The 57671-nt window shown below is 60.5% G+C and carries 47 protein-coding genes and 1 pseudogene (1 of these 48 running past the window's edge); 19 read left to right on the top strand and 29 right to left on the bottom strand.

From position 1 onward, the window contains the following. Positions 1–562: the 3' portion of a DUF899 domain-containing protein gene (locus tag RHSP_RS01150; protein ID WP_004107656.1), read on the top strand. 233 nt of this gene lie to the left of the window's left edge; the window shows 562 of its 795 coding nt (coding positions 234–795); its start codon lies off the left edge, out of view; its stop codon occupies positions 560–562. A 3-nt stretch (positions 563–565) separates the two neighbouring features. Continuing rightward, entirely contained in the window at positions 566–841 is a 276-nt protein-coding gene (locus tag RHSP_RS01145) for a hypothetical protein (protein WP_004107655.1), read from the top strand. A gap of 52 nt (positions 842–893) precedes the next feature. Here RHSP_RS01145 and RHSP_RS01140 read toward each other — a convergent pair whose 3' ends face one another. Continuing rightward, entirely contained in the window at positions 894–1646 is a 753-nt protein-coding gene (locus tag RHSP_RS01140) for an ArsR/SmtB family transcription factor (RefSeq protein WP_240535338.1), read from the bottom strand. Positions 1647–1685: 39 nt separating this feature from the next. Here RHSP_RS01140 and RHSP_RS01135 point away from each other — a divergent pair, with 39 nt between their 5' ends. From RHSP_RS01135 to RHSP_RS01125, 4 genes and pseudogenes are all read left to right on the top strand, one after another. Beyond that, positions 1686–1937, top strand: a complete 252-nt coding sequence (locus RHSP_RS01135; protein ID WP_004107653.1) for an AbrB/MazE/SpoVT family DNA-binding domain-containing protein — start codon at positions 1686–1688, stop codon at positions 1935–1937. After that, positions 1934–2332: a type II toxin-antitoxin system VapC family toxin gene (locus RHSP_RS01130; RefSeq protein WP_004107652.1), complete on the top strand. Its 399-nt coding sequence runs from the start codon at positions 1934–1936 to the stop codon at positions 2330–2332. Before RHSP_RS01135 ends, RHSP_RS01130 begins: the two co-directional genes overlap by 4 nt. Positions 2333–2609: 277 nt before the next feature. Continuing rightward, a pseudogene (locus RHSP_RS33300) lies at positions 2610–2906 on the top strand (hypothetical protein); the annotation flags it as partial. A 142-nt stretch (positions 2907–3048) separates the two neighbouring features. Next, positions 3049–4773 carry a peptidoglycan D,D-transpeptidase FtsI family protein gene (locus tag RHSP_RS01125; protein ID WP_004107648.1) on the top strand — a complete coding sequence of 575 codons (1725 nt, stop codon included), beginning with the start codon at positions 3049–3051 and terminating at the stop codon, positions 4771–4773. A gap of 100 nt (positions 4774–4873) precedes the next feature. Here RHSP_RS01125 and RHSP_RS01120 read toward each other — a convergent pair whose 3' ends face one another. Together RHSP_RS01120 and RHSP_RS01115 are read right to left on the bottom strand one after the other, a co-directional pair. Continuing rightward, positions 4874–5932, bottom strand: a complete 1059-nt coding sequence (locus RHSP_RS01120) for a sensor histidine kinase (RefSeq protein WP_004107646.1) — start codon at positions 5930–5932, stop codon at positions 4874–4876. Next, entirely contained in the window at positions 5913–6611 is a 699-nt protein-coding gene (locus RHSP_RS01115) for a response regulator (RefSeq protein ID WP_004107645.1), read from the bottom strand. Before RHSP_RS01115 ends, RHSP_RS01120 begins: the two co-directional genes overlap by 20 nt. A 231-nt stretch (positions 6612–6842) precedes the next feature. On the opposite strand from RHSP_RS01115, the gene RHSP_RS01110 reads away from it, so the two are divergent. The 3 genes from RHSP_RS01110 to RHSP_RS01100 are packed head-to-tail and all read left to right on the top strand — an operon-like array spanning position 6843 to position 12712. Next, positions 6843–8027: an efflux RND transporter periplasmic adaptor subunit gene (locus RHSP_RS01110; RefSeq protein WP_004107644.1), complete on the top strand. Its 1185-nt coding sequence runs from the start codon at positions 6843–6845 to the stop codon at positions 8025–8027. A gap of 7 nt (positions 8028–8034) precedes the next feature. Further along, the gene (locus RHSP_RS01105; protein WP_004107643.1) at positions 8035–11181 is read left to right on the top strand and encodes an efflux RND transporter permease subunit; all 3147 of its coding nucleotides are present in this window, start codon (positions 8035–8037) and stop codon (positions 11179–11181) included. A gap of 43 nt (positions 11182–11224) precedes the next feature. Beyond that, a complete protein-coding gene (locus RHSP_RS01100) occupies positions 11225–12712 on the top strand; it encodes an MFS transporter (RefSeq protein WP_004107642.1) in 1488 nt (495 codons plus the stop codon). Positions 12713–12853: 141 nt separating this feature from the next. On the opposite strand, the gene RHSP_RS01095 is transcribed toward RHSP_RS01100, so the two are convergent. Next, positions 12854–13333, bottom strand: coding sequence for an MEKHLA domain-containing protein (locus RHSP_RS01095; RefSeq protein ID WP_004107641.1), 480 nt, complete (start codon positions 13331–13333; stop codon positions 12854–12856). Between the two features lie 164 nt (positions 13334–13497). Beyond that, the gene (locus tag RHSP_RS01090; protein ID WP_004107640.1) at positions 13498–14400 is read right to left on the bottom strand and encodes a LysR family transcriptional regulator; all 903 of its coding nucleotides are present in this window, start codon (positions 14398–14400) and stop codon (positions 13498–13500) included. Between the two features lie 137 nt (positions 14401–14537). Between RHSP_RS01090 and RHSP_RS01085 the strand changes: the two genes are divergently transcribed. The 3 genes from RHSP_RS01085 to RHSP_RS01075 all read left to right on the top strand — a co-directional run bounded on the left by RHSP_RS01085 (position 14538) and on the right by RHSP_RS01075 (position 18705). Then, complete coding sequence (locus RHSP_RS01085; protein WP_004107639.1) at positions 14538–15770, top strand: HlyD family secretion protein; 1233 nt, start codon at positions 14538–14540, stop codon at positions 15768–15770. Between the two features lie 77 nt (positions 15771–15847). Further along, complete coding sequence (locus RHSP_RS01080) at positions 15848–17470, top strand: MDR family MFS transporter (RefSeq protein ID WP_037148810.1); 1623 nt, start codon at positions 15848–15850, stop codon at positions 17468–17470. Between the two features lie 62 nt (positions 17471–17532). After that, positions 17533–18705 carry an adenylate/guanylate cyclase domain-containing protein gene (locus RHSP_RS01075; protein WP_037148844.1) on the top strand — a complete coding sequence of 391 codons (1173 nt, stop codon included), beginning with the start codon at positions 17533–17535 and terminating at the stop codon, positions 18703–18705. A 458-nt stretch (positions 18706–19163) separates the two neighbouring features. On the opposite strand, the gene RHSP_RS33295 is transcribed toward RHSP_RS01075, so the two are convergent. The 4 genes from RHSP_RS33295 to RHSP_RS01060 form a co-directional block, all read right to left on the bottom strand. Beyond that, positions 19164–19310, bottom strand: a complete 147-nt coding sequence (locus RHSP_RS33295; protein ID WP_081615274.1) for a DUF1127 domain-containing protein — start codon at positions 19308–19310, stop codon at positions 19164–19166. Positions 19311–19720: 410 nt separating this feature from the next. Continuing rightward, positions 19721–21859 (bottom strand): methylmalonyl-CoA mutase, encoded by a 2139-nt coding sequence (gene scpA / locus RHSP_RS01070; RefSeq protein ID WP_004107634.1) that lies wholly within the window; start codon positions 21857–21859, stop codon positions 19721–19723. Further along, complete coding sequence (locus tag RHSP_RS01065; RefSeq protein WP_004107626.1) at positions 21859–23865, bottom strand: acetyl-CoA carboxylase biotin carboxylase subunit; 2007 nt, start codon at positions 23863–23865, stop codon at positions 21859–21861. Before RHSP_RS01065 ends, scpA begins: the two co-directional genes overlap by 1 nt. A 12-nt stretch (positions 23866–23877) precedes the next feature. Beyond that, positions 23878–25410 carry an acyl-CoA carboxylase subunit beta gene (locus RHSP_RS01060; protein WP_037148806.1) on the bottom strand — a complete coding sequence of 511 codons (1533 nt, stop codon included), beginning with the start codon at positions 25408–25410 and terminating at the stop codon, positions 23878–23880. Positions 25411–25525: 115 nt separating this feature from the next. Here RHSP_RS01060 and RHSP_RS01055 point away from each other — a divergent pair, with 115 nt between their 5' ends. Then, positions 25526–26935, top strand: a complete 1410-nt coding sequence (locus RHSP_RS01055; protein WP_037148804.1) for a helix-turn-helix domain-containing protein — start codon at positions 25526–25528, stop codon at positions 26933–26935. Between the two features lie 167 nt (positions 26936–27102). Here RHSP_RS01055 and RHSP_RS01050 read toward each other — a convergent pair whose 3' ends face one another. The 6 genes from RHSP_RS01050 to RHSP_RS01025 all read right to left on the bottom strand — a co-directional run bounded on the left by RHSP_RS01050 (position 27103) and on the right by RHSP_RS01025 (position 34700). After that, positions 27103–28236, bottom strand: coding sequence for a gluconeogenesis factor YvcK family protein (locus tag RHSP_RS01050; RefSeq protein ID WP_004107614.1), 1134 nt, complete (start codon positions 28234–28236; stop codon positions 27103–27105). A gap of 122 nt (positions 28237–28358) precedes the next feature. Beyond that, positions 28359–29126: an amino acid ABC transporter ATP-binding protein gene (locus RHSP_RS01045; RefSeq protein WP_004107612.1), complete on the bottom strand. Its 768-nt coding sequence runs from the start codon at positions 29124–29126 to the stop codon at positions 28359–28361. Further along, entirely contained in the window at positions 29123–29782 is a 660-nt protein-coding gene (locus RHSP_RS01040) for an amino acid ABC transporter permease (RefSeq protein WP_004107611.1), read from the bottom strand. The genes RHSP_RS01045 and RHSP_RS01040 overlap by 4 nt, the downstream gene beginning before the upstream one ends. 10 nt (positions 29783–29792) lie before the next feature. Next, complete coding sequence (locus RHSP_RS01035; RefSeq protein ID WP_004107610.1) at positions 29793–30440, bottom strand: amino acid ABC transporter permease; 648 nt, start codon at positions 30438–30440, stop codon at positions 29793–29795. A gap of 63 nt (positions 30441–30503) precedes the next feature. Further along, entirely contained in the window at positions 30504–31292 is a 789-nt protein-coding gene (locus tag RHSP_RS01030) for an ABC transporter substrate-binding protein (protein ID WP_004107608.1), read from the bottom strand. Positions 31293–31652: 360 nt separating this feature from the next. Next, positions 31653–34700 carry an aminotransferase class III-fold pyridoxal phosphate-dependent enzyme gene (locus tag RHSP_RS01025; RefSeq protein ID WP_037148800.1) on the bottom strand — a complete coding sequence of 1016 codons (3048 nt, stop codon included), beginning with the start codon at positions 34698–34700 and terminating at the stop codon, positions 31653–31655. Positions 34701–34860: 160 nt separating this feature from the next. Between RHSP_RS01025 and RHSP_RS01020 the strand changes: the two genes are divergently transcribed. Further along, positions 34861–35301: an Lrp/AsnC family transcriptional regulator gene (locus RHSP_RS01020; protein WP_004107603.1), complete on the top strand. Its 441-nt coding sequence runs from the start codon at positions 34861–34863 to the stop codon at positions 35299–35301. 113 nt (positions 35302–35414) lie between these two features. Here RHSP_RS01020 and RHSP_RS01015 read toward each other — a convergent pair whose 3' ends face one another. Then, entirely contained in the window at positions 35415–35909 is a 495-nt protein-coding gene (locus tag RHSP_RS01015) for an Lrp/AsnC family transcriptional regulator (RefSeq protein WP_037148797.1), read from the bottom strand. A gap of 132 nt (positions 35910–36041) precedes the next feature. On the opposite strand from RHSP_RS01015, the gene RHSP_RS01010 reads away from it, so the two are divergent. After that, entirely contained in the window at positions 36042–38447 is a 2406-nt protein-coding gene (locus tag RHSP_RS01010; RefSeq protein WP_051074028.1) for a transketolase-like TK C-terminal-containing protein, read from the top strand. A 178-nt stretch (positions 38448–38625) separates the two neighbouring features. On the opposite strand, the gene RHSP_RS01005 is transcribed toward RHSP_RS01010, so the two are convergent. Continuing rightward, positions 38626–38928: a hypothetical protein gene (locus tag RHSP_RS01005; protein ID WP_004107594.1), complete on the bottom strand. Its 303-nt coding sequence runs from the start codon at positions 38926–38928 to the stop codon at positions 38626–38628. A gap of 259 nt (positions 38929–39187) precedes the next feature. Continuing rightward, positions 39188–39940 carry a GGDEF domain-containing protein gene (locus RHSP_RS01000; RefSeq protein WP_004107592.1) on the bottom strand — a complete coding sequence of 251 codons (753 nt, stop codon included), beginning with the start codon at positions 39938–39940 and terminating at the stop codon, positions 39188–39190. Between the two features lie 417 nt (positions 39941–40357). Between RHSP_RS01000 and RHSP_RS00995 the strand changes: the two genes are divergently transcribed. The 3 genes from RHSP_RS00995 (at position 40358) to RHSP_RS00985 (ending at position 43702) form a co-directional block, all read left to right on the top strand. Then, complete coding sequence (locus RHSP_RS00995; protein WP_004107590.1) at positions 40358–41386, top strand: amino acid ABC transporter substrate-binding protein; 1029 nt, start codon at positions 40358–40360, stop codon at positions 41384–41386. A gap of 70 nt (positions 41387–41456) precedes the next feature. Next, positions 41457–42605, top strand: coding sequence for an amino acid ABC transporter permease (locus tag RHSP_RS00990; protein WP_004107588.1), 1149 nt, complete (start codon positions 41457–41459; stop codon positions 42603–42605). 2 nt (positions 42606–42607) lie between these two features. Further along, positions 42608–43702, top strand: a complete 1095-nt coding sequence (locus RHSP_RS00985; RefSeq protein ID WP_004107586.1) for an amino acid ABC transporter permease — start codon at positions 42608–42610, stop codon at positions 43700–43702. Between the two features lie 90 nt (positions 43703–43792). Here the strand turns inward: RHSP_RS00985 and RHSP_RS00980 are convergent, their stop codons facing one another. From RHSP_RS00980 to RHSP_RS00970, 3 genes are all read right to left on the bottom strand, one after another. After that, positions 43793–44287, bottom strand: coding sequence for an invasion associated locus B family protein (locus RHSP_RS00980; RefSeq protein WP_157385280.1), 495 nt, complete (start codon positions 44285–44287; stop codon positions 43793–43795). 119 nt (positions 44288–44406) lie between these two features. Further along, positions 44407–44946 (bottom strand): invasion associated locus B family protein, encoded by a 540-nt coding sequence (locus tag RHSP_RS00975; RefSeq protein WP_004107581.1) that lies wholly within the window; start codon positions 44944–44946, stop codon positions 44407–44409. A gap of 192 nt (positions 44947–45138) precedes the next feature. Further along, positions 45139–46962, bottom strand: a complete 1824-nt coding sequence (locus RHSP_RS00970) for a ShlB/FhaC/HecB family hemolysin secretion/activation protein (protein WP_240535337.1) — start codon at positions 46960–46962, stop codon at positions 45139–45141. 425 nt (positions 46963–47387) lie between these two features. Here RHSP_RS00970 and RHSP_RS00965 point away from each other — a divergent pair, with 425 nt between their 5' ends. Then, positions 47388–48731, top strand: a complete 1344-nt coding sequence (locus RHSP_RS00965; RefSeq protein WP_004107577.1) for an amidase family protein — start codon at positions 47388–47390, stop codon at positions 48729–48731. A 54-nt stretch (positions 48732–48785) separates the two neighbouring features. Here the strand turns inward: RHSP_RS00965 and RHSP_RS00960 are convergent, their stop codons facing one another. The 8 genes from RHSP_RS00960 to RHSP_RS00925 all read right to left on the bottom strand — a co-directional run bounded on the left by RHSP_RS00960 (position 48786) and on the right by RHSP_RS00925 (position 57376). Beyond that, complete coding sequence (locus RHSP_RS00960; protein ID WP_004107576.1) at positions 48786–49388, bottom strand: alkylhydroperoxidase domain protein; 603 nt, start codon at positions 49386–49388, stop codon at positions 48786–48788. Between the two features lie 19 nt (positions 49389–49407). Continuing rightward, a complete protein-coding gene (locus RHSP_RS00955) occupies positions 49408–50031 on the bottom strand; it encodes a CMD domain protein (protein ID WP_004107575.1) in 624 nt (207 codons plus the stop codon). 30 nt (positions 50032–50061) lie between these two features. Continuing rightward, positions 50062–51111 carry a putative FMN-dependent luciferase-like monooxygenase gene (locus RHSP_RS00950; protein ID WP_037148791.1) on the bottom strand — a complete coding sequence of 350 codons (1050 nt, stop codon included), beginning with the start codon at positions 51109–51111 and terminating at the stop codon, positions 50062–50064. A 4-nt stretch (positions 51112–51115) separates the two neighbouring features. Next, positions 51116–52801, bottom strand: a complete 1686-nt coding sequence (locus tag RHSP_RS00945; RefSeq protein WP_004107573.1) for a dipeptide ABC transporter ATP-binding protein — start codon at positions 52799–52801, stop codon at positions 51116–51118. After that, entirely contained in the window at positions 52798–53709 is a 912-nt protein-coding gene (locus RHSP_RS00940; protein ID WP_004107572.1) for an ABC transporter permease, read from the bottom strand. Before RHSP_RS00940 ends, RHSP_RS00945 begins: the two co-directional genes overlap by 4 nt. Continuing rightward, positions 53709–54650 carry an ABC transporter permease gene (locus tag RHSP_RS00935; protein WP_004107570.1) on the bottom strand — a complete coding sequence of 314 codons (942 nt, stop codon included), beginning with the start codon at positions 54648–54650 and terminating at the stop codon, positions 53709–53711. The genes RHSP_RS00940 and RHSP_RS00935 overlap by 1 nt, the downstream gene beginning before the upstream one ends. A gap of 60 nt (positions 54651–54710) precedes the next feature. Continuing rightward, positions 54711–56345: a TIGR04028 family ABC transporter substrate-binding protein gene (locus RHSP_RS00930; protein WP_004107568.1), complete on the bottom strand. Its 1635-nt coding sequence runs from the start codon at positions 56343–56345 to the stop codon at positions 54711–54713. 263 nt (positions 56346–56608) lie between these two features. Beyond that, a complete protein-coding gene (locus RHSP_RS00925) occupies positions 56609–57376 on the bottom strand; it encodes a helix-turn-helix domain-containing protein (protein WP_004107565.1) in 768 nt (255 codons plus the stop codon). Positions 57377–57671 lie beyond the last annotated feature (295 nt).

Genomic DNA, 57671 nt, shown 5'->3' with positions numbered 1-57671 from the left:
GCCGGATTATACTGCGGGATGTCCGTCCTGCTCGTCGATCGCGGATGGTTTCAACGGGGTTGCCGTACACCTCGAAAACCATGATGTCGCCTTTTCCGCCGTATCGCGGGCACCACTTGCGAAGCTGCAGGAATTCAAGCAACGCATGGGCTGGACCTTCGACTGGGCCTCATCGGCAAACAGCGACTTCAACCACGATTTCAATGTCTGGTTCACCCCGGACGAGCAGCGCGACGGCGGCATCGAATATAATTACCGTCGCGAGCCGCCAATGCCCGACGCTCAGGCGGGCAAGACGGTGCAGCAATGGGAGCTGCGCGGCAGCGAAGGCCCGGTCGAACTGATGGCGTCAATGACGGGGACGGATGTCGCGACCTACACGCGCGATCGGCCGGGCGTCAGCGCCTTCGCAATGCAGGACGGCGCGATTTATCACACCTATTCGTCCTACGCCCGCGGACTGGACGGCCTTTGGGGCATGTACCAGTGGCTGGACCGGGCGCCGCTCGGCCGCAACGAGACCGGCGTCTGGTGGCGCCATCATGACCGCTACGGAGCGTAGCTCATGTTCAGATTGCTCGAACTTCACGAAAGGGCCGGCGCATACGCCGCCGGCCTGCTTCGACCTAGGAGTTTCAGCCGCTGGCTTCAACTGGCCGCGGCGCCGACCTTCGCCGTGATGGCGTTGCTAGCGTCCGACGATATGGCAGCGGACATGATCTGCTCCACTCAAGGCGGGTCGATGCTGGGCGGTATGGTGCCGATGTATCTGCTGATGGCGCTGTTTCACCTGGGGCCGTGGCTGGCGCTTTTTGCAAGAGAAGGGAAGATATCCGGGTGATGAGCCAATGTTCATTGCCCAAAACGTTCGATCGCGCACTCCTCGTTCGCTCTCACGTTTCTTTTTGATCCAGTGCCATCAAATCCCGTTCCTGAAGTTCGAAATGCGCGTTGAACATCCGCCATCCCTTCTGCGTCACTTCGACTGCGCGCGAGGAATCTTCCCGCCGTATCCAACCTTCTGCACAGAGCAGATTGGTCAAAAGAACACCGAGCGGGCCGGCAAGATGATGCTGCCGTTCCGTCCAATCCAGACATTGCCGGGCAAGCCCCGTGCGGCCAGGTTTGATTTTCGCCGGATCCAGGCCCAGGCCTGCAAACCATTCGGCGCCCACATGCGTCACCTCGAACCTCTTGCCATCGGCTGCTGCAAGAAACCCCTTTTCAACCATCCTTTCGGTGAGGGCCACGCCGAGGCGACCCGCCAAATGATCGTAGCAGCAACGAGCGAACTGCAGTTTTCGGCCCTCGCGCGTCAATGCCCTTGGCTTGATCTCCGTCGGACCGATCGCGGCCAGGTTTTCGAGCGCTAACGCGACATGAGGGCCGGACAGGCGATAGTAGCGATGTCGCCCCTCTGTCTCGACCGACACCAGGCCGCCCGCCAGCAGCTTTCCCAAATGTGAGCTGGCTGTCTGTGCCGTCACACCGGCACAACGAGCCAGCTCGCCGGCAGGCCGTGCCCGACCGTCGCCTAAAACAAGCAGAGCTCGACCTCGCAGCGTGCCCCCCCCCCGCTTTTTCCCGCTCCCTACGGCTAACCTGTCTAAATTTGGGGATCCTCTTGTTGGTAATGTAAATTTCAATTACTATATATGAATAGGTTCTACGAAAGGGAATTTCCTATGACTTCATTGGCGGTAACGATGAAAGGGCAAGTCACGCTGAAGCGCGATTTATTGCAACACCTCGGTATCAAGCCGGGCGAACGGATTGACTTCGACAAGCTGCCGGGCGGGGAGCTTCGGGTGAAGGCGGCGCGGCCGGCCGGCACCATTGACAGTTTCATCGGTCGGCATGCAGGCAAGGTCAAAAAGCCGATGACGATTGAGGAAATGAATGAGATCGCCGCCACTGGTTGGGCGGGCGAAGAATGAAAATTTCCGTCGATACAAATGTGCTGGTTCGTGCCGTTTTGCAGGACGATGCAAAGCAAGGTCGCGCTGCCGGCAAGCTTCTGAAAGAGGCTTCACTAATCGCGATTTCTTTGCCTTGCTTGTGTGAATTGGTTTGGATACTGCGCCGGGGCGCGAAGCTGTCGAAAGAAGATGTAGCCGCGACCATCCGCGATTTGCTAAATGCCGGAAATGTTGTGATGAACCGTCCTGCTGTCGAGGCCGGGCTTGCAGTCCTCGAAGCCGGCGGTGATTTTGCGGATGGCATCATGGCCTATGAGGGCAATTGGTTGGGTGGCGAAACGTTCATCTCGTTCGATAAACAAGCGGTCGAACTGCTTGCGGAGCAAGGACAGACGGCGCGCCTGCTGTCCTGACCGATTACTTCAGCCCAACTTCTATGGCCGCTCAGCCCCTGAACATCTGTGGACACCCCGTATATGCAAGAGGATTTTTCAGGCAGACAAGCCCTCTGCGGGTAATCGAGCGCTGACATCTGTCTGGCCTCTGATGCGATCTTCAGGATGCTGCAGGCCTGTATGGGAGTTGCGGATCGGTGCGAATCAATAAAGCGCACTGCGTTTAGAACCGATTTTCCGATCGCGTGTCTCATCGCCGCGCGCCATACCGTCCTTTAGACCCTCCTAAACCTTCGATGCCCCCGGGTTGTGCGCCACCAACAGCAAGCCCAGGCGTCTATATAAACTGATCAGCAATCTTCGCAGCTATCTGGTCCCGAACAAGCCTTCGATTGCCAATTATTGCCAGCAATATTGGTCAGGTCAGGCAATATCCAGCTCACCGGCTGAAAGTGCTGCCAACAGACTCGTTAATGCCCGCATGAACAAGAAACGTCAGATGCGCTGCTCTCCACTTGGCGCTCATCGGATCCTTCAGATTCGTACCGCTGTTACCGGCCGCCTAGAACAAGCAAAACTCGACCTCGCAGCGTGCTCCCCAGTTTTTCCCGCTCCCTTTCTCACACAGGCTGCCAAGGCCTCCTTAGTATTAGGGTATTGTTAACCATCTTTGCCTTATCAATCTTTGATCGAAAGGCGCGTCCGCTTTTCCAGCTCTTGCGAATAAGTCGATAATGTCGATCCTTCATGCTCTAAGCGCAAATAGCGGTCGCCTTGTCAGGCTCACCTTCGGTCCGGGATCGCGCAGACGTCCTGCCGTGCAAGCCACAGGGCACAGCAAGCTCGCGAAAGCCCGCATCGTGATGCTCAGCGGCGGACTGATCATGGTCTACGCCGTGATCTTCGCCAAGCTTACCTTATTCGGTATGGCGCCGAGGGACGACGCTTCATCGATCCCGCCCGAGCGTGTGATTGCCGCCCGCCCCGATATCGTCGACAGAAACGGCGAGCTGCTCGCGACCGACATCCGCACCGTCTCGATGTTCGCCGAGCCGAACCGCGTCGTCGATGCCGACGAAGCGGTCGAAAAGATAGCCACGGTCTTTCCCGATATCGACCGTAAGTCGCTCTATAAGAAGCTTGCCGACCACCGCTCGCACTTCGCCTGGCTGCGCCGGCAGCTGACGCCGAAGCAGCAGAGCGAAATTCTGGCCCTCGGCATTCCGGCGATCGGTTTCCGGCCGGAGGTCAAGCGCTTCTATCCCGGCGGGCGCACCGCCGCCCACATTCTCGGCTATGTCGATATCGACAATCATGGCGTGGCCGGAATGGAGAAATATCTCGACATGCAGGGCCTGTCGGATCTCGATTCCACAGGCCTGACGAGCCAGGATACGCTGCAGCCGGTCAAACTTTCGGTCGATCTGCGCGTTCAGAACGTCGTGCACGACGTCGTCAGCAGTGCGCTCGATCTCTACAAGGGCAAGGCGGCGGGTGCCGTGGTGCTGGATATCCACACCGGCGAGGTGCTGGCCATGGCCTCCGCTCCCGATTTCGACCCGAACGACCCGCAGGCGACCGGCAGCGACGGCTGGCTCAACCGCATGTCGAACGGTACGTTCGAAATGGGCTCGACATTCAAGACCTTCTCGATGGCGATGGCCTTCGACGTCGGCGCGGTCAAGACAAGCGATACCTTCGATGCTTCCGCGCCGTTGCACTATGGCGGTTTTATCATCCATGACGACCGTGACGTGCCGCGCAGGTGGCTGACCGTGCCGGAAATCTTCCGCTATTCATCGAACATCGGCACCGCCAAGCTGATGGATCGTGTCGGCATGGAGAACCAGAAGGCCTATCTCACCCGCTTTGGTCTTTTGACCAAACTGAAGACCGAATTGCCCGAAGTGAAAATGCCGACCCAGCCTCACGTCTGGAAGAAGATCAACTCGATCACGATCTCCTTCGGCCACGGCGTCGCCACGACGCCGCTGCAGACGGCCGTAGCCGGCGCAGCGCTGATGGACGGCGGCGAGCTGATCGAGCCGACCTTCCTGCCGCGCACGCGCGAAGAAGCCGAAAAGGTCGAAACCCCGATCGTCAAACCGGCGACCAGCGACATCATCCGCTCCTTGTTCAAGCTGAACGGCCAGGAAGGTTCCGGCAAGCCAGCCAACGTTCCCGGCTATCATGTCGGCGGCAAGACAGGCACCGCGAACAAGGTGATCCACGGCGTCTATTCCCACAAGCTGAGCTTCAACTCCTTCCTCGGTGCCTTCCCGATCGATCACCCGAAATACGTGGTGCTCGCCTTCGTGGACCAGCCGCTGACCGGCGAGCATAACCTCACCTTCGCCACCAACACCGCAGCGCCGATGGTGCGCGACATCATCAAGCAGGCAGCGCCCATGCTCGGCGTGCAGCCGGATTTCGGGACGAACCTGATTGCGTCTTATTGAGAGCGCCGGATCGCCTCGAAGCGGCCGGAATCTTCCTGGGTGCCCTTGCAGGGGCTTATCGAACAACGGCGCTCGCCATCGCGTATAGGGCGTTGGAGGTTCAATAACGCGGGATGGTCACACGCACGGTCGTGCCGCCGCCCTTGCGGCTCTCGATCGTGGCTTTGCCGCCATGCGCCTCCGCAATCGCCTTGACCACGGACAGACCGAGCCCGGACCCTCCAGCCCTCCGGCTTCGGGCTTCATCGGCTCTCCAGAAGCGCTCGAAGGCGTATTCCTGCTCCAAAGGAGACATTCCCGGTCCGCTGTCGGAAACCTGCAGAATGGCAAACTCGCCCTTCGTGAAGGTTCTGACCTCCAGGCGCGAGCCAGGCGCATAGCGCGCAGCATTGTCTATCAAGGCAAGAACAATCTGCCGAACCCGCGCGCGATCCGCGTTGAGCGGTGCGCTGCGCATGTTGACGACGACCTCTAGCCTTTGCGCGGACAGCGCCGGTCTCATGGTGTCAAGGGTATCGCCGACTTCGGCCGCCAGATCGAAGCTTGAAATCTGGAGTTCCATCCGGCCGGCATTCATCAGCGAGAGGGTCTTGAGATCCTCGACAATGCGGGTCAGGGAATCGATATGCTTGACCAAGCCGAGAAAGGCATCCTGGTTCGGCTCATACACGCCGTCGGCCAAACCCTGCATGCGCCCGCGAAGAATCGTCAGCGGCGTGCGAAGCTCGTGGGCGATGGCGGAATTCGAATATTGGAGTTCCTTCTCCGCCCTCTGCAGCTTCTCCGCCATCTGGTTGAAATCCTCGATCAGGCGATCGGCTTCGCCGAACGTCCCCTGCCCCGTCGCGCGGCCGGTGAAATCGCCCTCGGCGATGGTGCGGGCGGCGTGTGCCACGGCGATGAGCGGCTTGACCAGCCTTCGGGCAAGCCGCCAGCCGACATAGGCTCCGACGGCCTGGCCGATCGCGACATTGATGGCGAGAACCACGAAATCGGTCGGAGCCCATTCCTCGCTGCTGATGGCTCCGGGAAACAACCAATCCCAGACCCAGCCGTAGATCAGGAACCCGAAGAACATGACCGACAGGGAAACGAACGCGACGATCGTGGTCGACCAGATGATCTGTCGGTTGAGGCTATTATTGACCGAGGTCGCCAAGGCGGTAGCCCACTCCTCTGACGCCGTTGAGAAGATTGCCGACGCCGGCCGCTTCCAGCTTCCTGCGGAGTTTACTCATGTGGCTGTCGACCGTCCTGTCCAGGGCTTCGCCTTCGGGAAGGCAGGCGTCGATGATCTCGCCTCTCTCGAAGGCCCTGTTCTGATAGCCGGCCATGAATTCAAGGATCCGGAACTCCGTGCGGGTCAGCGGCAGGAGGACGCGCTGATCGCCATTATCGACCGAGGCCACATGCGCAACCGGATCGACCGAGAGCTTTCCGATCCGCAAAACCTTGTTGCCCATGCCGCCGGCAACTGAACGTCTGAGGATCGCTCTGGCGCGAGCAACGACTTCGGCCGGGTTGAAAGGCTTGACCACATAATCGTCGGCTCCCGCCCGCAGGCCCTGCAGCCTGTCCACGTCGTCCGCCAGCGCGGTCACCATGATAACAGGCGTGTCGCCGCGTTTATGGATCGCTGCGAGGACGGCGTAACCGTCGAGCTTGGGCAGCTTGACGTCGAGAACGACCAGATCGGGCCGGAGGCGCTGATGATGGGAAAGCCCAATCTCTCCATCCGACGCCGTCAAGACGCGGAATCCCTCGCGCTCGAAATAGCGCTCGAGGATATCGGAAATTTCCGGCTCGTCCTCGATGATCAGTACAAGAGCGTTTTCCATACGCACCTCCTGTCCCGACAAAAGGCTTCACGAAGGCGCGCGTCAACACTCATTTCGCATCTCCACGAAACCTCCACATACGCTCCATTGAAACGCAACAGTTGTGCTGTCTAGCGTAAATTAGCGGAAACCGCGGAATAAAAACACGAATGTTCGAAGGAACCGAGGCCGCAAGCTTGCGAGACAATTTGTCCGAAAAGCCATCCACTTCGGTCCAGACAGGAAGCATCAATGCTGATGAACAAGGGACTGCACGGGCGAAAGGCGCTGCTGACGATGACGGCGATGCTCGCACTGGTGGCAGGTCATGTCTCCTCCCCGGAAGCAAGCCAGATGCCGCCGCCGGCGGTCGGGGTCGTTGAATTGAAGGCGCACGCCGTTCCTGTCATGAGCGAGCTTCCCGGCCGCATTGCCGCAACCAGGGTTTCCGAAGTGCGCGCGAGAGTCTCGGGCATCCTGCAGGAGCGGGTCTTCCAGCAGGGCAGCCTGGTGCATAAGGACGACGTCCTTTATCGGATCGATCCGCGCCTGTTCGAAGTCCGCGTTGCCAGCGCCGAAGCGGCGCTGAAGAAAGCCAGGGCGATCCAGGCCAATGCCAAGCAGCAGCTTGAACGCCAGCGCCTGCTCCGTGAGCGCAATGTCGTGAGCGCGGTGGATTACGATACCGCCGCCGTCGCCCTCGATCAGGCTGAAGCGGACGTCGCGGCCCAGCAGGCTGCCCTTGACGAAACCAAGATAAACCTCGGCTACACCGAGGTACGCGCGCCGATCACCGGCGTCATCGGCGGCGCGCTCGCCACCGAAGGAACGCTGGTCACGGCGGACAGCACCTCCAACCTTGCACTGATCCAGCAAGTCGATCCGGTCTACGCCGATTTCACCCAATCGGCGCAGCAGCTCCTTGCGCTCAAGCAAGCGGTCAGCGACGGCAAGCTCGAAAGCCCGGCGCCCGGCCAGGCACGCGTCGAACTCGTCTTCGACGGCGGCAAGGTCTATGCCGAACCCGGCAAACTCCTGTTCTCGAACGCAAATGTCGATCCCAATACCGGACAGGTGACGCTGAGAGCGGAATTCCCTAATCCGAAAGGTGATCTCCTGCCGGGAATGTATGTCCGCGTGCGCATCGAGCAGGCAGTCCAGCAAGCCGGCATCACGATTCCGCAAAGGGCGGTGACGAGAGATACCGGTGGTAATCCGCAGATCTTCGTGCTCGCCTCCGACCAGACGGCACAGGTGCGCAATATCATTCTCGGCGCTTCCCTCGGCTCCGAATGGATCGTCCTCTCGGGACTGAAGAATGGTGAAACCATCATCGCCGACGGGGTCCAGAAGGTGACGCCGGGAGGCAAGGTCGTCGCCGAACCCTGGTCGCCGCACAATGCCGACCAGAACTCCTCAGACCAGGCCGCGAAGTAATTCAGACATGGCACAGCTCTTTATCAAGCGACCCGTTCTCGCATGGGTTTTCGCGCTCTTCATCATGATCGCCGGGATCATTACGATTCCCTCGCTGCCGGTCGCGCAATATCCCGCAGTCGCGCCTCCGCAGCTATCGATCTCCGCCTCCTATCCCGGCGCGTCTCCGCAGGAAATCTATCAGGGGGTTACCCGTCTCATCGAAGAGGAGCTCAACGGCGTCCATGGCATCGTCGACTTCGAATCGACCTCGGACAACTCCGGTTCGGTAAGCATCAACGCGACCTTTGCCTCGGGAACGGACATCGGCAAGGCGACGGTTGACGTTCAGAACGCCGTCCGCCGTGTCGAGGCACGGTTGCCGCAGACGGTCCGGACACGAGGCATTCAGGTCGAGGAGGCCAGCGCCGGCTTCCTGCTGATCGCAGCCCTGACCTCCGCCGACGGCAAGATGGACGAGATCGCACTCGGCGACTACATCAACCGCAATGTCCTCGGCGAACTCCGCCGCCTCCCGGGCGTCGGACGCGCGCAGGTCTTCGCTTCGCAAAGGGCGCTTCGCGTCTGGATCGACCCGGACAAGATGGTCGGCCTCCATCTGACGGCCGCCGACATCAGTGCGGCGATTGCTGCCCAGAATGCGCAAGTCGCCGCCGGCCAGATCGGGGCCACTCCGAACCCGGTCAGCCAGGATCTCACCGCGACCGTCATCGTCGAAGGGCAGCTCAACAGCGCGAAGCAGTTCGGCGACGTAATCCTTCGCGCCAATCCCGATGGCTCGACCGTGCGCCTGCGCGACATCGCGCGCATTGAGAACGGCGCGGAAAACTACTCCACAACGAGCCGGCTCAACGGCAATCCGAGCGCCGGCCTCGCAATCCAGCTTTCCTCGACCGGCAACGCCGTTGCGGTTTCGAAAGCCGTCAAGGCGAAGATGGACGAACTGTCGAAGTTCTTCCCGAAGGGCGTCGAATATTCGATACCCTACGACACCAGCCCCTTTGTCAATGCCTCGATCGAGAAGGTCGTGCACACGCTGGTCGAGGCGATCGCGCTCGTCTTCATCGTGATGTTCGTCTTCCTGCAGAACTTTCGCTACACGATCATCCCGACGCTTGTCGTCCCGGTCGCGCTGCTGGGGACTTGCGCCGTCATGTACGCGACGGGATTCTCCATCAACGTGCTGACCATGTTTGCCATGGTTCTGGCGATCGGCATCCTCGTCGACGACGCGATCGTCGTGGTCGAAAACGTCGAGCGCATCATGGCCGAGGAAGGCTTGCCGCCGAAGGCCGCGACGCAGAAGGCGATGAAGCAGATCACCGGCGCCATCCTCGGCATTACGCTGGTGCTCTCCTGCGTCTTCATTCCGATGGCATTCTTTCCGGGCGCTTCCGGGATCATCTACCGGCAGTTCTCGCTGACCATGGTCGTCTCGATCATGTTCTCGGCCTTCCTGGCGCTTTCACTGACACCGGCGCTCTGCGCCACGTTCCTGAAACCGATCAAGGCTGATCACCACGCGAAGAAGGGGCTCGGCGGCTGGTTCAATCGCAAGTTCGACGGGATGACTGCCGGCTACACGAAGACCGCCGCCGGCCTTGCACGCCGGTCGGGACGGATGATGGTCGTCTACCTCGCGCTTGTCGTCGGCCTTGGCTACATTTTCGTCAACTTGCCGGGCTCCTTCGTGCCGGAAGAGGATCAGGGCATCCTGATCGTCGACATTCAGGGACCACCGGAGGCAAGCGCCAATCGCACGATCGCGTCGCTGCAACAGATCGAGGCCATCTTCAGGGCCGAACCCGCGGTCGAGAACATCTTCGCCGTCCAGGGCTTCAGCTTCTCCGGAAACGGCCCGAATTCTGCCATCGCCTTCGTTACGCTCAAGGACTGGAGCGTGCGGCCGGCTGGCAGCTCGGTCCCTGAGATCGCCGAGCGCGTCAATGCCCAGCTCGCCGGATTGAAGGACGCCACCTCGTACGCGCTCTCGCCGCCGCCGATCGATGGCTTTGGCACGACGAGCGGCTTCTCCTTCAGGCTTCAGGACCGCGCCGGGCGCGGGCAGAAGGCTCTCAAGCAAGCCGCGGAGGAGTTGATGGCAAAGGCTGCCAAGAGCAGCGTGGTGACGAATGTCCGCGTCGAAGGCATGCAGGAGGCGGCGCAGATCACGCTTGCGATCGACCGCGAGAAGGCAAACACCTTCGGCGTCAGCTTCTCCGACATCAACGATGCGATCACCGCGAATCTCGGCTCCTCCTACATCAACGACTACCCGAATGCAGGCCGCATGCAGCAGGTCATCGTGCAGGCGGACGGCCGCAGCCGCATGCAGGTCGAAGATATGATGAAGCTGAACGTTCGCAACGCCAGCGGCGGGATGGTGCCGCTGGCATCGTTTACGACCGCCGACTGGCGCAAGGGCGATCCGCAGATCGTCGGCTACAACGGCTATCCGACCGTCCGCATCACCGGGCAGGCGGCCGAAGGCAAGTCTTCAGGCGCGGCGATCACCGAGATGGAACGCCTGGCATCCGAACTTCCCGATGGCTTCGGCTATGAGTGGTCCGGCCAGTCGCGTGAGGAAATTTCCTCCGGTAATCAGGCACCGATCCTCTTCGGCTTCAGCATTCTCTTCGTCTTCCTGCTATTGGCAGGTCTCTACGAAAGCTGGTCGATCCCTTTGTCGGTCATGCTTGTCGTGCCGCTCGGCATCATCGGATGCGTGCTGGCGGCGGTGCTGCGCGAGATGCCGAACGATCTTTATTTCAAGGTAGGCCTCATCGCGATCATCGGCCTGTCGGCGAAGAACGCCATCCTGATCGTCGAATTCGCCAAGGATTATTACGCCCAAGGCAAGCCCATGCTTGAATCGGCGGTGGAGGCGGCGCGTGTCCGCTTCCGCCCGATCGTGATGACGTCGCTTGCCTTTACGCTCGGCGTCGTGCCGCTGGCGATCGCCACCGGCCCAAGTGCGGCCAGCCAGAACGCGATCGGCACCGGCGTCCTCGGTGGCATGATCTCGGCCACGGTTCTCGCCGTCTTCTTCGTCCCGGTCTTCTTCGTCTTCGTACTGTCCCTATTGCGGACCAAGAGACCGGTTGATGACGATGCGCGCGCTGACGTCCCGCCCGCACCGGCCGCCCATCCCTGACCGGATGGGCGGCATGATCTTCATGCTGCGTAGGAGCTGACAAATGCACTCAGGTCGATGGCTCATCCTTGCCGCCGTAATGATGGCATTCACTCCCGTCGTCGTCGACACGACGATCCTTCACATCGCGATCCCTTCCCTTGCCGTTGCTTTGGGCGCCTCGGGAAATGAAGTGCTATGGATCATCGACGTCTATCCTCTGGTCATGGCAGGCCTGCTCGTCCCGATGGGGACGCTGGCCGACAGGATCGGCTACCGTCAGATGCTCCTGATCGGGCTCGGCATCTTTGGTGCTACCTCCGTCGCCGCCGCATTCTCGACCTCCGCCCTGATGCTGATTATGACACGTGCGATACTCGGGATCGGTTCGGCCATGATCATGCCCTGCGTCCTCGCCTTGATCCGGCAGGCGTTCGAGGATGACACCGAACGGGCAACGGCGCTCGGCATCTGGAGCGTGGTCGGCATGGCTGGCGCTGCCATTGGCCCCCTCATCGGCGGCGTACTGCTGGAGCATTTCTGGTGGGGTTCGGTCTTCCTCGTCAACGTGCCTGTCATGATGCTGGTTATCCCGGCCGTCTGGAAGCTCGTCCCCTCCCAGCCAGGCAACTCCGAAGCGACGTGGAAGCCTGGACAGGCCTTGCTCCTGGTCGCCGGCTTGATCCTTGCCGTCTACGGCATCAAGTCCGGCTTCGAGGCAGGGCTGGACCTTCAAAGTGTCGTCATTCTCATGATCGGCGTGGCATTGCTGATCTGGTTCTCCCGCATACAGATCTCGTCGGAAAACCCGATGCTTGAACTGTCCCTGCTGGCGAAGCCAGCGATCGGCACCGGCCTGATCATGGCCTTCGTTGCCAGCGGATCGCTTGCCGGGTTCGAGCTCGTGCTGGCACAGGAGCTCCAGTACGTCCTCGACAAGACACCGCTTGAAGCCGGCGTGTTCATGCTGCCCATCGTTGTCGCCGCGGCAATCGGTGGACCCGCGGGCGGCTGGCTCGCCAATCGATACGGTCTTCGCGCCGTCGCCTCGTTGTCGATGGCGATAGCGGCGCTTGCCCTGTTTGCGATCTCGCTGTCGGATCTGGCGAAGAATGCATATGCCATCGCCGTCCTCCTTGCGATCCTCGGCTTTGCGCTCGGCGTCGGGCTTCTCGCATCGTCCATCGCGATCATGGGAAGCGCTCCCGCGGAAAAAGCCGGGGCCGCAGGCGCGCTCGAAAGCTCCGGGTATGAGCTCGGCGGAGGCCTGGGCATCACGATCTTCGGCGTGCTGGTGAATTCGATCTACCGCTCGTCCTTCTCCAATCCCGCCGATGTCGATGGCGTGTCGAATTCCATCAGCGAGGCGATGACCGCGGCTCACGACGTCGGCGGCAGCGCGGGATTGGAAATTGCAGTCGCCGCCAAAGCAGCCTTCGGCGCTGCACACAGCTCGGTCTTGATGCTGGTGGCTGCGATGATCGCCGTGCTTTCCATTTTGATCTTCTGCGCGCTTCGAAACGCACCGATATCAAATACCGGCGCTCATTGATTTCTCTGGTGTGGAGATCTTGCTCGATATGAATAGCCATTGACTCTGGCAGCCAGAATGCTGCCGGGATTTTCGTCTCCGTTCAAATGCTCTTCGCGCTCTGACGGTAGATCCGAGATAAGCGGGGACGAATCCGGCAGTTCAGGCGTCCTTCCAGCGGGAAAACGTCGCCGCCTGCCCACGGTGGTTTCCATCGCGGTCGATGAGCTGCCAGACAATGCCGTCCTCGATCCAGAAACGCCGCCCGGATTTTGCGATCCTGAGCCCGCGATAATCGGAAATGAAGCCGTTGCTGGTCACGGCATCCAGCAATCGCTGACGCTCGGCGCGGTTGGGCAGCTCCGCCGAAAGTCGCGAGGGCAAGGTGACAAACTCGTCCCATGGATATTCGAAGCAATTCTGGCCGGCCTTGTTGGCATAGACGAAGCGCGGATCGGCGTCCGTGTTATGCGCCACGACCACGAAGGAAGCCTTGTGATAGAGCCAATCCGGCCCCTGCCCTTCGCTAACGAGCTGCGTTCCGACGATCCGGCGGAAACTGCCGGTTAGCAGCTCGAAGAACGTGGGATCGATCGACAGATCTGCGGCTTTGATTTCGGGGATTTCGGGTGCGCTGGTCATTCATTCCCTTCCCGGTGGGGACCGATAGATACGTTGTCTACTAACTGCGATCGAGATCGATGGCAGGTGAAATAGCATCGCAGATCCGAATGGCGAGCCTGCAACGAACGCCTTCCCCCGCTTGATATACGAAAAAGATTGCTGCGAGCGGCGGGGCGGAACGCTCATGTCATCCATTTGCGGTGTTCGGCAAAGCGCTCCACCAAGAGGTCGATGAACAGCCGCACCTTGGTCGGCAGATGGCTGCGGTTCGGATAGATCGCGCTGATCGTAAACTCCACCGCGCGATAATCGGGCATCATGCGCACAAACCGGCCGGCGGCAACATCTTCGAAGACGATGAAGCTCGGGGCGAGGAATATGCCCTGCCCGCTCGCCAAGAGAAACCGCAGGGTCTCGGCGCTGTTGGTAACGACATTGCCCGAAATCTTGACGCCCTGCTGATTGCCGGCGGCATCCTCGAAACGCCATTCGTCGCCATAGGGATAATAGGTATATTGCAGGCAATTGTGCTCCACGAGATCCGCCGGCACCTTCGGCATGGGATGCGTATCGCGATATTCGGGTGAGCAAACCAGCATGTGGCGCCAAGGGGTGAGCTTGCGTGCGACAAGTGTCGATTCCTGCGTGGGCAGAGTGCGGATCATCAGATCATAGCCCTCTTCGATCATGTCGATCGAACGCTCGCCGACGTTGAAATCCAGAGAGATCGCCGGGTACTGCGTCATGAATTCGTTGATGACGGGGAGCAGGAAGCGAACGATGGCACCGCTGGTGTAAATTTTCAGCGTGCCGCGCGGCATGGTGTTAAGCGCGCCTGCCGCCCGATCGATTTCCTCCAGATCCGCCAAAATCTGTGAGGAACGCTCGTAGTAATACTTCCCGGTTTCCGTCAGGCTGACCTTGCGCGTGGTGCGGTTCAAAAGCCGCACGCCGAGGCGATCTTCCAGCGATTGCACATGGTTGCCCACCATGGTGACGGACATGTTGAGCCGGCGGGCAGCGGCGGAGAAGCCGCCGCATTCCACCACCCGGCCAAAGACTGTGAGGCTGGTCAGTCGATCCATTTAATCCTCGGATTATCCACTCTGAATTGATGATCCTTCCAGATTCGAAGAGATTATCAGAAAGACCATTCGGACGCATCTTCGCACCATCAAAAGAGGCCCCTGCAAGCGGGCTGCGATATTGAAGGAGAAGGACAATGGTCGAACTACCCCGCAACGAGGTGTTCAAGAACGCAAGCCAGGCCGAGGTCGCGCCGGCGGGCGAGGTGACAAAGTCTCCCGGCGCCGAAGCTCCGCAGGCACCGGTTGCCGCGGCCCCCGCTTCCACCGTTGCAAAGGCTCCCGGGACAAGCCGCAAGCTCATCAAGCGTGGGGTGCTCGTCGCCGCCTTGCTGGCCGGGGCTGCCTTCGCCGCCGACTTCGGTTATCACTACTGGATGGTCGGCCGCTTCATCGAATCCACCGACGATGCATACGTCAAAGCCGATTACACCGCGATCGCCCCCAAGGTCGCCGGCTACATCAAGGAAGTGCTTGTCAACGACAATGACAGCGTCAAGGCCGGCCAGGTGCTGGCCCGCATCGACGACCGCGACTTCCAGGCTGCCCTTTCTCAGGCAAAGGCGGACCTGAAAGCTGCCGAGGCCGCGATTGCCAATATCGATGCGCAGATCGTGCTGCAGCAATCGCTGATCGGACAGGCCAAGGCCACCGAAGCCGCGTCGCAGGCCTCGCTCGATTTTGCGCAGTCCGATGCCGCCCGTTCGGCACGGCTGATCAGCAACGGCGCCGGCACGCAATCGCGCGCCGAACAGACGCAATCGGCTCGCGAACAGGCCGCCGCCGCCGTCGAGCGTGACCATGCTGCCCTGGTTGCCGCCCAGAACAAGGTGCCCGTGCTGCAGACGCAGCGCGATCAGGCCGCTGCCCAGCGCGATCGCGCTGAAGCAACCGTCCGGCAGGCGCAGCTCAATCTCTCCTATACCGATATCGTCGCCGCAGTCGACGGTACGGTCGGCGCTCGCTCGATCCGCGTCGGCCAGTACGTCACGTCGGGCACGCAGCTGATGGCGGTCGTGCCGCTGCATTCGGTCTATGTCGTCGCCAATTTCAAGGAGACACAGTTGACCTATGTACGCCCGGGCCAATCGGTCGACATCAAGGTCGACAGCTTTCCCGACGTTGCCATCAAGGGTCATGTCGACAGCCTCTCGCCGGCAAGCGGTCTGGAATTCTCGCTGTTGCCGCCGGACAATGCCACCGGCAACTTCACCAAGATCGTCCAGCGTATCCCGGTCAAGATCGTGATCGATGACGAGCGTCTGGCCGGGCTGTTGCGTTCCGGCATGTCGGTCGAGCCTGAAATCGACACCAAGGCTGCGCAGACCTCGACTGCCAAGGCCGAAGGATTATCCAGCCACGCTGGATGATCCTTCCCATTCTTCGTCGATTATCGCCCCAACACTGTCATGAGATTATTTCGGCATCAGCCGGAAGGAGCCGTATCATGGCCACTCTTCAGATCGCCGCCAACAACAATTCCGCCGGGCCTGCCTCTACCGCACCAGCCGCGGCCGCCAAGCCCGCCATGAGCCCGCTGCGCATGTGGATCGCCGTCATCGGCTCCACGCTCGGCGCCTTCATGGCCGTCCTGAACATCCAGATCGTCAATGCCTCGCTTGCCGACATCCAGGGCGCGATCGGCGCCGGAACGGATGACGGCGGCTGGATTTCGACCTCGTACCTGATCGCCGAGATCGTCGTCATCCCGCTCAGCGCCTGGCTTGCCCGTGTCTTTTCGGTCCGCATCTATCTGCTGACCAATGCCGTCCTCTTCCTGCTGTTTTCGGTCGGCTGCGCCTTTGCCGCAAACCTGCAGCAGATGATTGTGCTGCGCGCCATCCAAGGCTTTTCCGGCGGCGTGCTGATCCCGATGGCCTTCACCATCATCATCACGCTGCTGCCGAAGCCCAAGCAGCCGATGGGCCTTGCGCTCTTCGCCCTCTCTGCGACATTTGCGCCGGCCATCGGCCCGACCATTGGCGGCTACCTCACCGAAAGCTGGGGTTGGCAATATATTTTCTACGTCAATCTCGTACCCGGTATTCTGATGGTCGCCATGCTGTGGATGTCGCTCGACCGTGCGCCGATGAACCTTTCGCTGCTCGCAAAGGGCGATTGGCCTGGCATCATCACCATGGCAATCGGTCTCGCAGCGCTGCAGACTGTGCTTGAAGAAGGCAACAAGGACGACTGGTTCAGCTCTCCATTCATCGTCCGTCTGTCGATCATAGCAGCGGTTTCGCTGACGCTCTTCCTGATCATCGAACTCCGCGCCGCCCATCCGCTGCTCAATCTGCGCCTGCTGGTGCGCCGTAATTTCGGCTTCGGCATGCTCGCTAATTTCCTGCTCGGCATTGCGCTCTATGGTTCGGTCTTCATCCTGCCAATCTATCTCACGCGCATTCAGGGCTATAATTCCGAGCAGATCGGCCTGGTGCTCGCCTGGACCGGCATTCCGCAGCTGATCCTGATCCCGCTGGTGCCGCGGCTGATGAAGCGCTTCGATGCCCGGCTGCTGATCCTCGTCGGATTCGCCCTCTTTGCCGCCTCGAACTTCATGAATGTCTACATGACCGGCAACTATGCCAGCGATCAGCTCTTCTGGCCGAACATCGTGCGCGCCGTTGGCCAGGCATTGGCCTTCACCCCGCTCACCGCGATCGCCACCGCCGGCATCGAACAGGAAAACGCCGGCTCCGCCTCCGCGCTCTTCAACATGATGCGCAATCTCGGCGGTGCGGTCGGCATCGCGGCGCTGCAGACTTTTCTTACGAAGCGCGAGCAGTTCCATTCGAATATCCTGACGAATTCGGTCTCGATGTTCGAGGACGCAACCCGCGATCGTGTCGCGAGACTGACAAACTACTTCCTAAACCATGGGGTCAGCGACCAGGCGCTTGCCACGCACAAGGCAATCGTCGCCATCGCCGGCGGCCTGCGCAAGCAAGCCAACATCATGGCCTTCAGCGACACCTTCTACCTGCTCGGTGTTGCGCTCGTCGTCGCCCTGCTCGCCAGTCTGTTTCTCAAGAAAGCCGGTCATCTCTCCAGTGCCGGCGCGCACTAGGCGCCGCACCGCAACAGGAGGAAACAATCATGACCATGCTGCTGGACATATCTCAAACTGCGATGCCAAGCTCCAAGATCGCAGAGGCCGGCATCAGCACCGCGGCGACACTGAGCCTCATCGAATGGCTGACCGGAGACGAATGCCATGCTCTCGACGAGGCCGGCCTTATCTCCGGGCTGGGCCGCCGTTTACGCGCACTCGGCCTCCCCATTGACCGGCTGACGCTGCACCTGATGACGCTGCACCCGGAATTCATTGGCCGCACGTTCGCCTGGGCCCCAGGCGAACCGATCGAAATCCATGACCGTGAGCACGGCATGCGCCAGACGATTGCAAACACGCCTCTGCACAAGGCCTTGGAGACCCGCGAAACGCTGATTGTCGGTCCAGGCGGGAGCCCGCACGGCCGCTGGCAGCATATCGACATCTTTGCCGGTCGCGGGCTTGTGCAGCTGGTGATAGCGCCGCTCTGCAATGCCGACGGGCCGATTAGTTCCGCGGCCTTCGGTACGAAACGGCCGAGCGGCTTTACGCCAGCCGAACAGCAAGTGATCGCGCGCATCCTGCCGGCCATACGCAATGCCACCGAGCTGCGCGTGCTCAGGCAATGCGAGCTCACTCTGCTCGACACCTATATCGGCCCCATGACCGCAAGCCGGATCCTTGCCGGGCACATCCGCCGCGGCGAGATCGAATCCATGGAGACGGCGCTGCTGCTCTGCGACCTGCGCGGCTTCACCGAACTGTCCAACAGGTTGCCCGGCAACACCGTGCTCGGCCTCCTGAACGCCTATTTCGACAAAGTGGTGCCCGCGATTACACGGGAAGGTGGCGAGGTGCTGAAGTTCATGGGCGATGCCGTTCTCGCCTTCTTCCCCGGCATCGATCCGTCCGGCGCCTGTAACGCTGCGCTGACGGCCGCAACAGCGATCCTCGCCGACATGGATTGCTTCCAATATGACGGCATCAACGTCAAAGTCGGCATTGCGCTGCATTATGGCGAGGTCAGCTACGGCAATGTCGGCTCCGGTAGCCGGCTCGATTTCACGCTGATCGGCCCAGACGTCAATGTCGTCAGCCGCATACAGAGCATCTGCAGCGAAAGAGGCAAGGCGCTGTTGTTGTCCGAAACCTTCCGCGAAAAAGCCCTCATCACCGATGCGATCTCTATCGGGCCACATCGGTTAAAAGGCTTTGCCGATGCGATGGAGCTGTTTACGCTCGCTGATTGAGGGAGATGCCCGGCCGCGTGTCTACACGCCCGTTCCCGCGGGTTGCCGACAACGCGAGATGATGGCCGCCGTCATTGAGGAATGGTCTTTCACGAGGGAGCAGACCCGAAAACGAAAAAGCCTGCCGCGGGAGGAGGTGCGGCAGGCTTTTCGAAAACCGAACAGCGACTGGGAGGAGGAGTGTCGCTATTCCTACAGACGTCCCTGGGAGGAGGAGTGGGCCGTCTGAAATCCGAAGCGCTGCGGGAGGAGGTGCATTGCTTCGATGGTTTGGATCATACTTGAACTTCCGAGGATTCATAGAGTTTATGCTGCACTGCAGCTATGCACAAAATGCAAACCAGAAAGGCATCAAGTCAGCGCGAAAGACAAGCCGGCCTTCAGCATGGCAGGCTGGCGCAAAAACGCCCGCATTTTCAGCGGGCGTCCAGAGGCCTCTAAGGCCGAATCTCATTCGATTAGCGCGCGATTGCTGCGCGGGCAACGCTGCGGATATCAGCGCGATCGATACCGAGGTCCTGCAGTTCGCGGCTGGACATGCGGCCGAGTTCATTTACGGTCTGACGGAATTTGCGCCAGTTATTGAAAGAGCGTGCGACGTTCATGATAATCCCCTTTCCTAGGGCTTCCTGACGTCGGCAACCTCGCTTGGTTCCGGCGTCGTTTCGATGATTGGAATGTAGGATCTTCAATCGATTTAAACCAGCGACGATCCCACACTGCACCCATGCACGAAACGCATTTCTTAGGCATGACTTTTAAAGGATGAGCAATTTTTAGGCTGAAAAGAAGGTGTCGGGGATCGTTGAAGGATACCAACCCTGAAGCACCGATGTTTCCCGACGGGATAGCTTAACGCTCGCCTGCCGCGCCTGCTGGCATCGACGGGCTAGTGCTGCAGCGCATAACCGTTTGCGGTCACTTCTTTTATCCGCTCCGGCGATGATCTCCAGTCAGGAGGACGGCCGGCACCGAGATGGGCAAGGACGAGACTAGATCAAGCTAGCCCACCACATCAGGCGTTCCTGCGCTTGCCCTCCAGCAGATCAAGGATGGAGTTGGCGGCAGAGAGGACATTGGTTCCCGGGCCGAACACTGCGCTGACACCGTGTTCGAGCAGATAGTCGTAGTCCTGGCGCGGAATGACGCCGCCAACCACCACGATCACCTGATCCGCACCCTTCTCCTTCAACGCTTCGACGAGCTGAGGCGCCAGCGTCATGTGACCGGCGGCAAGCGAGGACATGCCGATCACCTGAACCTTTTCCTTGACGGCGAGATCCGCAGCCTCATCAGGCGTTTGGAAAAGCGGGCCGGCGACCACGTCGAAGCCGACATCTCCGAAGGCCGAGGCGATGACCTTGGCGCCGCGGTCATGACCATCCTGACCAAGCTTGGCGACCATAATCTTCGGCTTGCGCCCGAGTGATGCGGCAACATCGGAGAGACGGTTGCTGAGCGACACCAGCTCAGGATCGCCGGCATAGGCGTCACCATAGATATCGCTGACGACCTGGGGAGTGGCCGAGTGATCTCCGAAGACGGTGCGCATGGCGTCGGAAATCTCGCCGACTGTCGCGCGGGCGCGAGCCGCATCGACGGCGGCTTCAAGAAGATTGCCCTCGCCCGTCGCTGCGACTGTCTTCAGGCGTTCGAGAGCCTGCCCGACCTTCACGCCATCGCGGCGCCGGCGCGTCTCCTCGATGCGCTTGATCTGGGCGCTGCGGACGGCGGCATTGTCGATCGCCAGGATCTCGATCTCCTCCTCCGTCTCCAGCCGATACTTGTTGACGCCGACAATGACCTCATCGCCCCGGTCGACAGCCGCCTGGCGGCGCGTCGCTGCCTCCTCGATCAGTCGCTTCGGCAGACCCTCGTTGACGGCCTTGGTCATACCGCCCAGGGCTTCCACTTCTTCGATCAGCGCCCAGGCCTTGTCGGCAAGTTCCTTGGTGAGGCTTTCGACATAGTAGGAGCCGGCAAGCGGATCCACGACATTCGTCACGCCGGTCTCGTGCTGCAGGATCAGCTGCGTGTTGCGGGCGATGCGCGCCGAAAATTCCGTCGGCAGGGCGATCGCCTCGTCGAAGGAGTTGGTGTGAAGGGATTGCGTGCCTCCAAGCACCGCGGACATGGCTTCGAAGGCGGTACGGATGATGTTGTTGTATGGGTCCTGTTCCTGCAACGAGACGCCTGATGTCTGGCAGTGAGTGCGCAGCATTAGCGACGATGGCTTGGCCGGCTTGAATTCCTCCATGATGCGTGTCCAAAGCAGACGCGCAGCCCGCAGCTTCGCCGCCTCCATGAAGAAATTCATGCCGATGGCGAAGAAGAAGGAAAGGCGGCCGGCGAAATCGTCGACATTCAGCCCCTTGGCCAGCGCCGCCCGCACATATTCTCGCCCGTCGGCGAGCGTGAAGGCGAGCTCCTGCACCAGCGTCGCACCGGCCTCCTGCATATGATAGCCGGAGATGGAGATGGAGTTGAACTTCGGCATCTCCTTGGCCGTATATTCGATAATGTCGGCAACGATCCGCATCGAGGGCTCGGGCGGATAGATGTAGGTATTGCGGACCATGAACTCCTTCAGAATATCGTTCTGAATCGTGCCCGAAAGTGCGGCACGCGGCACGCCCTGCTCCTCGCCGGCAACAATGAAATTTGCCAGGATCGGGATGACAGCTCCGTTCATGGTCATCGAGACGGAGACTTTTTCCAGCGGAATGCCGTCGAAGAGGATCTTCATGTCTTCGACGGAATCGATCGCGACGCCCGCTTTGCCGACGTCCCCGACCACCCGCGGATGATCGCTGTCATAGCCGCGATGGGTGGCGAGATCGAAGGCGACGGAGACGCCCTGCTGACCGGCGGCGAGCGCCTTGCGATAGAAGGCGTTGGAGGCCTCGGCGGTGGAAAAGCCCGCATATTGGCGGATCGTCCAGGGACGGCCGGCATACATGGTGGCGCGCGGACCGCGGGTGAAGGGTGCGAAGCCTGGCAGCGAGGAAAGATGCGGCAGGCCTGCCGTATCCGCCTCGGTGTAGAGCGGCTTGACCGCTATTCCCTCAGGCGTTTCCCAGGTGAGCGTCTCAGGCGATGCCTTGAGCTCTTTTTCGGCCAGATCAGCCCATTCCTCTAGGGATCGTTCAACCATCATTCGAACTCCAGAATTAGCTCGTCGACCGCAAGGCTATGCCCTATTTTCGCTTCGATACGTTTAACGACACCCTTACGCTCGGCCTTCAAGGCATTTTCCATCTTCATGGCCTCGACCACGGCCAAGGTTTGGCCCGCTTCGACGACACTGCCTATCTCGACAGTGAGAGACGTCAGCACTCCTGGCATTGGGCATAGCAGAAGCTTGGACGTGTCCGCCGCAACCTTCACAGGCATCAGACAGGCAAGCTCCGCAATCCGTGGCGAACGGACCCGAGCAACGATCTCCGTTCCCCGCCAGCGCAGGCGGATCGCCGACCCCACCAGATCGACTTTGACACCCAGTATATCGGAGCCGACCGAAAAAGCGCAGTGCGTTTTGCCGGGCAGCCAGTCGCTCTTCACACGCAGCATGTCACCGTCGGCAAACGATACGTTAAGATCACCGTCCATCGATTCCACGGAAGTCTCGAAGTGCCATTGGCCGAAGGCAACGACCCAATCCCGGCCGATCCTGCGGCGGTGATTGCCGATCGTGCCGGAAATATCCGCAGCGCGCTTTTGAACGACCTGATTGATCGCGACTGCGATCGCTGCGAGCTTTCGGGCCGACGCCTGGTCCGGTTCAACGCCATGGAAGCCATCGGGAAATTCCTCGGCGATATAACCGGTCGTCAGCTGACCGGAACGGAAGCGCTCCTGGTTCATGACGGCGGACAGGAAGGGCAGGTTGTGTCCGATCCCTTCGACCTCGAAGTCGTCGAGCGCATCGCTCATCGCGGCGATCGCAGCGTCGCGGCTCGGCGCCCAGGCGCAGAGCTTGGCGACCATCGGATCATAGTACATCGAGATTTCGCCGCCTTCATAGACGCCGGTGTCGTTACGCAGAATGGCACCACTGCCCGTTGGCCCTTCGGCCGGCGGACGATATCGCGTCAACCGGCCGATCGACGGCAGGAAGTTGCGGTAGGGATCTTCGGCATAGAGGCGGCTTTCGATCGCCCAGCCATTGAGTTTTACGTCGTTTTGCCCGAAGGACAGAGGTTCGCCGGCCGCGACCTTGATCATTTCCTCCACCAGATCGAGCCCGGTCACGAGTTCGGTCACCGGGTGCTCCACCTGCAGACGGGTGTTCATCTCAAGGAAATAGAACTTGTTCTGCTTGCCGTCGACGATGAACTCCACCGTTCCCGCGGAATTGTAGCCGACGGCCTTGGCGAGCGCGACAGCCTGCTCGCCCATGGCTTTGCGGGTCGCTTCATCAAGGAAGGGTGACGGAGCCTCCTCGATGACCTTTTGATTGCGCCGCTGGATGGAGCATTCCCTCTCGCCGAGATAGAGGACGGCGCCATGCTTGTCGCCGAGCACTTGGATCTCGATATGGCGCGGCTCGGTGATGAACTTCTCGATGAAGATGCGGTCGTCACCGAAGGAGTTTTTTGCCTCGTTGCGCGATGCCTGAAAGCCTTCGCGCGCCTCTTCGGCATTGCGCGCGATGCGCATGCCTTTGCCGCCGCCGCCCGCCGATGCCTTGATCATCACCGGATAGCCGATCTCATTCGCGATCAGCACTGCTTCGTCGGCATTTTCGATCAGCCCCATATGTCCAGGCACCGTCGAGACGCCGGCGCGAGCCGCCAGCTGCTTGGAGGTGATCTTATCCCCCATGGCCTCGATCGCGCCGACGGGAGGGCCGATGAACGTCACGCCTTCACGCTCAAGCGCGGCCGCAAAATGCGCGTTCTCCGAGAGGAAGCCATAGCCCGGATGCACGGCGTCGGCACCGGTCTTGCGCACGGCATCGATGATCCGGTCGATGACGATATAGGACTGGCTCGATGGCGACGGGCCGATATGCACCGCCTCGTCTGCCATCGACACATGCAGAGCGTTGCGGTCGGCATCGGAATAGACGGCGACTGTCGAGATGCCGAGACGCTTGGCGGTTTTGATGACGCGGCAGGCGATTTCGCCGCGATTGGCGATCAGGATTTTCTTGATCATGGGAATGGCCTGTCAGAGAGGTATCGTGTCGTGCTTCTTCCAGCGCGCGTCCACCTGCTTGTTGCGAAGCGAGGCGAAGGCGCGGGCGATGCGGCGACGGGATGAATGCGGCATGATCACTTCGTCGATGAAGCCGCGTTCGGCTGCGACGAATGGATTGGCGAACCGCTCCTCATATTCGCGCGTGCGGGCGGCGATCTTCTCCGGATCTGCGAGATCGGCGCGGTGGAGAATTTCCGTCGCGCCCTTGGCGCCCATGACGGCGATTTCGGCACTCGGCCATGCATAGTTCACATCCGCGCCGATATGCTTCGACGCCATCACGTCATAGGCGCCACCATAGGCCTTGCGCGTGATCAGCGTCACCATCGGCACCGTGGCTTGGGAATAGGCAAACAGCAGCTTGGCGCCATGCTTGATCACGCCGCCATATTCCTGCGCCGTGCCGGGCAGGAAACCGGGCACGTCGACCAAGGTCAGGATCGGAATGTTGAAGGCGTCGCAGAAACGAACGAACCGTGCGGCTTTGCGCGAGGAGTCGATGTCGAGACAGCCGGCCAGCACCATCGGCTGATTGGCGACGACGCCAACCGTCTGCCCCTCCATGCGCATGAAGCCGGTGATGATGTTGCGCGCGAAGGCTGCCTGCAGCTCGAAGAATTCGCCCTCATCGGCAAGGGCGTGGATCAGCTCCTTCATGTCATAAGGCTTGTTGGAGCTGTCGGGAATGAGCGTGTCGAGCCGATTTTCCAGCCGCGCCGGGTCGTCGTGGAATCGCCTGACCGGCGGCTTCTCGCGATTGTTCAACGGCAGGAAGTCGAAGAGCAGCCGGATATGCTCCAGCGCCTCGATATCATCCTCGAAGGCGCCGTCGGCAACCGAGGATTTCGAGGTGTGGGTGCGTGCGCCGCCGAGCTCTTCGGCCGTGACGATCTCGTTCGTTACCGTCTTCACTACGTCCGGGCCGGTGACGAACATGTAGGAGGAATCGCGCACCATGAAGATGAAATCCGTCATGGCCGGCGAATAGACGGCACCACCCGCGCAAGGCCCCATGATGACGGAAATCTGCGGTACGACGCCGGAGGCCTCGACATTGCGCTTGAACACCTCAGCATAGCCGGCAAGCGAATCCACGCCTTCCTGAATGCGCGCGCCGCCGGAATCATTGAGGCCGATGACCGGCGCGCCGTTCCGCATGGCCATGTCCATGATCTTGCATATCTTTTGCGCATGCGTCTCCGACAGGGAGCCACCGAGAACGGTAAAATCCTGAGAGAAGACATAGGCTTGGCGGCCGTTGATCGTTCCCCAACCGGTCACAACACCGTCACCCGCGACCTTCTGTTCCGCCATGCCGAAATCGGTCGCCCGGTGGGTCACGTACATGTCGTATTCTTCGAAGGAGTCTTCATCGAGAAGCACTTCGATGCGCTCGCGCGCGGTCAGCTTGCCCTTTCCGTGCTGGGCCGCGATTCTCCGCTCGCCACCACCCAAGCGCGCCTCGGCACGGCGCGTTTCGAGCTGATCCAATATCGTCCGCATGATGCCTCCCTCGATATGTCGAAGTCATAGCGAGGGGCGGCTTGCGAGAAAATGATTGAACGCGCAGATATGCGGACTTATAAAAATTCAAATTGACAATTGCGAAGTTGCGAAGATGGCGATCGGGAAGCTCTTTATCGGCCGCAAGGTGCGTGAACTGCGTCTGGAACACGATGCGACACAAAGCCAGTTTGCCGAACGTCTCGGCATCTCGCTGAGCTATCTCAACCAGATCGAGAACAACCAGCGCCCGGTATCGGCCGCCGTCCTGCTTGCCCTGGCCGACAAATATGGGCTCGACATTGCTGAGCTCTCCACCGGCGAGACGGATCGACTGATGTCGGCACTCACCGAGGCGCTCGGCGATCCCTTGTTCGAATCCTACTCGCCGACTTTGCAGGAGCTGAAACTGATCGCGCAGAATGCGCCGGGTTTTGCCCGCGCGCTGGTCAGCTGTCACCAGGCCTATCGGCGCAACAGCGAGCAGCTTGCCAGCCTCGACGACAGGCTCGGCCGTGCTGCAGCCCTCGAAGCGACGCCCTATGACGAAGTTCGCGACTTCTTCCACTATGTCGACAACTATGTGCAAGAGCTCGACACCATGGCCGAGGCGCTCGCCGCCAAGCTCGGGCTGCAAGGCGGAGATGGCCAGCCGATCCTGACGGACTATCTGGACAGCCGGTTCGGCGTTCGCGTCGTGCACGGACCATCCGCCATGAATGCCGTTCGCCTCTACGATCCGGCGGGACGAGTGCTGACCCTCAATCCCTATGCCCCGGCCGAAACCCGCACGTTCCAGATGGCCGTGCAGGTTGCGCAGCTCTACGCCAGTGAGGCGGTGGAAAATATCGTCCGCCAGGCAGGGTTTCGCAGCGAAGAGGCCGGCGAGGTCTGCCGCATCGGCCTGCACAATTATTTCGCCGGCGCGCTCCTCATGCCCTATCAGAGCTTCCTGAAAACCGCCCGGGACCTGCGGCACGATATCGAGCTGCTTGCTGCCCGGTTCGGGACGTCGTTGGAGCAGGTCTGCCATCGGCTTTCGACGCTGCAGCGCCCCGGCATGAAGGGCATTCCGATCTTCTTTGCCCGTATCGATCGCGCCGGCAACATTACCAAGCGTCATAGCGCAACGAAGCTGCAATTCGCGCGCTTTGGAGCAGCCTGTCCACTCTGGAATGCGCACCAGGCTTTCGAGACACCGGGCCGCTTCATTCGCCAGCTCGCCGAAACGCCGGATGGTGCCCGCTATCTCTGTCTTGCCACTCATGTGAGCAAGGGTGTTGGCGGGTTTCGCACGCAGCGCTCCAGCCACGCGCTGGCGCTGGGCTGCGAGATTTCCTACGCCAGCGCCTTCGTCTATGCCGACGATCTCAACGTCACCGACAAATCTGCCTTCGAACCGATCGGCATATCCTGTCGCATATGCGAGCGCAGCAATTGCGCCAGCCGCGCCGTTCCGCCTTTGCGCCGCAGCATCTCCGTCGATCACAATGTCAGGGAGGCGACGCCCTACCAGCTGTCATAGGACCGCATTTCGCGCGGCATCCAAACGCCATCAGCCTCGCAAAGTCCCGATGTGTCTCAGCAGGGCGGCGTCAAATTCTCCATCGAGCAGCTCGGCTGGGAGAACATGCGGACACACCTGTTGCCGGAAGCCGGAGCAAGCCCATGGAATGAGCCTCACCTTTCGGTTCAGGCGCGACCAGGCCCATTCTCGGCCGATACAATTTTCAACAGGCTGGCGGTGATCGCTTCGCCGTCATGCTGACCACGGCTCCAGGCATCCTCGAACTCATCCCGGATGAGCGTATATGGGGCGGCGTCCGACAACCCGTCCGTCAAATAAGGGAATCTGCCGACCGTCTTTTCAAAGGGAAAAAGCACCCGGTTCGCCAGAATGTGAGAAAACAGGTTCGAAGATCCACCATGTTCGCGCCACTGCAGATCAAAAGCCGATAGCACATCGGCCAATGTCAACCCGATCGTCTCGCGGCATTGCAGAATATTGCCGATAAGCACCTTGGGACAATTGGTCTGCTCGACAGCCGCAACGACACCGTCCACCAGAAGATGCGGAATAACGCTGGTGTAAACGCTGCCCGGCCCGAAGGCGATGAGATCGGCCTGGGCTATCGCGTCGAGAACGGCGGAGTTGGCAGTCGGCCGCTCACCGCCCGCACGACCGAGGTCGAGTTTGGCGATCCCTATCCGGGCATCCGGCTCGGACATGGTCGTGATCGCATCCTGGGGGACTACTGTCCTGCCGTCTTTCAACGTTGCCGACAGCACAAGATCGCGATCGATCGAGGAGGGCCAAACATTGCCATTGATGCCGCACAGCTTTCTAAACACGAAGATCGCGGTGTTGACATCGCCGTTGTGGGCAAGGCACGCGCCGGTCAAAATGAAGTTCCCGATGCTTCCATGCCTGAAATCGAAATCGTCACCCACCGCCGAAGCGAAGGTATTGAGATAGTTCAGGATCGCGCTGCGCAGGCCCGGCTCCATCCTCTCAAGCAGCGGATGGCTGCGCTTGGCATAGAACAGGAATTCGTTTCGGGCATCTTCGAGCCCGAGGTTGGTCGAAATCCGCGCATTGCAGATTTTCACCACATCGCCGGCACATCCCTCGCCATGGGCCATCGTCATCAGTGCCTGACGGATGTCGCCGACGGAGAGGATTCCCAGCCGCTCGCGAATAACCTTGGAACTTCCGCCGCTGTCCCAGGCGGGTACGATACGCGTGACCTCGGCCCCGTTCCGGCACAGAGCGATGTTGATCGAACGACAAGCGCTGCCGCCGGAAAACAAGACGATTCTCTTCATACCCTCTCCCGTCAATCTGGAGGGGGAAGGATATAGCGCGCCGGCGACCCGAAAAGATAGGACATCGTCACAAATGCTGACAGCGATGTCATAATTGCATTTTTCCGCCTGTTGGGCCTGCCCTATCGATCATGAAGATGTTTCTTCAGGAACGAGCGGGTTCGGTCATGGGTCGGGTTCTGCAGGATCTGCTGCGGCGCCCCCTCCTCCACGACGCCGCCGCCATCCATGAAGACGATTCGATCGGCCACTTCGCCGGCAAAGCGCATCTCGTGGGTGACGATCAGCATCGTCATGTGCTCGGCGGCAAGCTGCTTCATGACAGCATTGACTTCGTCGACGAGCTCCGGATCGAGCGCCGACGTTGCCTCGTCGAAGAGCATCACCTTCGGCTGCATGGCCAGAGCACGAGCGATCGCGACGCGCTGCTTCTGGCCGCCGGAAAGCCGCGACGGATAGGCGTCGATCTTGTCGGCAAGCCCGACCTTGGACAGCAGTTCCACCGCCAGTTCGCGCGCGGCTTGCTTCGAAAGGCCTTTGAGCTTGATGGGGCCGAGCGTGATGTTCTCAAGGACGGTCAGGTGCGGAAACAGATTGAAATGCTGGAACACCATGCCCATCTGCTGGCGCACGGCGTTGATATGCCGTTCGAATGCATTTCCCTTCAGCGGGCGATTGACCAGCTCGCCATCGAGCCAGACCTCGCCGCCGTTCAGCACTTCGAGATGATTGATTGATCGCAAAAGCGTGCTCTTGCCCGAGCCGCTCGGGCCGATGATGGCGATAATCTGCCCGCGGGAGACGGAAAGATCGATCCCCTTGAGCACCTCGAGCGCCCCATATGCCTTGCGGGCACCCTTGACTTCGACCATGGGCTTAGCGGCGCTCATCGGGACATCTCCACCTTGTTTTCAAGAAATTGCAATCCGGCTTCGAGGACAAGGTTTGCCACGTAGTAAATGCCTGCAACGGTTAGATAAAATTCGAAAGGCGTGTAGGTCTCGCTGATGGCGAGCTGGGCGCTGTAGACGAGCTCGGCAATGCCGATGATGGAAACGAGCGAGGTGTCCTTGAGCAGCACGATCAGATTGTTTCCGATCGGCGCGATCGTCTTGCGCAGCGCTTGCGGCACGATGACGTAACGCTGCGCCTGGCCGCGGCTGAGACCGATCGAACGCGCGCCTTCCATCTGGCCGGGATCGACAGAAAGTATCCCGGCACGGAAGACATCGGCGTTGTAGACGGCGAAATGCAGGCTAAGGCCGATGGTGCCGGCCCCAAGCGCGGGAATATCGATGCCGATCTGCACAAGGCCGTAGTAGATCAGATACAATTGCAGAAGGAGCGGTGTCCCCATGAAAAGCCAGGTGAGGAACCGTACGGAAAAGGCCGCTATCGCCGGCGCATAGAGAACGATGAGCGCGAAGGCGATGCCCAACACAAGGCTCACAACACTCGAGCTGACGAACATGACGATCGTCCACCAGAGGCCGGTCGTCAGAAGACCGAAATAGGGCACAACGACGCTGAAATCGAGATTTTGCATTTGAGCATCCTCACCTTGGCGCGAAATGCTGATCAAGGCGATCGACGAGAAAACGAACCGCGTAGACCATCACGATGTAAATCGCGGCGGACACGGCGAAGATTTCGAAGGGCTTGTAGGTCGAGCTGATAAAGCGCTGGGCTGTGTAAGTGAGTTCGATAACCGATATGGTCGAGACCAGAGCCGATCCCTTGATCAACGCAACGGCATTCACGCCAAGCGGCCTGATCATCAGGCGTGCCGACTGCGGCAGGGTCACCAGCCACAGGGTCTGGCTGCGCCCAAAGCCGATCGAACGCGCTGCCTCTGCTTGCCCACGGTCGACATTGACGATGGCACCGCGAATGGATTCGGCCATATAGGCGCCGATATTCAGCGCAAGACCGATGACTCCAGCCGAATATGGCTCAAGCTCCAGCCCGATTTGCGGACCGCCGAAATAGAGGACGAACAGTTGAACGAGGCAGGGCGTGCCTCGAAACACACTGACATAAGCCCGCGAAAGCCATCGAGCGACGAAGAAATCCGACAACCGACCCGCCACCAGGACGACTGCGATGCAGAAACCAAGCAGGATAGCGAGGACGGAAATACTCAATGTCACCCACGCGGCCTCCAGAAAAAATGGGAGGACGCGCTGCATTAGCGCCAAATCCATAGAAACGCTCCGAAAACTCATAATGAATGGGCCGGATCTCTCCGGCCCATGCTGAAATGCAGGTTAGCGAATATCGCTACCGATCCATTTCATCGAGATCTTTTCATAAGCGCCGTCGGCGAGCATCTCCTCGAGGACCTTCTGCATCTTTGCCTTGAGCTCCGGATTGTTCTTCCGGATCGCAATGCCGAGGGCGACGCGGCCGCCTTCGATGTTCGGAGTATCGAGAATGCGGATCTTCTGTCCGGTTTCCTTGACGGCGACCATGACCGGAACGCTGTCCATCACAAGCGCATTGATGCGCCCGGCCTCGAGATCGACGAGCATTTCGGGAAGGCCCTTGTAGGAACGAACCGTCAGATTGCCCTGGGCTCTTGCCCATTTCTCATGCGCGTCCCCGAGGGTGACACCGACGGTCTTGCCGTTGAGGTCCTCCAGCTTCTGGATGGAGGAATCCGCCTTCACCACGATTGCCCTGCCGGCGTGATAGTAGGGACCGACGAAGTCGACGGCCTTTTCACGTTCCGGCGTGATGGTCATCGATGCGACGACGGCGTCGTACTTCTTCGCCAGGAGGCCTGCGATGATCCCGTCAAAAGGCGTCGTGACGATTTTGGCCTTGAGGCCCATGCGCTCGGCGATCGTCTCGCCTATCGAGGCGTCGAAGCCGACCACCTGATTCTGATCGTTCGTGAAACTGAAGGGCGGATATTGGCCGCTCATGGCGACGCGCAGCTCGCCGGAATCCTTGAGGGCCGTCAACTCATCAGCGTAAGCATGGGATAGGGAAAATGTCGCTGCAATCGCAACGGTCGCGGCAGCTATCAGCTTCGTAAGCTTTTGTTTAAACACGTCAGGCTTCCTCTGTTGGTATTTTGTTTGGTTTTGTCGGTTTCCCAGCAACCTTCACCGAACAGAGTTTTGCATAGCCATTTCGGGCAAGCACCAAGCAAGGTGTCAGCGTACCTGACACATTGCCGGAATCGACCGGCATTATGTCGCCCGGCCCTTTTCCCCGCCCGATTGGCCTCCGAATGAAGCCAAAGGCGAATTGGAAGTCGCATTGCCGCATGCCCCACTGAGCAAAGCTGGCTTGCCGGGACGGCAGCTGCGCAGCCCGGCGTCAAACCGGCACAAAAGAAAAGACCGCATTCCCGATCCTTGCTGGAAAGGGAATGCGGTCTTGAAGGCGGCCTGCCGTTGTTTCAGGAGTTACCTCAGTGCAGCCTCGAAACTCGCGCTCAGGACATCGAGCAGATGATCGGCATTTGTCCGGTTGAAGATCATGGATGGACGCATCTTCAGGACGTTATCGTGCGGCCCCTCCGTCCCCATCAGAATGCCGCGCGCTCTGGCGCCATCATTGATCTTTCGGGCGAGATCCGTTGCCGGCGCCTTTGTCTTCCGGTCGGTAACCAGCTCTATTCCGAGGAAGAGGCCGAGGCCGCGAACGTCGCCGATAATGTCGAAGCGATCCTGCATCTTGCGGAAGCCATCGAGCAGATAGTTGCCGACATTGAATGCGTTGTCCCGCAGCTTGTCCCGCTCGATCACGTCAAGGACAGCGAGTCCTACCGCACAGGAAACCGGATTGCCGGCAAAGGTGTTGAAATATTCCATGCCGTTGTTGAAGCTGTCTGCCACCTCGCGCGTCGTGACGATTGCCGACATCGGATGGCCGTTTCCGATCGGCTTGCCCATGGAGACAATGTCCGGAACCACGCCCTGGGTTTCGAAAGCCCACCAATGGCTGCCGACGCGGCCGAAACCGACCTGCACTTCGTCGGCAAGGCAGAGGCCGCCCGCCGCCCGCACCATGGCATAGACTTCCTTCAGATACCCGTCCGGAAAGAAGACCTGGCCGGCAACGCTCGGGATCGATTCCGCCAGGAAGAACGCGGGAGCCCGCCCTTTTTTTCGCATGCCTTCAATCTGTTCGGCGACGCTTTCGGCAAAGCGCTTGCCATGCTCTTCCGCCAGCCATTCTTCCGGGGCGCGATAGCTATCCGGGATGACGGCTTCATGGACATGATCCGGACGGCCTTTGCCGCCCTTGCGCTTGTATTTGTAGGGGCTGAGATCGATCAGCTCCTGCGTCGTGCCGTGATAGGCCCAGTCGACGACGATCGCGTCGTTGCGTCCGGTATGGTTGCGCGCCATGCGAAGCATCAGGCTATTCGCCTCGCTTCCCGAGCAGGCAAAGGATGCCACCGACAAGCCTTCGGGCAATGTCGCGGTCAGGCGCTCGGCGTATTCGACGATATTGTCGTGCAGGTAGCGCGTATTGGTGTTGAGCAGCTTGGCCTGGCGAGAAAGCGCTTCGACGATGTCGGGATGCGCATGTCCGAGATGGCAGACATTGTTGAAGCAATCGAGATAGGCTCTGCCGTAATTGTCGATCAGCCAGACGCCGTCGCCGCGAACGAATTTGATCGGCTCGGAATAGGAGATCGAGAGATTGGGCAGCAGCAGCTCTTTGCGCTTGGCCACCAGCTCTTCCCTCGTTCGACCATCCTGAACAAAGGTCTCGGGCGGCAGACCGGCAAGCGCCGACGCATCCGGGAAGAGTTCGGCCCAGACATCGAGATAGGCGGTTTCACCAACGCCCAGGATCTCTGTCGCCGTCAACGCGGTATCGGTCGAAATCTGGAAGTGGAGATGCGGAGTCCAGCCGCCGTTTTCGTGAATGTCGCCCATATAGCCAACGAGATCACCGGCTTCCAAGCGCTGGCCCGGCGTCAGCCGGGTGAGCGCCTCATGCGCCATGTGCCCCCAAAGGGTCACGAAGGGCAGGCAGCCTTCGGGGGCATGTTCGAGCGCGATGAGGCCGCCATAGCCAAGCGGCTCGTGTTCGATCTCGACGCTTCTGACAGTGCCTGCCACCGGAGTGTAAAGAGGCGTTCCGGCGGGCATGAACAGATCGACGCCGAGGTGATGGATGCGGCGCTGGCCCTCGATGAAGCGCGATTCAAAGGCCTTATCCGTGTAGACGGTTCTTTTTTCGCCCCACGACCCGACGCCGAGTTCGATCCTGTGTTGTTCGGCGAAGTCCGTCCACCATTCGGTCGCCTCCTGCGGACGCTGTTCGGCCGAGGCAACGGTCATGACATGCGACGCGTCGCCGTAAGGGACGATCGCCTTGCTCATCGTGGCAGCCGCAGGACGGACGATATCGGCAAAGCTCTTCCTGTGGTCGGAAATCCAGCGGCGGACCGCGCCGGCACCATCAACCGCATCGAAGCCGCACGCCTTGCGCAGAATGGCTGTGGCAAAACGCGGGTTCATGGCATCCATCTTTTCGAGCAGACGCCAAGCCGGCGCCTCGCTGATCGCAAGATATGGATTGTCACCGGTCTGATCGTGACGCGAAGCGGAGAAGGTGACGCTCGTCACCAGGCGCATGGCGATGAGGTCGAACAGGATGTCGATCTCTTCCGCCTGCAGCGGATATTGTTCATGGAAGCCGGAAACCAGAGCCGCCGCCGCACCGATCGGATCCTCCATATCCAGGATCGAGTAAGCGCAGGCAATGGCAACTTCTGCGATCAGGACGGTGTGGACGGCGTCGCCGAAATCGATGAGGCCCGAGATTCTTTGATTGTCATGCTCATCGACCAGAACATTCCAGTCGTTGGCATCATTGTGGATGACCTGCGCCCGCAGCCCCGAGAGCCTGGGCTCGACGAGGGTTTCGAAACGCTCGATGAAGCGCCCCAGGAGCGTCCGCTTCTCGGCGTCGCGGACAAAATGCAGGCGCGAACGCGCCCGCGCCGCATGGCGCAGATCCCAATCGAGCTCGCGCAACGCGCCTGGATGGATAAAACCCTGCAGCGCCCGATCGAGCTCTCCGAGCGACCGGCCGAGGCTGCGCATCAGGTCGAGCGTTCTACCGACCTGCGCAAGCGGCGTCCCAGCCAGCCAGCCGACCAGGCGCAGGGCGTGCGTCTCGCCGTTCGAGGCTACCGTGGAGGCCAGAAAATCGCCCGAGAGGCTCGGCTTCAGATGCGGAACCACAAGCTTCGAATTGGCGCGGGCAAGATGGTGCAGAAGAGCGGTCTGGAATTCGCTTTCGACCTTCGGCTCGCTGGAGTTGACGATCTTCAGGATCCAGCCGTCATCGGTTTCCGTCTTCAGACGGTAGTTGCGGTCACGCTCGCTATCGAGTGCTGAAGCCTTGGCGGCGACGCCAAATATTTCTTTGGCGAGCTTTTCGGCATCGCCTGCGGACAGTTGAGGAGCCGGATGGGAGAGATCTGTCATAGTTGTTGTTTTTCCAAGCTATTTTTCTTTCCAATAGCTTGGCATGCAATCGGTTTTCAGGCATCAAGTTTCCTGCCGGATCGAACAAGTATCCTGTCGGATCGAACCGGCACACTGTCGGAATAGGCCGGCAGACGTTCGGCCTCGAAGCGAGAAGACCATGCGTGACCTGGACGCCAAAGATCGCGAAATACTCGAAATCCTGTCAAAGGAAGCGCGTATCGCGGTGAAAGCTCTAGCCGGCAGGATCGGGCTGTCGAGGAGCGCCACGAGCGAGCGCGTTACCAATCTCGAGCGCAGCGGCGTCATCAGGGGCTATCGCGCCGACATCGGCGAAATCGACGCCAATGTCATCCGGGCGATCCTACTCGTCAGCCTCAAGCGCACACCGGCGCTCCACCTGCTTGACCTGCTTGCACGTCACACCGAGGTACGCCGCGTCTCATCCGTGAGCGGCCAGCTCGACCTCGTTGTCGAATTGGAAGCCGCATCCATCAACGACCTCAACCAGGTCCGCGACCTGATCGCCAGCCATGAGACGGTGGAGGACATCACGACGGCCGTGGTGCTGCGCCGCGATATCGACCGCGAGTCGCGATAGCCCGAATATTATCAGCTGGTGGCCGGGATAAGACCGGTGCAATTCCCGGTGGCTTCAACACACAGCATGTGATCGCCGGCGAACTGGATGCGCCATGCCGAGCGAGCTCAGTACTATGACTTGGCTTTGAGATGGTCGGTCGGCAGCGCCGTCGTATATTTGATCTGGCTGAGCGCGAAGCTCGAGCGGATATTGGCAACGCCCGGAATGCGGGTGAGGAAATCGACCACGAGCGCCTGGAATTTCATCAAGTCCTCGACCACCACACGCAGCATGTAATCCGCTTCTCCCGTCATCAGGTAGCATTCGACGATTTCCGGCTTGGTCTTGATGGCAGCGTTGAATACGTCGAGCGATTCCCGGTCCTGCTGCTTCAGCGAGACCTGCACGAAGACGTTGACCGCCAGCCCCAGGGATTGCGCGTCGACCAGCGCCACCGACCCTTTGATGACGCCGCTCTCCTTCAGATCGTTGACACGTCGCCAGCAGGGCGAGGCCGAAAGGCCTGTCGCTTCCGCCAGTTCGGAAATGCTCATTTCGGCATTCTGCTGCAACAGATCGAGGATTCGAATGGTGGCCGTATCGAGGGAAGGTTTTGACGTAGGCATGTTTGACCGGGAATTGATGCATTTTCGAAAGAGGATTTCGCATTTTCTCTAAATTTGGTCAACTGAGACCAATTTAACCTCGAATTCGGGTGTAGCATTTCGGAAAGTCTGAGATATGGGAGAGAGCTGACGATGGGTGGAGCGTCCTTGACGCCAGCAAAGCTGGAATGCCTGAAGGATTTGGAGCGGCAGGCTCTGTGGCACGCATGCTGGATGATCCACAATGCCAATCACTTGCGCGAAAAGGGAGAGGTGAAGGTCGGCGGGCATCAGGCCTCGTCCGCATCGCTGGTCTCGATCATGACGGCCCTCTACTTCCACATCTTGCGGCCGGAGGATCGCGTCGCCGTCAAACCGCATGCCTCGCCCGTCTTCCACGGTATCCAGTATCTGATGGGCAACCAGACACGGGAGAAGCTGCAGAATTTCCGCGGCTTCGGCGGCGCACAATCCTATCCGAGCCGCACGAAGGACATCGACGACGTCGATTTTTCCACCGGCTCCGTCGGCCTCGGTGTTGCGATCACCGCTTTTGCCTCGATCGTGCAAGACTATATCGCCGCCAAGTCGTGGTCGAAGGATCGTCCGGCGGGCCGGATGATCGCTCTGGTTGGCGATGCCGAGCTGGACGAGGGAAATATCTACGAATGCCTGCAGGAAGGCTGGAAACACGATCTGCGCAATACATGGTGGGTGATCGACTATAACCGCCAGAGCCTGGACGGCGTGGTGCGTGAGGGATTGTGGCAACGCATCGAAGGCATTTTCACCGCCTTTGGGTGGGACGTGAAGGTGCTGAAATATGGCGCGCTTCAGCAGGCCGCCTTCAAGGAGCCCGGCGGCGAAGCACTGCGCGTCTGGATCGACCGTTGCCCGAACCAGCTCTATTCCGCGCTGACCTTCCAGGGCGGCAGCGCCTGGCGCAAGCGCCTCAGCGACGAAATCGGTTCGGAGGCGGGCGTCGCCGAGCTTCTCGCCGCCCGCAGCGACGAACAGCTCTCCGACCTCATGAACAATCTCGGCGGTCATTGCCTGGAGACGCTGGTCGACACCTTCGAGAGCATCAATCATGACCGGCCGACGGTCTTCCTCGCCTATACGATCAAAGGCTGGGGCACACCGCTTGCCGGCCACAAGGACAATCATGCCGGCTTGATGACCAAGGCGCAGATGGAAGCCTTCCAGACCCGCATCGGCGTCAAACCGGGGGAGGAATGGGAGAAATTCGGCGCGACCCGCTCGCCGGACGCCGTCAGCAAGTTCCTCAAGGCGATCCCCTTCTTTGCCGCGGGCAAGCGGCGCCTCAGTGCTCCGGCGCTGCCATCGCCCGGGCCGGTCTTCCTCGACGATCGCGAATTGTCGACGCAAGCCGGCTTCGGCAAAATCCTGGATGCGCTTGCGCAACGCAATGACGCGCTTTCCGCACGTATCGTCACCATGGCGCCCGACGTCACCGTCTCGACCAATCTTGGCCCCTGGGTCAATCGTCGCGGCCTCTTCGCCCGCGAACAGCTGGCCGATACGTTCCGCGACGAACGCGTGCCGTCAGCGCAAAAATGGGAATTCGGACCGGCCGGCCAGCATATCGAGCTCGGCATCGCCGAGATGAACCTCTTCCTGCTGCTTGGGGCCGCCGGCCTCTCGCACTCACTGTTCGGCGAACGGCTTTTGCCGATCGGCACCGTCTACGACCCCTTCGTAGCACGCGGCCTCGATGCGCTGAACTATGCCTGCTATCAGGATGCGCGTTTCATGATCGTCGGTACGCCTTCGGGCGTGACGCTCGCGCCCGAAGGCGGCGCGCACCAGTCGATCGGCTCGCAGCTGATCGGCATGAGCCAGGACGGGTTGGCGAGCTTCGAGCCTGCCTATCTCGACGAACTCTCCGTCATCATGGACTGGGCCTTCGACTACATGCAGCGCGATGGCGATGCGACGCACGACCCGCGCACCTGGCTTCGTGACGAAACCGGCGGTTCGATCTATCTGCGCCTGACGACGAGGCCGCTGGAACAAATAGCCTTGCGCCGTGAAGACGCTACCTTCCGGCAAGGCGTGATCGACGGAGCCTACTGGCTGCGCAAGCCTTCCGCCCGTACCCGTGTCGTGCTTGCCTATCAAGGCTGCATCGCGCCGGAGGTGCTGATGGCGGCGGGGAGCATGGCAGAAGTCTATGGCGATGTGGCGGTACTGGCAGTCACGTCGGCCGATCGGCTGAATGCAGGCTGGACGGCGGCGCAACGCGCCCGTCGCCACGGTCATATCGGTGCCCGTAGCCATATCGAAGCGATGCTTGGCAGCGTTTCCCGCACCGTCAACCTGATCACCGTTACGGACGGCCATCCGGCAACGCTTGGCTGGCTCGGCTCCGTGCAGGGTCACAGAACTGTGTCGCTCGGCGTCGAGCACTTTGGGCAGACCGGCACGATTGCCGATCTCTACGCCCATTTCGGCATCGACACCCACGCGATCATCGAGGCCGCGGAAGCACTGATGCGCGCCGATGCGACCTCGCCGATAGGTGTCAGCGCGGCGTGAGGCCACGCAATCCGATAGAACGGAGCATCCCGAAATAAATGGGGATCAATCATAAGGCAGGGTCTGGCGACAGGTTCAGTACCTGAGCGCCCGCAGACGGATCGCCAGTTCTTCCACGCCACCGCATTCGATCCCCAAATCGTCGCGGATCGCTGCCCCATGCGACGCCGACCCGCGATCAAAAGCTCGAAATTCTGCGCGCCTTGAGCCTCGTTCTGGCTACAGTCACATAAAAGTAGTTCTTGAGCTCGAACAGACAGATCTTCACCTTGCCTTCGACCACACGGCGATCTCCCCTGGCCGCTTCCGCTTCGCCATCGTGGTATCGCATCAAGGCATCGATACTCTGATCGCAATCGGTCATTTGCTTCTGCAAGCCATCGGCCTCGCGCTCGGCATCGAGCGGCCATCTGTTCAGCGCGCCACTGGCGACTACCATCATAAGGGCGCCAGCCGCAGTCAGCTTCAGAATGCCACTCATTATGCCCCACTGGAATCGTCGGCGCGCAAATGTCAGAAATATATTCCACGCATTACTGCAAATGCAATCAATCGCACCACCACAATCATGAATTGTCCTTGACGGCCGCTTTTCCAAGCCATCCGTGACCGGACCGTCTGATCGGCAAGAGAACTTCGCTGCCACATGACGACAAGTCCGAAAGCTCACCGCTGCCACACATCAAAAGCATTCAGCCATGAGGATGCGCTGCCGGCTTTCCGAGGCAGCAGCGTGCCCATCATATATCGGAACCGGCGAAGGCGACCGTGTTTCTGCCGCTTGCCTTCGCGGCATAGAGGTTCCTGTCTGCCGCGCCAAGGCTGCTTTCCGCGTCAAAGCCTGCTTCGCAGTAGACCGCGCCGATGCTTGCGGAAACGCGCACGATCGCTCCCGAAAGAGCACGGACGTCCAAACGTGCGATGGCGAGCCTGATCTCCTCGCAGCGCTCGAACATGTCTCCGGCGGCCATATCCCCGAAGAAAAGCACGAACTCCTCACCTCCCAATCGGCCAACTATGTCGCGGCTACCGCAATGGGCGTTCAACACCTGCCCTGCCTTCCGCAAGACTTCGTCGCCGGTGGCATGTCCATATCGGTCGTTGATGGACTTGAAATGGTCGAGGTCGAGAAACAACAGCCCTCCGGACGCACCCATCTTACTGGCACCGGCCAGCTCTCTTTGAAAGGTCTGGCGGTTGAGAACGCCTGTCAGCCCATCCAGGCGTGATTGCAGCCGCAGCTCTTCATAGGCCCTGGCAAGCTCCATGACCGCGCTTGAAGCGATAGACTCGGCCCGCCGCAGCTTCTCCGAATGATGAAAATGAACGGCCGAAGCCGGGATGGCGATCACAAGCGGGCAAAGAATGGCCATCGCCAAACCGGCGCCATCGACCTGACCGCCGAGAAGCGGAACGACGCTGAAGCAGATTGCCAGGGAGGCCATGAGAGACATGAGACCGGTCAGAACGGCCTTGATAAGGACAATACGCATAGCAGACCGGCGGATCGTTGGCACCGGGGTCCATTAGCCGTGATTTCCTTAAGATCCTCTACACGGACGAGTAGAAACCGCTTTTCCGTATCGGAGCCATGCGCTCTCCGGCGAGGCGAGCTTGCCGTCGACATCAAGTGGATATGCGCGGCGGAGCGCCGGGTGGAGAATGATCTCTGGCTGCATTATTGTACACAATAAGGCGCGGCTGCATTCCTTTCTACGCCCTCCGTTTAGCGCATTTGGTGTGTTTCGTAGAGATTTCCTTATTGATCCAATCTCGGCGAGAATGTTAGGCCAAATTCAAAACGTGATGTTGTGACGGATTGACTTTTATTGTAGACAATCATGTGTGCAAACGGGAGCCATGCGGAGGAGCGTGGGTATTGCACAGACTTAAAAAATGGGAGGGATCTTATGAAACGTGGAATCTTATGGGCAAGCGCTGCATGTGTGCTCGCCACCCTTGGCACGCTGGCGCCGACTGTTTCCCGGGCCGATACGCTCGACACGGTCAGGCAGCGAGGCAAGGTGGTGTGCGGCGTGTCGCTGGCCAATCCGGGCTTTGCTGCGCCGAACGACAAGGGGCGGATGGAAGGGTTTGATGCCGATATCTGCCGCGCCGTTGCCGCCGCAGTGTTTGGCGATGGCGAAAAAGTCGACTTCATTCCGACCAACATCAACACCCGTTTCCAGGCTCTGCAATCCGGCGAGATCGACATCCTGTCCCGGCAGACGACGCTGACTTATTCTCGCGACGCCTCGCTCGGCCTCGATTTCGGCCCCTACGTCTTCTTTGACGGTCAGGGTCTAATGGTTCCGAAATCACTGGGGATCAACAGCGCCAAGGAACTGAAGGACGCGGCCATCTGCACCCTGCCGGGAACGACCACGGCCCAGAATCTCAGCGATTTCTTCGCAGCCCAGGGCGCCAAGTTCGAAATGGTCGTCTTCGAGAGCCCCGACGAAAATCGCGCCGCTTTCTTCGGCGGCCGTTGCGAAGCCATTTCCTCCGACCGTTCCGACCTGGCCTCGATCCGTGCCGTTGCCAACAACCCCAACGATTACGTCATCCTTCCGGAAACGATTTCGAAGGAGCCGCTCGCTCCGGCGGTCCGGCAGAACGATTCAAACTGGCGAGACATCGTCTCCTGGTCTGAATGGATGGTGATGGCCGCCGAGGAAAAAGGCATCACCCAGGCGAACGTCGACGAGAAGCTGAAAAGCAGCGACCAGGAAATCCAGCGCATGCTCGGGGCAACGGACGAGCTCGGGCCGTTGCTCAAGCTGGACAAGAAGTGGGGCTACAACATCATCAAGTCCGTCGGCAATTACGGCGAAATCTTCAATCGCAATCTTGGCGAAAAGACGCGGCTTGGCCTGACGCGCGGCCCGAATGTTGCGTGGAATGCCGGGGGCCTGCTGTATGCCCCGCCCTTCCGTTGAGGAAGCCCGTCCCGTGTTCGCTTGCCGAACACGGGACATCCACTGCTCTCGAATCTGACCGGAAAAGCGCATGGCTTTGTTTCATGACGTGCGGTATCGCGCGCTATTCTACCAGTGCCTGGTCGTCGTGCTTGTTGCCGCACTCGCCTGGTCGATGTTTACGACAGCCAGTCACAACCTGGCAAAGCAGGATATCGCCACCGGTTTCGGTTATCTGTCGAGACAGGCAGGTTTCGTGATCAGCGAAGCGGCGATCACTTATGAGCCCAGCGACACCGTTGCGCGCGCACTGCTGGTCGGGATTGCGAACACGGTAAAAGTATCGCTGTTGGCGGCAATCCTCGGCACCCTCCTCGGTCTTCTGGTCGGCATCGGCCGAATGTCGCGCAATCCTTTGCTGCAGCGGCTGATGCTCGTCTATATCGAGGTGCTGCGCAACGTCCCTTTGCTGCTGTATCTCCTATTCTGGTATGCCCTGGTCATCAATGTCCTGCCGCCGGTGCGCGCAGCATTGGAGATTGCGCCGCACATATATCTTTCCAATAGCGGGCTTGCCATTCCCGGCGTGTCTTTCGTCGACGGCTCTGCCGCTCCATTGGCCGCAATTGCCGTCGGCTTGGTGATAGCTTTCATCGTTTATCGCATTGCGTTGCGCCGGCGCCTTGCTTGCGGCCGATCGAATTATGGCGGGATAATTGCACTTGCAGCCGCTATTGCCCCGCTTTTTCTGGTCTGGCTTCTATATGGTATTAGCCTGAACTGGGATATTCCGCAGCAGGGCCGCTTCCGCTTGAGCGGCGGCCTTCAGGTCCGGCCGGAATTCGTAGCACTTCTCTTCGGTCTCGCGCTGAACGTATCGGCAAACGTCGCCGAGATCGTACGTGCCGGCATACAGGCCATCAACAAGGGACAGTGGGAAGCCTCGATAGCGCTCGGTCTCTCGCGCGGCCATACGCTGCGGCTGATCATCCTGCCCCAAGCGCTGCGGATTATGATTCCGCCGCTGACGAACATTTATCTGACGGTCTTCAAGAACAGCTCGCTTGCGATCGCTATCGGCTACCCCGATCTCGTCATGGTATCGAACACCATCATGAACCAAACGGGACAGGCCATGGAAACCATAGCGCTGTTCATGGCGGTCTATCTCGGCCTTTCCATTACGATTTCGCTCTTCATGAACTGGTACAATGCCCGCATCGCGTTGAAGGAGCGCTGACAGTGGCTGATATTGATCTCCCTTCGACCGTAATTGCACCGCAACGACCACCGAAAATCCGGGCCAACTGGATACGCACATGGTTCGGAACACCCGGCAACACCTTGATCACGCTTGTCTGCGTCGGCACCTTGTTCATTCTGGCGAAACTGGCGATCGATTGGCTGCTTGTCAAAGCGACATTCGCGGGAACACCGGCGGATTGTAAGAGTGGCTCAGGGGCATGCTGGCCATTTCTTGCGGCAAAACTGCGCTACATGCTTTTCGGCTTCTACCCCTTTGAAGAACAGTGGCGGCCGCTTTTGGCATTATCATTGTTCCTCGGTGGCGCGCTGGTGTCGATGTCGCCGCGGCTCTGGGGGCGAGCATTGCTTGGCGTCTGGTGCCTGGTGCTGATACCGGCACAGTATGTCCTCATGGCCGGTGGCGTTTTCGGGCTGGTGCCGGTGCCGACAAGCCAATGGGGAGGCCTGCCGCTCTCGTTCCTGCTTTCGTTCATCGGGCTTGCCTGCGCGCTACCTCTCGGAATCCTTCTGGCTCTTTCCCGCATATCCGAGCTCCCGATCATCCGCATCCTCGCAGTCAGCTTCATCGAGATCGTCCGCGGCGTTCCGTTGATCAGCATCCTGTTCATGGCCACAGTGATGTTGCCGCTCTTCATGCCTGAAGGTGTCACCATCGACAAACTGGTCCGCGCACAGGTTGCCATCATTATCTTCGCCGCTGCCTATATCGCCGAAATCGTGCGCGGCGGCCTGCAGGATATACCGAGGGGTCAGGTCGAGGCCGGGTCGGCGCTCGGCCTGCATTATTGGCTTGTGATGTTCAAGATCGTGCTTCCGCAGGCCATGAAGAAAGTCATCCCGCCGCTGGTCGGCCTGTTCATCGGCTTCTTTCAGGATACGACGCTTGTGACCATCGTCGGCCTTCTCGATTTCCTCGATACGGTGCGGTCGGCGATGCGTGACCCCGCGTGGCAAGGCATCGCTGTGCTCGAAGGCTATCTCTTCGCGGCTGCCGTCTATTTCACCTTCAGTGCGTTGATGGGCAGCTATAGCCGGTATCTGGAGCGTTACTTCAAGACAACCCACGACTAGGGAAGACGGTTTAGCTCAAGTTGCCGGGGAAGTGCGCCTCGCAGCGCACTTTGCCATGTTTCGCCGGCAATTATAGGCCGCTGCAGCCGATTACCGGATAATCGCTTCGGCCCGTGCAAGGGCGCTCGCAAAACCGTTGAGGGAAACCGGGAAGGTGACGATCTGTCCGGTGTCGGCGGCGATCGCGTGGATCTGCAGCGTCCTGCCTGATTTCAGCAATGAAAGGCGCAGGGCGTCGATATCAAGATCAACGAAACAACCGGCCGGCAATGCCGTACGGAAGGGGATGGCGGGAGCCCGGCTGCCCTCGTCCACCTGCAGGACGACGCCCTTCTGGAACAGGAGCCCGAATGGCAGCACCAAGGCCCCCGTCACTCGCCCGGCATCGGGACGCAGTTCGATCAGCAGCAGCCGCTGGCGCGTGTCGTTGTGGATCTGCTCCTGGACGATCACGCAGGATTTCTGCGTCGACGTCTCATTGGCCTGGACCGCACCAAGCACGAGCCAGTCGCCGTGAACCTCGCGCAACGCATCGGCTCCACCCGGCAGGCGGGTCGTTCTGTCAGTGGTCGCTTGATCGGTCATGGTCATTCTTTCGTTGAGCCTGACGCTTTGGCGATGCAGGACAGGCAGTGGATAGATCGGGGAAATGCGGGACTCCCGCCTGAGCGCCCGCGTGGCGAGTGACGAGTGCATCTGGATGGTCACGACGACTTGGTCAGTTCCGCAACGCGATTAAGGGCACCGGAAAAGCCCTTGAGGGAGACCGCGAACGTCACCGGCTTCGCGGGATTGGCGGCCGAAACGGTGACATTGAGCGCCTTGCCGGCTCTGAGCTTGGTGATCGTGTCGGCTTCCAGGACGAGCGGCACGAGGCAGCCTTGCGGCACGCAGGTCGAAAATGCGAGCGGTGCGCCGATGGAATTGTCGTCGATCTTCAGCTGTGCGCCCTGCGCAAGTGCGAGCCCAAGCGGCAGCAGCAGCACGCCCTGGAACTTGCCATCGGCCGCCTTGCCGATCTCGACCGTCAACACGACCTGGTTGGTCTGATTGTTTGTCTGGACCTGCCTGATGACACAGGCCGGCGCATTGTTCTGTATCTGGCAGACTACGCCCCAGTCGTCATAGGTCTCGACGAGCGAACTGGCACCGCCCGGAAAAGAGGAGGCGCCTGCCGACTGGGCTGCCAGCATGCCGATGGCAAACAAGGCGGCAATCAGCGAAGAGTGAGGGAAAGGGATCATGATCAAAAATGTCCTTGTGATCGCAAGTTCGCGTCTCTTTTGAGAGGTTTTCTGAAATGACTGCACCTGCTCTGCGGCATGGCTTGCTCCATCGTTGAAGGAGCTGATACCGCCGCGGAGGTCACCGGCGCCGATGGCCGGATCCCGCGACAGATCATCATGCGCAGCGAGCGGCGGATCATGATCGCCGCCTCAGAACTGGAATGCCGCGGCGACTGTGAAGCGGTTGTCGTTGGAGCCGTCGCCGAAGCGCTCGACACGGCCATATTCAAGGTTGACGTTCATGCTGTTGAAGCTCGCCTGTTCCGCCGCCGCCAGCCGCAGGCCGACGCCATAGGCGGCGCCGCGCGCAAACCCGCTTTCGAGCGCCGTCGGCTGATAGAGCTTGACGCCGCCATAGGCGCCGAACAGATAAGGCGAGGCCACCACGGCGCCGGCCGTGCTTGCCCCATCCGCAAGGTTCGTTCCCTGCTGTGCCGGAAATTCCGGCCAGCCGAACGGCAAGGTGAAGCTGGTTGTAAACGGGAACTGCGCCTCGGCGCGCAGCACGAAGCCGGAATCGCCTTGCATCGAGCCGGTCGGAAAACTGGACAGACCGGAGGAGGAAACAATGCCGATCTGCTCGGAATTCAGCAGCGGCTGCCCGAAGGAGGTCTGCGCCTTCGCTCGCAGATCGAACACCAGATGCTCGGCGACCGGCTGGCGGTAGCCGAGGGTGACTTCGACCTTCTGGAAATCGGCATCCGCGCCCTGGCGCGACAATGGCGTGCCGCTGACATTCGCATCGGCCGCGGTGCGCGCGCCGAGCCCGTTGATGCCGAAGGAGCCGGTCAGACCCGCGCTGACGAGCGCATCGCCCGACACATACCAGGAGAGATCCGCACCCGTGCGCAGGATGCGCAGCCGATCCTTCGATAAAGAGACGCCGCCGCCATTGAGCAGCTGCAGCTCCTCATCCTGCGCATCGAAGCCGCCATTGAGGTTGAGCGTAAGCTCCCGCGAGCGGATCAGCGGATAGGAAAGCCGCGCCGAATAGCGGGTGAAATCCGACATGAACTGCAGTCCGAACAGGCCCGCCTCCGGCGTCGTGCGCGAGGCGGTGGCCTCAAGGTTTAGCGTCAGCCCGTCGATGCCGATCGGCAAGGTCACGCCGCCGGCCAGCGACCGGTTGCGCGGCGCACCGGTGAAATAGCCTTCGTCACCGCCGAAACGCGGTGCACCCGAGGCTCTCAAATAGAAGAGTTCGCCGAATCCGAACACGGAATTGAAATCGAGACCGACGCCGGTGTTGTAACGGCCGAGCGCACTGGTGGAATTGTTGTCGCCAGAGACGAAGCCGGTGACCGGCTTGTAGCGCGCCTCGATGGTCAGCACGCTGCCGCCGGGCTTCGTGCCGCGCGACAGCGTCGAGCGCAGCACCGTGCCCGGCAAGTCGCCGGCCAGAAGCAGCCGGCGCTCGATCTCATCGTTGGAGATCCCCTTCTCACCCACCAGCGGCGAAAGCATTTTGGCAATGCGCGCGCGGATATTGTCGGGGAGATGCGAGGTGTCGATGCTTTCGACGAAGCCGTTGATGACGACGATACGCAGGACGGCGCCGTCGACCAGACGCTGTGCCGGCAGCACCACACGTACCAGACCGTATCCCTTGGCGGCATAGGTGCGCTCCAGTTCACCCGCTGCTTCAAACAGGGCGGCCGCCGTCACCTGTTTGCCGGTCAGGCTCTTCGTCACACGCGCCTCATCCTCGGCAAAGCCGGGAAGGCCGCCCTCGACCTTGACGGTCTTCAGGCGCACCGTCAGCTTTTCCACCCCCTTGGGCGCCACCGGGCCGGAGGCTTCGGGAATGACGATGCCGCTGCTCTGCTTCTGCAACTGCGGCTCAAAGCTCTGCGGCGTCACCTGCGAGGCAGTCTGCGCAAACGCCGAGCCGATCATGACCGAAGAAAGGGCAATCGCCGTAGTCGCGCAGAGCGCTGCGCGCTGTAAGCGCAATTTCCATTTACCGAAAGGCACGTTCCCCAATCCCTCAGTCGTCTGCTTCGATCTAAACTTTCGATAGATCGGCCGGCGCCGCCACGCCACGCCGATCGTCCCCGCCCCTTCGCCTCAGGCCGCACCCTCACTCGGTCGCATGGTCAAGCGATCACGTAGTCGGTCTCGAACACGATTGTGGCAAACGCTATGCAGATTCCCGCCTCCTGTCTCCGTCCATTTCTGACACTTTCAGATTTTCTCTTGCGTGATCTCAAGTCTTGTGGGCATGCGCGCAGGTATAGTGAAGGATGAGCTGCAATATCGGCGCTGCAGTCGGAAACGGCCCGACGCTCTCTGCGATCGAAATACAACCTGTAATTTGATCGGCATTGACTTCTCGCCACATTGGTAGATTGAGTGGCTAGCCCATAAGCGCCAAAAGCATTCAACGGGAGGTTTGCTGCATGACTGCTGTTTTTTCCCCCATGTCCCTCCGCGACGCCCGCTCGATCGCCGCGCAGCATGGTCCCGGTGCTCTGCGCGAAATCGTTATGGCGCGCGCCGCCGATAATCATGACAATGCCGTCATTCAAACGGACGCCACCGCCCTCCCCGCATCTGACAACGGGCCGCTTGCCGGCATCGCGTTCGGAGTAAAGGACAATATCGACGTGGCGGGCTATGCGACCACCGGTGCTTGCCCCGGGCTGGCCAAGAACCTGGCGACCGATGACGCAGCCGTCGTCGCCGCACTTCGATCAGCCGGCGGCTATGTTCCGATCAAGCTCAACCTTCATGAGCTCGCATTCGGCATCACGTCGAACAACGCCGCCTACGGCCCCGTCCGCAATCCCTTCGACCCGGAACGCTGCGCAGGCGGATCTTCGGGCGGCAGCGCTGCTGCCATCGCCCGCGGCGTCGTGCCCTTCGCCCTTGGATCCGACACAGGAGGTTCCTCCCGCATCCCGGCCGCTTTCTGCTCCGTGGCCGGATTGCGGCCCTCGACCGGGCGATACCCAGCGGGAGGTGTCCTGATCCTTTCGCCGACGCGCGACACAATCGGGCCATTGGCCGCAAACTGCATCGATCTGGCCGAAATCGACGCCATCATTTCCGGCGAACATACGCTCCCGGAACTGCCAGAACGGCCTTTGCGCTTCGGCGTGCTCTGGGACAAGCGCGGTTTGTCTCAGAGCGTCGACGAGGCGATCGCCGGCGCGTTAGGCAAGCTTGCCCGTTCCGGCGAAGTCAGCCTCGTTCCGATTTCCTCTGAGGAGTTCGAAGATGTCGACACACGCATCGGCGGACCAATCGTGTTCAATGAGGCTTTTCAGTTCTGGACGAGCTTTTGCGCCGAGAAGCTCGGAAAGACACTGGCAGAATTCACCGCCACCATCGGCAGTCCCGATGTCCGCACCATTTTCGAGCGGCTCCCGGCGCTGGCCGCCAAGACCAGCGAGGCCTTTTTATACGCCCGGGAAAGCGGATTGGCGTCGCTGCGCGACACCTATGAGCAGCTCTTCCGTGACCAGCGCCTCGATGCGATCATCATGCCGACGGTGCCCGTCCAGCCTCCGAGGATCGGGGAAGACGCGCGTATGCAAACGGACGCGGGTACTGTCCCGACATTCCCGACGGTCACGAGCCATGCGGTGCTCGCAACCCTGACGGGGGCGCCTTCGATCTCGATCTCCGCCGGATTGGACAGAGACGGCCTGCCTGTCGCGCTGATGATCGAGGGAGGACGCCTTGCCGACCGAGCATTGCTTGCGATCGCGTGCAAGGTCGAGGCGCTGCTCGCCCCATAGATTTCGGGGCAAGCGGCACTAGCGCATCGGCATTTGGATACCGATGCTGCGGGGTCATTGGGCCGGCAGCGGCTCGCCGAGCGACAGCATGAGCCGGTTTGCCCAGTTGAAGAAGGCAGCGCCGTGAATGACGTCGGCGATCTCCAGATCGCTCAAGCCTTCCTCGCGCAGCCTTGCGATCTCCTCGGCTCCGAATTCCGATGGCGTCGCCGTTAGCGCGACGGAAGACGACACGATCGCGTTCCAGCGGCTGCCGAGATCGGTGCTAGTGCCTTCATCGAGCAGGCGCTGGACGTCGTCGCTGCGCTTCGAATGATGCGAGGCAAAACGGGAGTGAACGGAGGCACAGAAGATACAGCCGTTGGTACGTGACGCGGCGGTTGCGGCAAGCTCGCGGTCGGCGCGCGGCAACCCCGCCTCGACATTGTAGAAGATGTCCTTGTCGGTTTTCGTCCGTGCCTCGAGGATCTCCGGATCACGGGCCAGCAGCCTGAAATAGGGCGACTTGGCGCGCGACGCATCGACAAGCCCTCGCCAGTGACGCTCGGTCAGTTCTTCCTCGGGAAGCGGCTTCAACCACGGCGTCCAGCCGATTTCCTTCTGGGTGAAAACATTCGGCCGATCTTCGATCGTGGGATGGATAACGGTCTCGGTCATGGGAACTGTCCTTCTGCAGTTAGGCGGAGATGGCCTGCTCAGCGCTGGCAGCACTCAATGCGCTCAGCCCGGCAACCACCCGGATTTGGAACGAAAGAAAGGCAACGATCTGGGACAGCGTCACCACGCCCGTCGTCGTCCAACCGGCATTCAAGAGCCGCTGCAGCGCCTCGGCACTCGCTTCGCGCGGGCGATAGACGAGAAGATGAGCATGTTCCAATGCCGCAGAAAGTTTGCTGCCAAGAACCGGCCGCCCCGCTTGCGAGACATGATAGACAAGCCCTTCACGATCTTCGGTGGAAAGCGGTCCGGCGGGATAATGCCCATAGGGGCCGACGGTACGGCCGCCATTGGCTTCCGCCTTGACGGCACCGATCAGCGCACGCTCGCTTTCCGCCCCCTCCAACGCGGCCAGATAAAACTGGCTGACATTATCAGCCGCATGCAGGCCAGCCACGAACGACGCCAGGGCAAAGCGTTCGCTGCGGCTTACATCGCCCTTATGCGCGGGCTCGAACAGAGCTTCGTAGCTCCTTTGAGCATTGTCCCGCGTTTGTGGCCGTGCCGTCCGCAAGGCGTCGAGCGAGGATCCCTCGCGGATGCCTGCCAGCAGATCGATGACGTCAGTTTTCGACGAGGTCATGGATTTACCTTCTCTTTATCGGTTCGTGTTTCAGGCGGAGGCCGCAAGTTGTGGGCCTTTGTTGGCGAAGAGCTGCGAAGACCAGCCGAGCGCCGGCGCAACCTTCTGCGAAATCAGCTCGAGGGAGCGCAGAATGTAGTCGTGCGGCGGGTCGATGGAATGCACCTGGAAGGCCAGATCCGTCACCCGCTCGAGGGCAGTATCCGCGCGCAAGGAGGCGATGACATCCTCGGGTGTGCCGACATGCACGTCGAATGCCTTGATGAGATCGGCCGTCGTTTCGCCGCGAACCGTGAAGCCGCTGGCGGCAAAACGCTCGGCGCTGCGGCGCAAGCCGATATCGGCAAGCCGGAGCGCCTCCTTGCGATCATCGGCAACGAACAGACTGCGCGATCCCAATATTCTTGGAGCGCGCCCCTTCGGCAGAGCCGCGAAATAGGCATCGATGATGGGATTTTGCAGATCCCAAAGCTCCGCGTCTGGCGTCTCGTCCGGCCGCGGCTGCGTGCGAGACAGCATCAGGCCGTCGCCATCCTTGCCGGCGCGCTCACCGCCGCCGACGGAAAAGGTTGCCTGCCAGACCCGGTCGGCAAGATGCGGCGCAATCGGATAAAGGCGGTTGCCCCCGGCAAGCTCCTGGCCTGCCCACGCATCGCGTATGAGCGTCAGATACTTACCGTAGATCGGACCGCGATCGGCGCTTTCGATACCGAAGGGGAGAAAGGCCTGTGGTGTGCCACCTGTGCCAAAGCCAACCTCCAGACGCCTTTCCGATAGAAGATCGAGCACAGCGGTATCTTCCGCGACGCGCACCGGGTTTTCCATCGGCAGCGTGATGACGCCCGTTCCGAGCCGGATACGCGACGTGCGCGAGGCAAGGCCGGCCAGAAAAACCAGCGGCGCCGGCAGACCGCCCTCATCGCCGTTGAAGTGATGCTGCGCCACCCAGGCACTGTCAAAACCCTGCGCTTCCGCATGGATGATCTGCTCGCTCACGAGCCGGTAGCGCTCGGCAGCGTCTGCCTGGTCAAGGACACGGCTGAAAAAGCCCAGTCGTTTGGGAGGAACTGCCGTGCTCATGGAATTATCCTGCATTGCTTTGGGCCTGATGAAGAGCGATCGAATATTTCTTGCCGGGGATGGCGTCGATCAGCTCACGGGTATAATCGCTGCTGGGATTGCCGAAGACCTCTTCGACAAGACCGTTTTCGACCAGCTTGCCGTTGTGAAGAACCGAGACCGTGTCGGCGATCTGGCGGACTACGGCGAGATCATGCGACACGAATAGATAGGTCAGACCAAGCTCGTGCTGAAGACTGTCGAGCAGCGAGAGGATCTGCGCCTGAACCGTCACGTCGAGCGCGGAAACCGCCTCGTCGAGAACAAGGATCTGCGGATCCAGCACCAGCGCCCGGGCGATGGCGACACGCTGACGCTGGCCGCCCGAAAGGGCACTCGGCCGCCTTTGCAAGACATCGGCCGGCAGGCCGACCTTTTCGATGACAGCCTCAACCTTTTCCAATCGCTGCGCCCGCGGCAGCGGATCGAAGTTCAGCAACGGCTCCTCGACGATAGCGGAAATCGTCTGGCGCGGATCGAGCGAGCCGAAAGGATTTTGATAGACGAGCTGGATCTTCTTGCGGAAGAGCCGCAGCGTTTCGCCGCGCAGCGAAGCGAGATCAAGCCCGTCGATAACGACCCTTCCGGCCGTCGGGCGCTGGAACGCGGAGACGATGCGAATGGTTGTCGTCTTGCCGGAGCCGGATTCGCCGACGATCGCGTGCGTCGTGCCGCGTTTGACACGAAAGGATATGTCATCGACCGCCCTGAAGCCGCCGTCCTTGCCGCCGATCCCGAACTCCTGCACAAGGCCCTCGACCACGACGATGTCATCGCCCCGTTCGGCCTTCACCGCGATGGGATGCGCGGGAGAATGCGGCCGAGCGACATTCAGCGATGGGGCGTCGGCCAGCAGCCGGCGCGTATAGGCGCTTTGCGGGTTCTTAAGAAGCTCGGCCGTCAGTCCTTGCTCCTGAATGCGGCCATTCTGCAGGACGACCAGCCTCTCGGCGCGATCGGCTGCAACGCCGAGATCATGTGTGACGAGGAGAACGGCTGCCCCATATTCCCGCCTGAGATCGTCGATCAGATCGAGAATATGCCGCTGGACGGTCACATCCAGCGCACTGGTCGGCTCATCGGCGATGATCAACGGGGGCTTGAGGGCAATGGCGATGGCGATGAGTACGCGCTGCCGCATGCCACCCGAAAGTTCATGCGGATATTGGCGTGCCCGTAGCTCGGGTTGACTAAGGCCGACGCGGCCCAGCAGCTCGACCGCCTGCGGATAGGCCGCAGCGCGAGGCGCCCTGCGGTGAATGACCAGAACCTCGGCGACCTGCTCGCCGATCGTCCTGACGGGATTGAGGGAATTGCCGGGGTCCTGCGGCACCAGACTGATGACGGAGCCGCGGATCGTATCGAGCCGCTTCTGCGGCCAGCCGCCAATATCCTGGCCATTGAGCCTGATCCGGCCGCCTTCGAGATGGCCGTTCTGCGGCAGCAAGCCGATGATGGCTTGAGCCGTCGAGCTTTTGCCCGAACCGGATTCGCCGACGAGCGCGACGACCTCTCCAGCATTGACGGTGAAGTCGATGCCATGAACCGCCGTGCGAGAGCCGCTGCGATCGCGATAGGCGATCTTCAGGCCGGAAATATCGAGCACCGGCACGGCAGAGCCGTTTGCTTTGTCGGATGTCGTATGGCTCATCTGCCAATCTCCGCAATCGAACGGCTGATGCGGTTGATCGAGATCACCACGAGCACGACGACGAGGCCGGGCGCCGTCGTCAGCCACCAGGCAGTTGCGATGTAATTGCGTCCTTCCGCGATCAGCAGACCCCATTCCGGCGTCGGCGGCGGTGCGCCATAGCCAAGAAATCCGAGCGTCGACAGTTGGAGGATCGCCCAGCCGGATTGCAGCGCGGCGAAGGCGATCACCGAGGTCAGCGAGTTCGGGATGATGTGGCGCCACAGCACCCTCAAGAAAGTGCCGCCGCTGCCAAAGGCGGCCTCGACATAGTCGCTTCGGCGCACGGTGACGACTTCCGAGCGAACCAGCCGCGCAAACTTGGCAATCAGCGTGCAGCCGACCGCGATCGCGGCATTGACGGTGCCGAAACCAAGGAGAACGATGATACTCAGCGACAGCAACAGGTCAGGGATCGACAGCATCACATCGACGATGCGCATGATCACTGTTTCGATCCGTCCGCCGAGCGATCCCGCCAGCACGCCCAGCACGGTGCCGATGACGAGCGCGATGCCCACAGCCGCGAGCGCTCCCGACAAGGAGTGGATGGAGCCGTAGACGATACGGGAATAGAGGTCACGGCCGAGTGCGTCGGTGCCGAGAATATGGGCGGCGCTTGGCGCCTTCAGGTGCAGACCGGGCAGACCTTCCACCGGATTGTAGCCGGTGAAGACGCCGGGAAAAAGCGCCCACAGGACGGCCACCGTCAATATGACTATGGCAAGAAGCAGGCTTGGCCGGAAGGGAAGCGAGAAGCGGCGCGCAAGCGGCCTGCTGTCTTCGCGGGTCGGCGGCGCCGACAGGCTTTCCGGAGCCTCGGCATGTTCAAGCGGGCGATGGAGATCCGCTGTGTAGAAATTCGTCATCAGTTGGCTCCAAGCCTTGTTTTCAGGCGCGGATCGAGGATCGGATAGAGCAGGTCGACGATCAGGTTGATCGTGACGAAGGCGGCCGCCGAAATCACGACGATCGCCTGCAGCACCGCGACGTCCTGGGCATCGACCGCCTGCTTCGTCAGATTGCCGATGCCGTTCAGCCCGAAGACCGTTTCGGTAACAACCGCCCCGGCAATCAGTTCGCCGAACAGCAGGCCCGCGACGGTGAGCACCGGAAGCAGCGTATTCTTGGCGACATGGCGCCAGAGGATCTGTCCATGCGAAGCACCTTTGGCGCGCGCCACGGAAATGAACGGGCGCGTCAGAACCTCATCGATATTTCGCAAAATGATCTGCGCAAGCGGCGCGGAGATCGGTATGGCAACCGTCAGGATCGGCAGGATCAATCCCTGCCATGGACCGGGATCGATAACCGGCACCAGCCTTAGGCGAAACGAAAAGATCTGGATGAACATGATGCCGAGCCAGAATGTCGGCACGGATATGAACAGCGACGGCAGCGATAGCATGAAGCCACGCAGCCAGCCGAAGCCGGACAGATTGGCCAGGATGGCGATGACGACGGCAAGGATTGCGGCAAGCAGGAAGCTGAAGCCGGCAAGAAGCAGGGTCGACGGCAGGCTAACGGCAAGCTGTGAACTTACGGAAACGCCCGCCTGCAGCGAATAGCCGAAATTGCCGGACAGGAAGCTCCATACCGTATGAACATATTGCTGCAATATGGAGCCATCGGCCCCATAGGCGGCTCTGATATCGGCAAGCTGCTCCGGGCTTAGTCCATAGTCGGGACTCTGGAACTTGATGAGGATCGCATCGCCCGGCATCGATTGCAGCAGCACAAACGAAACGGTGAAGGTGGCCCACAGAACCAGCAGCGACTGTCCGATCCTCGTTAAGATGTATTTCGTCATGGCGAATGGCCTGTCGTTATCAAAATGCAGCCCGGCCTATGGACGGGCTGCAGGAGGTGCTTAGTGCGCGGCAAGCCAGACATTGTAGAAGGAGGGTCGGCCGACGGCTTCGAAAGCCACACCCTTGACGTAGGGAGCACCGGCAAAAACCTGCGGCTCTTCGAAGAAGGGGATGACGTAGGCGGCATCCAGCAGATAGGCCTGCGCAGCCTTTGCCGCCGCCAGACGCTTGTCGCTATCCGTCTCCGAGGCGATGGCTTCCAGAAGGCCGTTCAGCTTGTCGTCCGAGAAGGTTGCCTTGGCGTTGAGGCCGCCCTTCTGGAGAAGCGCGTCGCGGTTCTTCGGATAGAACTGGCTCTTGATGACGTCGGGATCGGCGCGGCCCACTTCGGCGACGACCAGCGGCGTCTTTGCCGGATCGACATTGTCCGTGACCAGATTGCCCGAAGTGCCGGCAAGCACCTGGAGCTTGACGCCGACCTTGGCCCATTGCTGGGCGACGAGCTGCAGGACCGCCTTGTTCTGCGGCTGCGGCAGGGATTCATAGACGGCGAGCGACAGCGGCTTTCCGTCCTTCTGGCGTACACCGCCCGTACCCTTCTTCCAGCCTGCTTCATCGAGCAGCTTCTCGGCGAGGGCCTGATCGTGGGTGAGCTTCGAAGACAGGTCTTCGTAGCCCGCAGCGGCCGACGAAATCACCGATTTCGCCTGCGGATAATTGGCCGAAAACAGCGTGTCGACGATCTCCTTGCTATCGGTGGCGTGCAGCAGTGCCTGACGCACCTTGAGGTCGGCAACAAGCGGATTATCCGGCCGGAAAGCAACGCTGTCGTTCACCCCGCGCGTGGGCGCGGCATAGATTGCAAAGCTCTGATCGCTGACCTGCTTTTCGTCATAGGCCTGAAGCTGGCGGATGAAATCGGCCTGGCCGGAAAGCAACGCACCAATACGTACGCTGTCTTCGCCGGTGATGATATATTTGATACCGTCGAGATAGGCGCGGCCCTGATGCTCGAACCTGGCTGGACCCCAGTTGTAGTCGGCGCGCGCCTTCAGCGAGAGCTGCTTGCCGAGCGTCTCGCTCTCGACAACGAAGGGACCGGAGCCGATGATTTTCGTCGCATCGCCCAGCTGGTCGAAAGGCAAGGCAAGCGTTTTCAACGAGACGAGCCCAGAACCGATGACCGACGTTCCCTGAAGGAAGCCGGGCGACGACTTCTTGAAGTAGAACTTGACGGTGTATGGGTCGACGACCTCGCTGCGATCGTAATTGTTGATCACCTCGGAGGCCGGCTGCTTCAGATCCTTATTGCCGAGACCGAACGTATCGTAGTTCTTGGCGACGGCATTGGCATCGACGGGTGTTCCGTCAGAGAAGGTCACGCCTCTGCGGATCTTGAAGGTATATTCCGTGGCCTTGTCGTTGACGGTCCAGGATTCGGCAATCCAGGGCTCGATCTGCAGCGTCTTCGGGTTCTGATAGGTCAGCTTGTCGGTGATCTGGTTCAGAATGCCGCCGTTCGGGTAGAAGCCGCCGGCTGGCGGATAGAGATTGGTATGGGCCTGCTGCTCCAGGTAAATCAGCGTGCCGCCCTGTACGGGCTTGCTCCCATCGGCCGAAAACGCGACCGACGAGGCAAGCAACGATAGGCCGGCAGCCAGAGTAAGCACCTTGAAATTGGCTGCGATCGTCATTGAAATCCCTCGAAAACCGAATGCTCACCGAGGGTATAGGAGGCACTTGACTAATCCAATATAGTCCATGGAATTAGTCTTCTATTTTTCGCAAGGCCGTTGAAATAACATCCGCCAAGTTTCCGTTCATCCGCAACTTGCTGTCTCGCCGACCTGCTGACGGATGCAATCGCCTCGCCGTTCGAGAGGCCGCGCGGCGCCTTCGAGTTATGACGGCTAGGCCAAGTGCGACGCGGCCGGCCCAAACGACGGAACGCGGCGGTTCAGCCCAAACCGACAAATCCGGCATAGTTCTCCGCAATCGCCTTGCTCAGGATCGAAGAATAGGCTGCGTGGTTTTCGTCGCCGGCCGTGACGCGGCCATAGGAGGGCTTCTGGAAGGCCGAAATCGGCAACAGCGCGAGCGGCGTTGAGACCGGCGTCAAATGCGGCCCCTGCCCGGCGCGCAATGTCGTCAGCAGACCGAACATCTCGCCGGTGATGCTGGGGCGCGACAAGATCGTCATCCGGTACTGACCCGAGGAATTCGTCACGAGATAAATGTGCCCCGACAGATGCGGGACCGATACTGAGCCCTGTTGTGAAAACGAGGCGTCGCTGCGCTCGCGCTCCATAAAATTCAGGCGGGTGCTTTCTCCGTTCCAGGCGATCTCCGTGCAATAGGCGAAAATCGCCTTCGGATCCCCGAAGGACGGCCGAAGCGTCAAATAGGCGCCCTCAAGCCATGAAACCGAAGCGCGGGAATAGGCGCCCAGCTCTTCCGGGGCGTGACCGGGCTTGTCGTTAACCGGCGTCGTCTGCGCCCCTCCCGCCTCGCGCAGAACAACTCCCATCGCCTGCTCCAAACGAATGATGGTCGCGAGCGTGAAAGGGCGATGTCCGGAAAGAGCTTTCTCCAGCGTCGAAAGGCTGATGCGCGCGTCATTGGCGAGGCGCTGCCGGGAAATGCGCCGCCGGGCAATCTCTTCGCGGACCCGCTCTGCCACCGCATTGTTCTGATGATCGGATAGATACGGGTCGCCTTGAACCATGCACTCGTTTCCTGATTGCGTAATTCTCTTCACAATTCCACACATGCCCGCCAGCGACAAGACCGTTTGCGGCAAGATACGGACGAAACAGGGCAAAGCTTACGCTGGCGAGAAAATAGCCTTTGTTGACAATGGTTTCAGTCATTCTCCAGCGAATAAAGGAGCCTGTCATGCCCGCCTCGCCAAGCATCTCGCGCCACCAACACCGGCGTACCGTCCTCACAAGATTCGGCCTGTTACTCTGGTTCAGCAATGCGATCCTGCTGCCGGTGCTTGCCGTCATTTTCGCACTGCT

The sequence above is a fragment of the Rhizobium freirei PRF 81 genome (assembly GCF_000359745.1).
GTDB classification, from domain to species: Bacteria; Pseudomonadota; Alphaproteobacteria; order Rhizobiales; family Rhizobiaceae; genus Rhizobium; species Rhizobium freirei.
This window is presented reverse-complemented; position numbering and strand designations above follow the sequence as displayed.

Excerpts from the sequence above, each read along its gene's own strand:
- RHSP_RS01145 (WP_004107655.1), top strand. The coding sequence starts at position 566 with ATGTTCAGATTGCTCGAACTTCACGAAAGGGCCGGCGCATACGCCGCC.
- RHSP_RS01135 (WP_004107653.1), top strand. The coding sequence starts at position 1,686 with ATGACTTCATTGGCGGTAACGATGAAAGGGCAAGTCACGCTGAAGCGC.
- RHSP_RS01130 (WP_004107652.1), top strand. The coding sequence starts at position 1,934 with ATGAAAATTTCCGTCGATACAAATGTGCTGGTTCGTGCCGTTTTGCAG.
- RHSP_RS01125 (WP_004107648.1), top strand. The coding sequence starts at position 3,049 with ATGTCGATCCTTCATGCTCTAAGCGCAAATAGCGGTCGCCTTGTCAGG.
- RHSP_RS01115 (WP_004107645.1), bottom strand. The coding sequence starts at position 6,611 with ATGGAAAACGCTCTTGTACTGATCATCGAGGACGAGCCGGAAATTTCC.
- RHSP_RS01110 (WP_004107644.1), top strand. The coding sequence starts at position 6,843 with ATGCTGATGAACAAGGGACTGCACGGGCGAAAGGCGCTGCTGACGATG.
- RHSP_RS01105 (WP_004107643.1), top strand. The coding sequence starts at position 8,035 with ATGGCACAGCTCTTTATCAAGCGACCCGTTCTCGCATGGGTTTTCGCG.
- RHSP_RS01100 (WP_004107642.1), top strand. The coding sequence starts at position 11,225 with ATGCACTCAGGTCGATGGCTCATCCTTGCCGCCGTAATGATGGCATTC.
- RHSP_RS01095 (WP_004107641.1), bottom strand. The coding sequence starts at position 13,333 with ATGACCAGCGCACCCGAAATCCCCGAAATCAAAGCCGCAGATCTGTCG.
- RHSP_RS01090 (WP_004107640.1), bottom strand. The coding sequence starts at position 14,400 with ATGGATCGACTGACCAGCCTCACAGTCTTTGGCCGGGTGGTGGAATGC.
- RHSP_RS01085 (WP_004107639.1), top strand. The coding sequence starts at position 14,538 with ATGGTCGAACTACCCCGCAACGAGGTGTTCAAGAACGCAAGCCAGGCC.
- RHSP_RS01080 (WP_037148810.1), top strand. The coding sequence starts at position 15,848 with ATGGCCACTCTTCAGATCGCCGCCAACAACAATTCCGCCGGGCCTGCC.
- RHSP_RS01075 (WP_037148844.1), top strand. The coding sequence starts at position 17,533 with ATGCCAAGCTCCAAGATCGCAGAGGCCGGCATCAGCACCGCGGCGACA.
- RHSP_RS33295 (WP_081615274.1), bottom strand. The coding sequence starts at position 19,310 with ATGAACGTCGCACGCTCTTTCAATAACTGGCGCAAATTCCGTCAGACC.
- scpA (WP_004107634.1), bottom strand. The coding sequence starts at position 21,859 with ATGGTTGAACGATCCCTAGAGGAATGGGCTGATCTGGCCGAAAAAGAG.
- RHSP_RS01065 (WP_004107626.1), bottom strand. The coding sequence starts at position 23,865 with ATGATCAAGAAAATCCTGATCGCCAATCGCGGCGAAATCGCCTGCCGC.
- RHSP_RS01060 (WP_037148806.1), bottom strand. The coding sequence starts at position 25,410 with ATGCGGACGATATTGGATCAGCTCGAAACGCGCCGTGCCGAGGCGCGC.
- RHSP_RS01055 (WP_037148804.1), top strand. The coding sequence starts at position 25,526 with ATGGCGATCGGGAAGCTCTTTATCGGCCGCAAGGTGCGTGAACTGCGT.
- RHSP_RS01050 (WP_004107614.1), bottom strand. The coding sequence starts at position 28,236 with ATGAAGAGAATCGTCTTGTTTTCCGGCGGCAGCGCTTGTCGTTCGATC.
- RHSP_RS01045 (WP_004107612.1), bottom strand. The coding sequence starts at position 29,126 with ATGAGCGCCGCTAAGCCCATGGTCGAAGTCAAGGGTGCCCGCAAGGCA.
- RHSP_RS01040 (WP_004107611.1), bottom strand. The coding sequence starts at position 29,782 with ATGCAAAATCTCGATTTCAGCGTCGTTGTGCCCTATTTCGGTCTTCTG.
- RHSP_RS01035 (WP_004107610.1), bottom strand. The coding sequence starts at position 30,440 with ATGGATTTGGCGCTAATGCAGCGCGTCCTCCCATTTTTTCTGGAGGCC.
- RHSP_RS01025 (WP_037148800.1), bottom strand. The coding sequence starts at position 34,700 with ATGACAGATCTCTCCCATCCGGCTCCTCAACTGTCCGCAGGCGATGCC.
- RHSP_RS01020 (WP_004107603.1), top strand. The coding sequence starts at position 34,861 with ATGCGTGACCTGGACGCCAAAGATCGCGAAATACTCGAAATCCTGTCA.
- RHSP_RS01015 (WP_037148797.1), bottom strand. The coding sequence starts at position 35,909 with ATGCCTACGTCAAAACCTTCCCTCGATACGGCCACCATTCGAATCCTC.
- RHSP_RS01010 (WP_051074028.1), top strand. The coding sequence starts at position 36,042 with ATGGGTGGAGCGTCCTTGACGCCAGCAAAGCTGGAATGCCTGAAGGAT.
- RHSP_RS01005 (WP_004107594.1), bottom strand. The coding sequence starts at position 38,928 with ATGAGTGGCATTCTGAAGCTGACTGCGGCTGGCGCCCTTATGATGGTA.
- RHSP_RS01000 (WP_004107592.1), bottom strand. The coding sequence starts at position 39,940 with ATGCGTATTGTCCTTATCAAGGCCGTTCTGACCGGTCTCATGTCTCTC.
- RHSP_RS00995 (WP_004107590.1), top strand. The coding sequence starts at position 40,358 with ATGAAACGTGGAATCTTATGGGCAAGCGCTGCATGTGTGCTCGCCACC.
- RHSP_RS00990 (WP_004107588.1), top strand. The coding sequence starts at position 41,457 with ATGGCTTTGTTTCATGACGTGCGGTATCGCGCGCTATTCTACCAGTGC.
- RHSP_RS00980 (WP_157385280.1), bottom strand. The coding sequence starts at position 44,287 with ATGACCGATCAAGCGACCACTGACAGAACGACCCGCCTGCCGGGTGGA.
- RHSP_RS00975 (WP_004107581.1), bottom strand. The coding sequence starts at position 44,946 with ATGATCCCTTTCCCTCACTCTTCGCTGATTGCCGCCTTGTTTGCCATC.
- RHSP_RS00965 (WP_004107577.1), top strand. The coding sequence starts at position 47,388 with ATGACTGCTGTTTTTTCCCCCATGTCCCTCCGCGACGCCCGCTCGATC.
- RHSP_RS00960 (WP_004107576.1), bottom strand. The coding sequence starts at position 49,388 with ATGACCGAGACCGTTATCCATCCCACGATCGAAGATCGGCCGAATGTT.
- RHSP_RS00955 (WP_004107575.1), bottom strand. The coding sequence starts at position 50,031 with ATGACCTCGTCGAAAACTGACGTCATCGATCTGCTGGCAGGCATCCGC.
- RHSP_RS00950 (WP_037148791.1), bottom strand. The coding sequence starts at position 51,111 with ATGAGCACGGCAGTTCCTCCCAAACGACTGGGCTTTTTCAGCCGTGTC.
- RHSP_RS00945 (WP_004107573.1), bottom strand. The coding sequence starts at position 52,801 with ATGAGCCATACGACATCCGACAAAGCAAACGGCTCTGCCGTGCCGGTG.
- RHSP_RS00940 (WP_004107572.1), bottom strand. The coding sequence starts at position 53,709 with ATGACGAATTTCTACACAGCGGATCTCCATCGCCCGCTTGAACATGCC.
- RHSP_RS00935 (WP_004107570.1), bottom strand. The coding sequence starts at position 54,650 with ATGACGAAATACATCTTAACGAGGATCGGACAGTCGCTGCTGGTTCTG.
- RHSP_RS00930 (WP_004107568.1), bottom strand. The coding sequence starts at position 56,345 with ATGACGATCGCAGCCAATTTCAAGGTGCTTACTCTGGCTGCCGGCCTA.
- RHSP_RS00925 (WP_004107565.1), bottom strand. The coding sequence starts at position 57,376 with ATGGTTCAAGGCGACCCGTATCTATCCGATCATCAGAACAATGCGGTG.